Source organism: Citrobacter sp. Cf087, from assembly GCF_030334285.1.
In the GTDB taxonomy this organism is placed as follows: domain Bacteria; phylum Pseudomonadota; class Gammaproteobacteria; order Enterobacterales; family Enterobacteriaceae; genus Citrobacter; species Citrobacter freundii.
Window position 1 is genome coordinate 435,565 of the sequence record NZ_JAOWED010000031.1, and the last position, 57,261, is coordinate 492,825.

Annotated in this window: 57 protein-coding genes and 1 riboswitch (2 of these 58 cut by a window edge); of the genes, 31 read left to right on the forward strand and 26 right to left on the reverse strand. The window is 51.1% G+C overall.

Annotated elements, in window-relative coordinates; translation table 11 throughout:
• From galS to mglC, 4 genes are all read left to right on the forward strand, one after another.
• Positions 1-724: the 3' portion of an HTH-type transcriptional regulator GalS gene (gene galS / locus OGV57_RS18625; protein WP_003027402.1), read on the forward strand. It extends 302 nt beyond the left edge of the window; only the last 724 of its 1,026 coding nucleotides appear in the window; its start codon lies off the left edge, out of view; it ends in the stop codon at positions 722-724.
• Between the two features lie 292 nt (positions 725-1,016).
• On the forward strand, positions 1,017-2,015 hold the full coding sequence (gene mglB, locus OGV57_RS18630; RefSeq protein WP_003027399.1) for a galactose/glucose ABC transporter substrate-binding protein MglB: 999 nt from the start codon (positions 1,017-1,019) through the stop codon (positions 2,013-2,015).
• Positions 2,016-2,086: 71 nt separating this feature from the next.
• Positions 2,087-3,607, forward strand: a complete 1,521-nt coding sequence (gene mglA / locus OGV57_RS18635; protein WP_003027396.1) for a galactose/methyl galactoside ABC transporter ATP-binding protein MglA — start codon at positions 2,087-2,089, stop codon at positions 3,605-3,607.
• A 15-nt stretch (positions 3,608-3,622) separates the two neighbouring features.
• Entirely contained in the window at positions 3,623-4,633 is a 1,011-nt protein-coding gene (mglC, locus tag OGV57_RS18640) for a galactose/methyl galactoside ABC transporter permease MglC (RefSeq protein WP_003027393.1), read from the forward strand.
• 57 nt (positions 4,634-4,690) lie between these two features.
• Here mglC and preA read toward each other — a convergent pair whose 3' ends face one another.
• The 8 genes from preA to OGV57_RS18680 form a co-directional block, all read right to left on the reverse strand.
• Positions 4,691-5,926 (reverse strand): NAD-dependent dihydropyrimidine dehydrogenase subunit PreA, encoded by a 1,236-nt coding sequence (gene preA / locus OGV57_RS18645; protein WP_071684353.1) that lies wholly within the window; start codon positions 5,924-5,926, stop codon positions 4,691-4,693.
• On the reverse strand, positions 5,920-7,161 hold the full coding sequence (locus tag OGV57_RS18650; RefSeq protein WP_054528588.1) for an NAD(P)-dependent oxidoreductase: 1,242 nt from the start codon (positions 7,159-7,161) through the stop codon (positions 5,920-5,922). The genes preA and OGV57_RS18650 overlap by 7 nt, the downstream gene beginning before the upstream one ends.
• Before the next feature lie 233 nt (positions 7,162-7,394).
• A complete protein-coding gene (locus OGV57_RS18655; RefSeq protein WP_003027385.1) occupies positions 7,395-7,634 on the reverse strand; it encodes a DUF2542 family protein in 240 nt (79 codons plus the stop codon).
• 2 nt (positions 7,635-7,636) lie between these two features.
• Positions 7,637-8,356, reverse strand: a complete 720-nt coding sequence (gene sanA, locus OGV57_RS18660) for an outer membrane permeability protein SanA (protein ID WP_003027383.1) — start codon at positions 8,354-8,356, stop codon at positions 7,637-7,639.
• A 134-nt stretch (positions 8,357-8,490) separates the two neighbouring features.
• Positions 8,491-9,375: a cytidine deaminase gene (gene cdd, locus OGV57_RS18665; RefSeq protein ID WP_003027381.1), complete on the reverse strand. Its 885-nt coding sequence runs from the start codon at positions 9,373-9,375 to the stop codon at positions 8,491-8,493.
• Between the two features lie 148 nt (positions 9,376-9,523).
• Complete coding sequence (locus OGV57_RS18670; RefSeq protein ID WP_054528587.1) at positions 9,524-10,219, reverse strand: CidB/LrgB family autolysis modulator; 696 nt, start codon at positions 10,217-10,219, stop codon at positions 9,524-9,526.
• Positions 10,216-10,614 carry a CidA/LrgA family protein gene (locus OGV57_RS18675; protein WP_003027379.1) on the reverse strand — a complete coding sequence of 133 codons (399 nt, stop codon included), beginning with the start codon at positions 10,612-10,614 and terminating at the stop codon, positions 10,216-10,218. The genes OGV57_RS18670 and OGV57_RS18675 overlap by 4 nt, the downstream gene beginning before the upstream one ends.
• A gap of 131 nt (positions 10,615-10,745) precedes the next feature.
• Positions 10,746-11,654, reverse strand: a complete 909-nt coding sequence (locus OGV57_RS18680) for a LysR substrate-binding domain-containing protein (protein WP_003840122.1) — start codon at positions 11,652-11,654, stop codon at positions 10,746-10,748.
• 126 nt (positions 11,655-11,780) lie between these two features.
• Between OGV57_RS18680 and mhbT the strand changes: the two genes are divergently transcribed.
• The 6 genes from mhbT (at position 11,781) to dusC (ending at position 17,766) form a co-directional block, all read left to right on the forward strand.
• Positions 11,781-13,139: a 3-hydroxybenzoate transporter MhbT gene (mhbT, locus tag OGV57_RS18685; RefSeq protein WP_054528586.1), complete on the forward strand. Its 1,359-nt coding sequence runs from the start codon at positions 11,781-11,783 to the stop codon at positions 13,137-13,139.
• An 11-nt stretch (positions 13,140-13,150) separates the two neighbouring features.
• A complete protein-coding gene (gtdA, locus tag OGV57_RS18690; RefSeq protein WP_054528585.1) occupies positions 13,151-14,188 on the forward strand; it encodes a gentisate 1,2-dioxygenase in 1,038 nt (345 codons plus the stop codon).
• 15 nt (positions 14,189-14,203) lie between these two features.
• Positions 14,204-14,905, forward strand: a complete 702-nt coding sequence (locus OGV57_RS18695) for a fumarylacetoacetate hydrolase family protein (RefSeq protein WP_016150651.1) — start codon at positions 14,204-14,206, stop codon at positions 14,903-14,905.
• Between the two features lie 8 nt (positions 14,906-14,913).
• Entirely contained in the window at positions 14,914-15,558 is a 645-nt protein-coding gene (gene maiA, locus OGV57_RS18700) for a maleylacetoacetate isomerase (protein WP_032936672.1), read from the forward strand.
• A gap of 14 nt (positions 15,559-15,572) precedes the next feature.
• Positions 15,573-16,766 carry a 3-hydroxybenzoate 6-monooxygenase gene (locus tag OGV57_RS18705; RefSeq protein WP_054528584.1) on the forward strand — a complete coding sequence of 398 codons (1,194 nt, stop codon included), beginning with the start codon at positions 15,573-15,575 and terminating at the stop codon, positions 16,764-16,766.
• A 61-nt stretch (positions 16,767-16,827) separates the two neighbouring features.
• Positions 16,828-17,766, forward strand: coding sequence for a tRNA dihydrouridine(16) synthase DusC (gene dusC / locus OGV57_RS18710; RefSeq protein WP_048218235.1), 939 nt, complete (start codon positions 16,828-16,830; stop codon positions 17,764-17,766).
• 68 nt (positions 17,767-17,834) lie between these two features.
• Here the strand turns inward: dusC and yohP are convergent, their stop codons facing one another.
• Positions 17,835-17,918, reverse strand: a complete 84-nt coding sequence (yohP, locus tag OGV57_RS23840; RefSeq protein WP_015572324.1) for a small membrane protein YohP — start codon at positions 17,916-17,918, stop codon at positions 17,835-17,837.
• Positions 17,919-17,988: 70 nt separating this feature from the next.
• The gene (locus OGV57_RS18715; protein ID WP_016150648.1) at positions 17,989-18,723 is read right to left on the reverse strand and encodes a class I SAM-dependent methyltransferase; all 735 of its coding nucleotides are present in this window, start codon (positions 18,721-18,723) and stop codon (positions 17,989-17,991) included.
• Positions 18,724-18,892: 169 nt separating this feature from the next.
• Here OGV57_RS18715 and mdtQ point away from each other — a divergent pair, with 169 nt between their 5' ends.
• On the forward strand, positions 18,893-20,332 hold the full coding sequence (gene mdtQ / locus OGV57_RS18720) for a multidrug resistance outer membrane protein MdtQ (protein ID WP_054528583.1): 1,440 nt from the start codon (positions 18,893-18,895) through the stop codon (positions 20,330-20,332).
• A 37-nt stretch (positions 20,333-20,369) separates the two neighbouring features.
• On the opposite strand, the gene OGV57_RS18725 is transcribed toward mdtQ, so the two are convergent.
• Positions 20,370-20,939 (reverse strand): DedA family protein, encoded by a 570-nt coding sequence (locus tag OGV57_RS18725; protein WP_003027365.1) that lies wholly within the window; start codon positions 20,937-20,939, stop codon positions 20,370-20,372.
• 242 nt (positions 20,940-21,181) lie between these two features.
• Here OGV57_RS18725 and OGV57_RS18730 point away from each other — a divergent pair, with 242 nt between their 5' ends.
• Positions 21,182-21,769, forward strand: a complete 588-nt coding sequence (locus OGV57_RS18730) for a Yip1 family protein (protein ID WP_003840142.1) — start codon at positions 21,182-21,184, stop codon at positions 21,767-21,769.
• Between the two features lie 180 nt (positions 21,770-21,949).
• The gene (gene pbpG / locus OGV57_RS18735; RefSeq protein ID WP_003027363.1) at positions 21,950-22,897 is read left to right on the forward strand and encodes a D-alanyl-D-alanine endopeptidase; all 948 of its coding nucleotides are present in this window, start codon (positions 21,950-21,952) and stop codon (positions 22,895-22,897) included.
• A gap of 64 nt (positions 22,898-22,961) precedes the next feature.
• Here the strand turns inward: pbpG and dld are convergent, their stop codons facing one another.
• A complete protein-coding gene (dld, locus tag OGV57_RS18740; RefSeq protein WP_003027361.1) occupies positions 22,962-24,671 on the reverse strand; it encodes a D-lactate dehydrogenase in 1,710 nt (569 codons plus the stop codon).
• Positions 24,672-24,903: 232 nt separating this feature from the next.
• Between dld and bglX the strand changes: the two genes are divergently transcribed.
• From bglX to OGV57_RS18765, 5 genes are all read left to right on the forward strand, one after another.
• Complete coding sequence (gene bglX / locus OGV57_RS18745; protein ID WP_003844389.1) at positions 24,904-27,201, forward strand: beta-glucosidase BglX; 2,298 nt, start codon at positions 24,904-24,906, stop codon at positions 27,199-27,201.
• A gap of 195 nt (positions 27,202-27,396) precedes the next feature.
• Positions 27,397-28,314: a glycine betaine ABC transporter substrate-binding protein OsmF gene (gene osmF, locus OGV57_RS18750; protein ID WP_003840148.1), complete on the forward strand. Its 918-nt coding sequence runs from the start codon at positions 27,397-27,399 to the stop codon at positions 28,312-28,314.
• Positions 28,315-28,329: 15 nt separating this feature from the next.
• Positions 28,330-29,496, forward strand: coding sequence for an ABC transporter permease (locus OGV57_RS18755; protein ID WP_054528582.1), 1,167 nt, complete (start codon positions 28,330-28,332; stop codon positions 29,494-29,496).
• On the forward strand, positions 29,489-30,436 hold the full coding sequence (locus OGV57_RS18760) for an ABC transporter ATP-binding protein (protein WP_054528581.1): 948 nt from the start codon (positions 29,489-29,491) through the stop codon (positions 30,434-30,436). Before OGV57_RS18755 ends, OGV57_RS18760 begins: the two co-directional genes overlap by 8 nt.
• Positions 30,420-31,151, forward strand: a complete 732-nt coding sequence (locus tag OGV57_RS18765) for an ABC transporter permease (RefSeq protein ID WP_054528580.1) — start codon at positions 30,420-30,422, stop codon at positions 31,149-31,151. Before OGV57_RS18760 ends, OGV57_RS18765 begins: the two co-directional genes overlap by 17 nt.
• Here the strand turns inward: OGV57_RS18765 and OGV57_RS18770 are convergent.
• On the reverse strand, positions 31,132-31,239 hold the full coding sequence (locus OGV57_RS18770; protein WP_003027354.1) for a protein YohO: 108 nt from the start codon (positions 31,237-31,239) through the stop codon (positions 31,132-31,134). The two genes, OGV57_RS18765 and OGV57_RS18770, sit on opposite strands and share 20 nt — an antisense overlap.
• A 51-nt stretch (positions 31,240-31,290) precedes the next feature.
• Positions 31,291-32,022, reverse strand: coding sequence for an HTH-type transcriptional regulator MlrA (mlrA, locus tag OGV57_RS18775; protein ID WP_032949636.1), 732 nt, complete (start codon positions 32,020-32,022; stop codon positions 31,291-31,293).
• A 225-nt stretch (positions 32,023-32,247) separates the two neighbouring features.
• Between mlrA and OGV57_RS18780 the strand changes: the two genes are divergently transcribed.
• Genes OGV57_RS18780 through OGV57_RS18790 form a run of 3 tightly spaced genes read left to right on the forward strand, consistent with a single transcriptional unit; the run spans position 32,248 to position 35,166 of the window.
• The gene (locus OGV57_RS18780) at positions 32,248-33,933 is read left to right on the forward strand and encodes a sensor histidine kinase (RefSeq protein WP_054528579.1); all 1,686 of its coding nucleotides are present in this window, start codon (positions 32,248-32,250) and stop codon (positions 33,931-33,933) included.
• Entirely contained in the window at positions 33,930-34,649 is a 720-nt protein-coding gene (gene btsR, locus OGV57_RS18785; RefSeq protein WP_003840155.1) for a two-component system response regulator BtsR, read from the forward strand. Before OGV57_RS18780 ends, btsR begins: the two co-directional genes overlap by 4 nt.
• A 46-nt stretch (positions 34,650-34,695) precedes the next feature.
• Positions 34,696-35,166: a YehS family protein gene (locus tag OGV57_RS18790; protein WP_003027346.1), complete on the forward strand. Its 471-nt coding sequence runs from the start codon at positions 34,696-34,698 to the stop codon at positions 35,164-35,166.
• 42 nt (positions 35,167-35,208) lie between these two features.
• On the opposite strand, the gene OGV57_RS18795 is transcribed toward OGV57_RS18790, so the two are convergent.
• Both OGV57_RS18795 and metG read right to left on the reverse strand, forming a co-directional pair.
• Positions 35,209-35,667 carry a YehR family lipoprotein gene (locus tag OGV57_RS18795; protein WP_054528578.1) on the reverse strand — a complete coding sequence of 153 codons (459 nt, stop codon included), beginning with the start codon at positions 35,665-35,667 and terminating at the stop codon, positions 35,209-35,211.
• 206 nt (positions 35,668-35,873) lie between these two features.
• Positions 35,874-37,907 carry a methionine--tRNA ligase gene (metG, locus tag OGV57_RS18800; protein WP_054528577.1) on the reverse strand — a complete coding sequence of 678 codons (2,034 nt, stop codon included), beginning with the start codon at positions 37,905-37,907 and terminating at the stop codon, positions 35,874-35,876.
• A gap of 164 nt (positions 37,908-38,071) precedes the next feature.
• Here metG and apbC point away from each other — a divergent pair, with 164 nt between their 5' ends.
• From apbC to OGV57_RS18830, 6 genes are all read left to right on the forward strand, one after another.
• On the forward strand, positions 38,072-39,181 hold the full coding sequence (apbC, locus tag OGV57_RS18805) for an iron-sulfur cluster carrier protein ApbC (RefSeq protein WP_003027343.1): 1,110 nt from the start codon (positions 38,072-38,074) through the stop codon (positions 39,179-39,181).
• Positions 39,182-39,446: 265 nt separating this feature from the next.
• Positions 39,447-39,731, forward strand: a complete 285-nt coding sequence (locus tag OGV57_RS18810) for a DUF2574 family protein (RefSeq protein ID WP_032936871.1) — start codon at positions 39,447-39,449, stop codon at positions 39,729-39,731.
• Between the two features lie 272 nt (positions 39,732-40,003).
• Positions 40,004-40,582 (forward strand): fimbrial protein, encoded by a 579-nt coding sequence (locus OGV57_RS18815; RefSeq protein WP_044702107.1) that lies wholly within the window; start codon positions 40,004-40,006, stop codon positions 40,580-40,582.
• 63 nt (positions 40,583-40,645) lie between these two features.
• Positions 40,646-41,329, forward strand: a complete 684-nt coding sequence (locus OGV57_RS18820) for a fimbria/pilus periplasmic chaperone (protein ID WP_044702109.1) — start codon at positions 40,646-40,648, stop codon at positions 41,327-41,329.
• A gap of 14 nt (positions 41,330-41,343) precedes the next feature.
• Positions 41,344-43,830: a fimbrial biogenesis outer membrane usher protein gene (locus OGV57_RS18825; protein ID WP_054528576.1), complete on the forward strand. Its 2,487-nt coding sequence runs from the start codon at positions 41,344-41,346 to the stop codon at positions 43,828-43,830.
• 13 nt (positions 43,831-43,843) lie between these two features.
• Positions 43,844-44,809 (forward strand): fimbrial protein, encoded by a 966-nt coding sequence (locus OGV57_RS18830; protein ID WP_049025777.1) that lies wholly within the window; start codon positions 43,844-43,846, stop codon positions 44,807-44,809.
• Between the two features lie 53 nt (positions 44,810-44,862).
• Here OGV57_RS18830 and OGV57_RS18835 read toward each other — a convergent pair whose 3' ends face one another.
• On the reverse strand, positions 44,863-45,195 hold the full coding sequence (locus tag OGV57_RS18835) for an RcnB family protein (protein WP_016150637.1): 333 nt from the start codon (positions 45,193-45,195) through the stop codon (positions 44,863-44,865).
• A 234-nt stretch (positions 45,196-45,429) separates the two neighbouring features.
• A riboswitch (TPP riboswitch) is annotated at positions 45,430-45,526 on the forward strand.
• A 31-nt stretch (positions 45,527-45,557) separates the two neighbouring features.
• Here OGV57_RS18835 and thiM point away from each other — a divergent pair.
• Genes thiM through OGV57_RS18850 form a run of 3 tightly spaced genes read left to right on the forward strand, consistent with a single transcriptional unit; the run spans position 45,558 to position 47,932 of the window.
• Positions 45,558-46,340: a hydroxyethylthiazole kinase gene (gene thiM, locus OGV57_RS18840; RefSeq protein ID WP_046670053.1), complete on the forward strand. Its 783-nt coding sequence runs from the start codon at positions 45,558-45,560 to the stop codon at positions 46,338-46,340.
• Positions 46,341-46,342: 2 nt separating this feature from the next.
• On the forward strand, positions 46,343-47,143 hold the full coding sequence (gene thiD, locus OGV57_RS18845) for a bifunctional hydroxymethylpyrimidine kinase/phosphomethylpyrimidine kinase (RefSeq protein ID WP_003844369.1): 801 nt from the start codon (positions 46,343-46,345) through the stop codon (positions 47,141-47,143).
• A 42-nt stretch (positions 47,144-47,185) separates the two neighbouring features.
• Complete coding sequence (locus OGV57_RS18850) at positions 47,186-47,932, forward strand: GntR family transcriptional regulator (protein WP_003027325.1); 747 nt, start codon at positions 47,186-47,188, stop codon at positions 47,930-47,932.
• On the opposite strand, the gene OGV57_RS18855 is transcribed toward OGV57_RS18850, so the two are convergent.
• Genes OGV57_RS18855 through OGV57_RS18865 form a run of 3 tightly spaced genes read right to left on the reverse strand, consistent with a single transcriptional unit; the run spans position 47,906 to position 51,146 of the window.
• A complete protein-coding gene (locus OGV57_RS18855; RefSeq protein ID WP_003840177.1) occupies positions 47,906-48,871 on the reverse strand; it encodes a PfkB family carbohydrate kinase in 966 nt (321 codons plus the stop codon). The genes OGV57_RS18850 and OGV57_RS18855 overlap by 27 nt on opposite strands.
• Entirely contained in the window at positions 48,868-49,872 is a 1,005-nt protein-coding gene (locus OGV57_RS18860; protein ID WP_016150633.1) for an ADP-ribosylglycohydrolase family protein, read from the reverse strand. Before OGV57_RS18860 ends, OGV57_RS18855 begins: the two co-directional genes overlap by 4 nt.
• On the reverse strand, positions 49,869-51,146 hold the full coding sequence (locus OGV57_RS18865; protein WP_003027315.1) for a nucleoside permease: 1,278 nt from the start codon (positions 51,144-51,146) through the stop codon (positions 49,869-49,871). The genes OGV57_RS18860 and OGV57_RS18865 overlap by 4 nt, the downstream gene beginning before the upstream one ends.
• Positions 51,147-51,398: 252 nt before the next feature.
• Here OGV57_RS18865 and fbaB point away from each other — a divergent pair, with 252 nt between their 5' ends.
• Positions 51,399-52,451 (forward strand): class I fructose-bisphosphate aldolase, encoded by a 1,053-nt coding sequence (gene fbaB / locus OGV57_RS18870; RefSeq protein ID WP_003027312.1) that lies wholly within the window; start codon positions 51,399-51,401, stop codon positions 52,449-52,451.
• A gap of 22 nt (positions 52,452-52,473) precedes the next feature.
• Here the strand turns inward: fbaB and yegS are convergent, their stop codons facing one another.
• The 6 genes from yegS to artP form a co-directional block, all read right to left on the reverse strand.
• Entirely contained in the window at positions 52,474-53,373 is a 900-nt protein-coding gene (gene yegS / locus OGV57_RS18875) for a lipid kinase YegS (RefSeq protein ID WP_003027310.1), read from the reverse strand.
• A 131-nt stretch (positions 53,374-53,504) separates the two neighbouring features.
• Positions 53,505-54,236, reverse strand: coding sequence for an arginine ABC transporter substrate-binding protein ArtJ (gene artJ, locus OGV57_RS18880; RefSeq protein ID WP_054528575.1), 732 nt, complete (start codon positions 54,234-54,236; stop codon positions 53,505-53,507).
• 262 nt (positions 54,237-54,498) lie between these two features.
• Entirely contained in the window at positions 54,499-55,167 is a 669-nt protein-coding gene (artM, locus tag OGV57_RS18885; RefSeq protein ID WP_003840185.1) for an arginine ABC transporter permease ArtM, read from the reverse strand.
• A complete protein-coding gene (gene artQ / locus OGV57_RS18890) occupies positions 55,167-55,883 on the reverse strand; it encodes an arginine ABC transporter permease ArtQ (RefSeq protein ID WP_054528574.1) in 717 nt (238 codons plus the stop codon). Before artQ ends, artM begins: the two co-directional genes overlap by 1 nt.
• 6 nt (positions 55,884-55,889) lie before the next feature.
• Positions 55,890-56,621, reverse strand: coding sequence for an arginine ABC transporter substrate-binding protein ArtI (artI, locus tag OGV57_RS18895; protein ID WP_003027298.1), 732 nt, complete (start codon positions 56,619-56,621; stop codon positions 55,890-55,892).
• 16 nt (positions 56,622-56,637) lie between these two features.
• Positions 56,638-57,261: the 3' portion of an arginine ABC transporter ATP-binding protein ArtP gene (artP, locus tag OGV57_RS18900; RefSeq protein ID WP_003027295.1), read on the reverse strand. The gene runs 105 nt beyond the window's last position; 624 of the gene's 729 nt are visible here — the last part of the coding sequence; its start codon lies off the right edge, out of view; the stop codon is at positions 56,638-56,640.

Sequence of the window (57,261 nt, forward strand, 5' to 3'; positions counted from 1 at the left end):
GGAAAAAGAACGTCATGCCATTGAGGTGTTGATTCGCCAACGCTGTAACGCATTGATTGTACACTCTAAAGCACTGAGCGATCGGGAACTGGCCGAGTTTATGGATCAAATCCCCGGCATGGTGCTGATCAATCGCCTGGTACCGGGTTACGCCCACCGTTGCGTCTGCCTGGATAACATCAGCGGCGCTAAAATGGCGACCCGTATGTTGCTGAATAATGGTCATCAACGCATCGGTTATCTGGCATCAAGCCATCGCATTGAAGATGACACCATGCGCAAAGAAGGGTGGTTAACTGCTCTGAAAGAGCAGGGGATTGTTGCGGCAGAAAGCTGGGTCGGCACCGGTTCGCCCGATATGCAGGGCGGAGAGTCTGCGATGGTGGAACTGCTGGGGCGCAATTTACAACTGACGGCAGTCTTCGCTTATAACGACAATATGGCCGCTGGCGCGCTGACCGCGCTAAAAGATAACGGTATCGCTATTCCATTACACCTTTCAATCATTGGCTTCGATGATATTCCCATCGCGCGTTACACCGATCCGCAGTTAACCACCGTGCGCTATCCCATTGCCTCTATGGCAAAAATGGCGACGGAGCTTGCACTACAGGGCGCGGCTGGCACGTTGGATCCGCAGGCGACGCATTGCTTTATGCCGACGCTGGTACGTCGCCATTCAGTGGCGCTGCGGCAGAATGCGGCACCGATCACTAACTTATAACGCAGCGCGATGTAACCGCTTTCAATATGTGAGTAAATTCACAGTATATTAACAATGCGATAGCTATGATGACACTGTTTGTTGCGCTGTAACTACTATGTAACGGTGAATAATCACTTTCATCGAGGTATAGCTGCCTTAAACGATAATTAAAGCCTGTTTTGGGAGCGTTGCCAGACACGGAAGAAATATTTTTAAAAGTGAGCTTCGGCGTTCAGTAACACTTCAGTAACGTTCTGCCTGCCGAGCATTTATCTCAAGTACTACCCTGCATAATAAAACCGGAGATACCATGAATAAGAAGGTGTTGACCCTGTCTGCTGTAATGGCAAGCATGTTATTCGGCGCGGCTGCGCACGCTGCTGATACCCGTATTGGTGTGACTATCTATAAGTATGACGATAACTTTATGTCAGTGGTACGTAAGGCTATTGAAAAAGATGCCAAAGCGGCGCCAGATGTACAACTGCTGATGAACGACTCGCAGAACGACCAGTCCAAACAAAACGATCAGATCGACGTGCTGCTGGCAAAAGGCGTTAAAGCACTGGCGATTAACCTGGTTGACCCGGCAGCTGCAGGCACGGTCATTGAAAAAGCACGCGGACAGAACGTACCGATCGTGTTCTTCAACAAAGAACCTTCTCGCAAGGCGCTGGACAGCTATGACAAAGCGTATTACGTCGGTACTGACTCTAAAGAGTCCGGTATTATTCAGGGTGATTTGATTGCCAAACACTGGGCAGCTAACCCGAACTGGGACCTGAACAAAGACGGCAAAATTCAGTTTGTTCTGCTGAAAGGCGAACCGGGACACCCGGATGCTGAAGCACGTACTACTTACGTGATTAAAGAGCTGAACGACAAAGGCATTAAAACTGAGCAACTGCAGTTAGATACTGCAATGTGGGATACCGCTCAGGCGAAAGATAAGATGGATGCGTGGATGTCCGGTCCGAACGCGAACAAAATCGAAGTCGTTATCGCCAACAACGATGCGATGGCAATGGGCGCAGTTGAAGCGCTGAAGGCACACAATAAAACCAGCGTACCGGTATTTGGCGTGGATGCCCTGCCAGAAGCACTGGCGCTGGTGAAATCTGGCGCTATGGCCGGTACCGTGCTGAACGATGCTAATAACCAGGCGAAAGCCACCTTTGATCTGGCGAAAAACCTGGCTGATGGCAAAGGTGCGGCAGATGGCACTAACTGGAAAATTGAGAACAAGATTGTTCGCGTTCCGTACGTAGGTGTCGATAAAGATAATCTGGCCGAGTTCACCAATAAGTAAATACTCCGTCTGTGGGCGCAATTTCATTGCGCCCTTAATAACGCACTCTGCAAGGCCAACAAGGTATAATTATGGTCAGCACACATACTCAGTCGTCAGGCGAATACTTGTTGGAAATGACCGGCATCAACAAGTCCTTCCCCGGCGTTAAGGCGCTTGATAATGTCAATTTAAAAGTCCGCCCGCATTCTATTCACGCCTTAATGGGAGAGAATGGCGCGGGGAAATCAACATTATTGAAATGTCTTTTCGGCATCTATCAAAAAGATTCCGGCAGTATTTTATTTCAGGGTAAAGAAATCGATTTTCATTCTGCTAAGGAAGCGCTTGAGAATGGTATTTCGATGGTACACCAGGAATTAAACCTGGTATTACAACGCTCTGTGATGGACAACATGTGGCTGGGACGCTATCCCACCAAAGGCATGTTTGTCGATCAGGAAAAAATGTACCGCGATACCAAAGCGATATTTGATGAACTGGATATTGATATCGATCCGCGTGCGCGTGTCGGCACATTATCCGTTTCACAAATGCAGATGATTGAAATTGCGAAGGCGTTCTCCTATGACGCCAAAATCGTCATCATGGATGAACCAACTTCATCGTTAACCGAGAAAGAAGTTAATCATCTGTTCACTATCATCCGTAAGCTGAAAGAGCGTGGATGCGGTATTGTTTATATTTCTCACAAAATGGAAGAAATTTTCCAGCTGTGTGATGAAATTACCGTTCTACGCGACGGCCAGTGGATTGCGACCCAGCCGCTGGAAGGGCTGGATATGGATAAGATCATCGCCATGATGGTAGGGCGTTCACTGAACCAACGTTTTCCGGATAAAGAAAACAAACCTGGTGAAGTCATTCTGCAAGTGCGTAACCTGACCTCGCTGCGTCAGCCGTCGATTCGTGATATCTCGTTTGATTTACACAAAGGGGAAATTCTCGGGATTGCCGGTCTGGTCGGCGCAAAACGCACGGATATTGTTGAAACGCTTTTTGGTATTCGTGAGAAATCATCGGGTACGATTACGCTACATGGCAAAAAGATTAATAACCACAGTGCAAATGAAGCCATCAACCATGGTTTTGCGCTGGTCACGGAAGAGCGCCGCTCAACCGGTATTTATGCGTATCTGGACATTGGTTTTAACTCGTTAATTTCTAATATCCAAAATTACAAAAACAAAGTCGGGCTGTTGGATAATTCCCGCATGAAGAGTGACACCCAGTGGGTAATTGACTCCATGAGGGTGAAAACACCGGGCCATCGTACGCAAATTGGTTCACTTTCTGGCGGTAATCAGCAAAAGGTGGTTATTGGTCGTTGGTTATTAACGCAGCCAGAAATTCTGATGCTGGATGAACCGACGCGTGGAATCGATGTTGGCGCGAAATTTGAAATTTACCAGTTAATTGCCGAACTCGCGAAAAAGGATAAGGGGATTATTATTATTTCCTCTGAAATGCCGGAGCTGCTGGGTATTACCGATCGTATTCTGGTGATGAGCAATGGTCTCGTTGCCGGAATTGTTGACACTAAAACAACAACGCAAAACGAAATCCTCCGTCTTGCGTCTTTGCACCTTTAAGATTAGGGGCTCCTCATGAGTGCGTTAAATAAGAAAAGTTTTCTTACTTACCTGAAAGAAGGCGGAATTTACGTTGTTCTTTTGGTTTTGCTGGCGATTATTATTTTCCAGGATCCCACTTTCTTAAGCTTACTGAACCTGAGTAATATTCTCACGCAATCCTCGGTGCGTATTATTATCGCATTGGGTGTGGCTGGACTGATTGTTACCCAAGGGACCGACCTGTCGGCGGGGCGTCAGGTTGGCCTGGCGGCAGTGGTGGCAGCGACTTTGTTGCAGTCGATGGAGAATGCCAACAAGGTGTTCCCGGAAATGGCGACGATGCCGATCATTGTAGTGGTGCTGATTGTCTGCGTGATTGGTGCCATTATCGGTCTGGTGAACGGTATTATCATTGCTTACCTGAACGTGACGCCGTTTATCACCACCCTGGGTACGATGATTATCGTTTACGGGATCAACTCCCTGTACTACGACTTCGTCGGCGCATCGCCAATCTCTGGCTTTGACAGCGGATTTTCAACCTTTGCACAGGGCTTTATTGCACTGGGCAGTTTCCGACTCTCCTACATCACCTTCTACGCGCTGATTGCCGTGGCCTTTGTGTGGGTGCTGTGGAACAAGACCCGCTTCGGTAAAAACATTTTCGCCATCGGCGGAAACCCGGAAGCAGCGAAAGTGTCTGGGGTAAACGTTGCGCTGAACCTGTTGATTATCTATGCGTTGTCTGGCGTGTTCTATGCCTTCGGTGGTTTGCTGGAAGCCGGGCGTATCGGCTCGGCGACCAACAACCTCGGCTTTATGTATGAGCTGGATGCGATTGCGGCGTGCGTGGTTGGTGGCGTGTCGTTCAGCGGCGGGGTAGGTACCGTGTTTGGCGTGGTGACCGGTGTGATTATCTTCACCGTCATCAACTACGGTCTGACCTACATCGGCGTAAACCCTTACTGGCAGTATATTATCAAGGGCGGCATTATCATCTTCGCGGTCGCGCTGGACTCACTGAAGTACGCGCGTAAGAAGTAATCGTACAACGTAAAAAGCCCGGTGCAGCGCAACCTGCACCGGGCTTTTTTATCTGCGTTACAACGTTAACGCATGTTCTTCCTCTCCGGGTTTAAATTTCACCTCGCCCAGATCAATACAGGCTACCGGGCAAACGTGACCGCACAATAAACATCCCACACATTTTTCTGTATTGCAGTGCGGTGTACGGGTTTCCTCATTCCATTCCATCGCCTGATGCCCGCCGTCATAGCAGGAGATGTAGCAACGACCACAGCCGATGCATTTATCAAGATGGATGTTCGGATAGACAATGTAGCTACGGTCAAGCTCCTCGGCGGGGATGATATTGGCATTGGCCAGACCCACCATCTCCTCCAGTGAGTCAAACCCTTGATCGGCGAGGTAATGTGACAGCCCGCTGATCATGTCCTCCACAATCCGATATCCATACTGCATGATCCCGGTGGTCACCTGCAGCGTGGCAGCGCCTAACAGTAAAAACTCGGCGGCATCTTCCCAGGTCTCAATTCCTCCAATGCCGCTAATCGGAAAATCCCGCAGTTCAGGGTGCATGCGTAGTTGTTGGATAAATCTCAAAGCAATAGGTTTAACTGCCTTGCCGGAGTAGCCGGAAATACTGGATTTACCGTTGACGACCGGCATCCCGATTTTCCTGTTCAGGTCGATATTAGTGATGGATTTAACCGTATTGATGGTCGCGATGCCGTCGGCTCCTCCGCGTTTTGCCGCCAGCGCCACCTCACACATATCACCAATATTTGGTGTCATTTTAGCCAGCATTGGCAGGGGCGAACCGCGTTTAACCGCCCGACAGTATTTTTCAACCAACTCAGGGCTTTGTCCTACATCGCTGCCCATAGCATGCGAGGTCATTTGCGGGCAGGAGAAGTTACACTCGATCATATCTGCACCCGCTTCTTCAACCAGGCGGGCCAGTTCCTGCCATTGCTGCTCATTTTCCCCCATGATCGACGCAATCAGGACCTTATCCGGGTAGTCTTGTTTCAGTCGCCGAATAGCAGCCAGATTCTCCTCCAGCGGATGCTCGGCAATTTGCTCCATGTTTTTGAAGCCAATAAAGCCGGTATCTTCTTTGGTTAGATGGTCAAAGCGTGGGGAGACTTCATTCGCAATAAAGAACCCGATCGTTTTAAAAACAATGCCGCCCCAACCGCTATCATAGGCTTTGGCGCACATTTCATAACAGTTGCCCACCGGGGAGGAAGAGAGGCAGAACGGGTTGGGAAATTTGACGCCGCAAAAGGTAATAGAAAGATCTTTCGTTAACATGAGCAAGCTCCCTCTAAATAGTGATGAATGGCCTGAGCGGCTTCTTTTCCGGTTTTCACGGCGTAAACGACCGTTTTATCGCCTTCAACAATATCGCCTGCAGCAAACAGAACCGGATCAGCAGTTTGGTAGTTTTGCGTATTGATTAGATTGCGCTGTGGCTTTAACGTGGCGAAATTATCAAGCTGAGCGTGTTGACCGACGGCAAGAATAATGTGCTCGGCTTCTAGCATGAGTTCGCCTGGCAGGCGTACGTGCTTAAAGGTAACTTGATTTCCGCTTACCGCCACGGGCGTGAAACCGTCAATAATCGACACGCCTAATGCCTGGGTGCTGCTGAATTCTTTATCGCTGGCCGGAAAATCAGCCAGTTCTTCACGCGCGACACAGGTGACTGACGGGCAGCCCAGCAGTTTCAACGTACTGGCGACATCCATCGCCACGTCGCCACCGCCGATGATCAATGCACTTTTGGCGACGGTAATATCTCCGCTTGATTGCCGGGCTCTTTGCAGAAAATCGACGGCAATTTCAACGTGATTCGCTTTCTCAAAAAGAGGCAATGTTGAGCCGTAAGACATACCTGAGGTAACCAGTACGGCGCGATATTCTGCTTTGAGTTGCTCAACGGAAAGGGCATTGCCGACTTCACAATTGCACTTGATGGTCACGCCCATTTCAACGATACGGGCAATTTCATGATCCAAAACCGAATGCGGCAAACGAAACTCTGGGATGCCATAGCGCAACCAGCCGCCTGGCTGAGCCTGTTTTTCGAAGATGGTTACGTCATAACCAAGATTGCTCAGCGTTACGCTGGCCTGTAATCCTGCCGGACCTGCACCGATAATGGCGACCTTGCCCAGCGTTTTTGTTGCTGGCTGATATATTTTCATCGCGGTCTGCTGTTCAAAATCGGTTATAAAGCGCTGCAGACGCGCAATATCAATAGGTTTATCAATTCCTGAACGCGTACACCCGCGCTGGCATAATTTTTCGGTTGGGCAAACTCGAGCACACACCGCACCGAGCGCATTATTTTCGCGGATAGTTTCGGCTGCGCCTTTAAAATTACGGAAATAAATGGAGCGAATAAATTTCCCCGGGTCGGTTTGCGCCGGGCAATCCTGACTACAGGGGGCATCGTGACATAATAAACAGCGGGAAGCCTCTTTTATTGCTAATAATGGGGTAAAAGCAGGCGTGAGCTCATCCAGATAATTTTGTTGTGGCATATTTTCTTCCTTAATGCTTGAGTAAATTAAGGCAAACCGTTAATAACAAAATATAAAAAGTGAAAGGCTATTCTTAAGGCTAAGCACTGCAGGAAGAGTATTCTGTGAAAGGATTCACAAATAGAAGAGAGTTTGAGGGAAATGCTGACGGGCAGCATTAATCCCTTATCTTGAAATGGTAACTATTATCAAAATATTAGCTATTCTCAAACGCTAGTATAAAGGCAAATGCGTTATCGATAAAAAACTAAGTAAATAACCATACCGAATGATAAGCACCCGCATCCAGCATAAACCAGTACGTAAGACCAAAATTGCAGCGGCTCTTGATTGCGATAAGCGAAAACCGGTTCGCGCGCATTCTTTTTAATTTTATCTACGGCTCCCGAGCGCCAGCCTTTCCAGGCTTCACGAAAACAAAACACGGGAATGAGCAGAAAGGCCAACACGACGAAAAGGGTTTGTACATCCATGCTTATTTTCCTTGTTTCTTTTGTAATTCGAGCAGTTGTTCAGGCGTGACTGCCGGATATCCCTGTGCATCGTCCGGTACCTGATGCATGGTAGGGATAGGGACCAGTGGGCCTAAAAAGCGGGGTTCACGTTTAAAAATGTAGAGATCGGCAAGTGCACCAAAACGGGCACCAAATTCACGTACCCGCACGGTGAGCATATCTTTTGGCGAAGGTACGGCGTAGCACTGGGCCTGGATACCCATATGGAGCGCAATAAACAAGGCACGTTCACAGTGGAATCGCTGGGTAATAATGATGAAATCGTTGGTATCGAACACCTTACGGGTGCGCACGATGGAGTCGAGCGTTCGGAACCCGGCGTAATCAAGCACGATGTCAGCGGGATCGACGCCTGCGGCAATCAGATCTTTACGCATCGTCATGGGTTCGTTGTAGCTTTGCTGCGCGTTGTCGCCGCTTAACAGCAGATAGTTTACCTTCCCGCTGTTATAGGCGTTCAATGCGCCCTGAATGCGGTAGCGGTAATACTGATTGATGACGCCGGTGCGGTAATACTTCGCCGTGCCCAGAACCACACCTACCTGGCGGTAGGGTAAATCCTGCAGTTCGTCGTAAATGTAGGGAGCAGTCTTCCAGCTCATCCACCGATCGAGTCCAAGCACAGTCAAAAGCAGCAAGCCCAGCAGGACTAACAGGCTGTAAAACACGCGCTTTAACATGCAGAAAACTCGTTATTTGGATGGAATTTCAATCAGGCTACTTTACCCGAAGACGTAGCGCAAGAAACAGCAATCTGATTGAGGGGATTTTAGTCACTGTTGCCCGATGGCGTTACGCCATCGGGCAACACGACTTAGTCGAGTAGCACGCGCTCTATATTGTCGCAACCCAGTGCTTTCAGCGTAGCAGATGTCGCATCCCACTGAATTAACGGCGCATCGGCTTTTTCAGCCAGCACGGCGCGTTGGATATCTGGATAATCATAACCGTTCAGATTCAACAGGTTCAACGCGCCTTGCAGTGGTGGCAGGGTTGGGTTAAAAGCAGCATTTTCAGCATAGCTGCCGCTAAAAATACGACCATCTTTACACTCCAGCGCCACGCCGCTTGGGGATTTGCTGTACGGCATATGACATCTGTTGGCAGCGGTGATTGCTGCCTGGGTCAACGCATCGCCCTGCAGTGCGAAGCCGTGATCCTGATCGTCCATCAGCAGCGTTTTAATCTCCAGATCTTTCGGGCCGAAGGCATCTGGCAGATAATCGCGCAGCACGTGTGGCGCACGTCCCGGCAGATGAATACGTAAATCCAGTCCGCTGTTTAGTTCGTTCATAAACTGGCGACAGTGGCCGCACGGCGTGTAGTTGACGGTGATGGCGGCGAGCCCTTTTTCACCGCGCAGCCAGGCGTGGCTGATAGCGCTTTGCTCGGCATGAACAGTTTGCTGCATGGTCGCGCCCAGGAACTCCATGTTCCCACCGAAGTACCAGTTGCCGCTGATGCCGCGAGAAATAGCCCCAACGTTGAAATTGGACAGTGGAGTACGCGCGCAGGCCGCAGCCAGCGGCAGCAGAGCGAATGCCAGCGCGTCTTCGTCCAGTCCCGATTCGCGTTTCAGCAAAGAGACCTGCTCAGCAGTCAGCATGGCGGGGAAATGCGCATCCGCCAGAACAGGGGCCAGGGCTGATTGCAAGTTATCCGCGAGTTGGGCAAAAGCAGTTTGAAAACGTGGATGCATGGCGATGCCTCATAACAATGTAATGGAATCGTAGTTTACGGGCCCGTTATGGCTTTATATGTGATCTAAATCCCATTACGTATGCAACTTATGAAACTTAAATGAAAAATGTGCAACGCATCGCAAATAAATAACTAAAAAATGAAGGTTAACCCACCACCGCCAGAATAATCGGGAACAGGAATGGGGCAACCAACGAGGTGATAATGCCGCAAATAACCAGCGCAAGAGAGCTAAACGCGCCTTCCTGGTAGTCCAGTTCTGCACAGCGTGCGGTACCCAGGGCGTGCGACGCGGTGCCCATTGCCAGCCCCCGAGCGGCCTTGGTGCGAATATGCATCGCATTAAGCAACGTATGACCAAATACTGCCCCAAGGATACCGACAAAAATAACGCATACGGCGCTGATAGCCGGAATGCCGCCAATACTGCCTCCCACGGCCATAGCGATAGGCGTGGTAACCGATTTTGGCATGATAGACGCGGCAATTTGCGGTGATGCGCCCATCAACAAAGCGATTGTTGTACCTGTTACCATTGCCACAACGCTCCCGGCAAAACAGATAGCAATGATTGATTTCCAGCGGGCGCGAATTTGGTGCAGCTGTTCGTATAACGGATAGGCCAGCGCGACCACGGCAGGTTGCAGTAAATCGTTCAGTACTTCGCTGCCTTTGAAATAGTGATCGTAGGGAATGCCGGTCAGCAGCAGAATGGGAATAATCACCACCATGGCAACCAGCAGCGGGTTCAATAGCGGCATTTTAAATCGTGCAGCCAGCTTACGTGCGCCAAAAAATACCGCCAGCGTAAGAGGTAACGACCACCAGATATACGACATCATTCTTTAGACCCTTTTTGCCCAACGATTTTGCGTTCACCGTGCACAATGTGCGAGCTCCAGCTCACCACCAGGAAAACGACCAGCGTACTGATGGTACAGGACACCACTACCGGACCAAATTGTGCGCGGAGCAGGTCAAAGTACTGCATGATCCCCACGCCAATCGGGACAAACAGCAGGGCCATATAACGAATCAGCACGTAGCAGCCAGGGTTAACCCATTTTGCCGGTAACACCTGCAAAGCCAGTAAGACAAACAGAATCAGCATGCCGATAATGCTGCCCGGAATGGTGATAGGAAGTAGCGACGCAAGAAAAATACCTGCGTAGAGGCAGGCATAAATCAGGACGAATGCGCGCAAATATTGCCAGATAACGTTCAGTGCTTTGCTCATAGTTGAAACCCTTGACGAGACTGATTCATCATACAATTAAACTTAAAAACGTGCTACCGATCACATCATGAATTCTAAGCATAGAGGAAATAGATATCTGGAACATCGGGCGATGGCCCTAACTCTCCGCGCTAAGCCTGTGCCAGATAATACAAAAAACGATTCAGGGCGGTAGTAGGTGTTTCGTTGTTGCGCCAGAATACGCCGACGCTGCCTTTTTGTTCAATCTTCGGCAGATTCAGAATAGCCAGCTGTCCCTGGGCGGCATACCGTTGTGCCAGACGCAAAGAAAGAATAGAGATCATATCGCTACTTTGCAGCAGGTTGGTACTGACGTTGATCGACGCCGATTCAATGATGTTTTCCGGCAACATGACGCCGTTATCAACCAGCGCGTTATCAATGCTTATCCGGATAGGGGTTCCTGTCGGCCAGACAATCCAGCGCCAGTTCGCCAGATCGTGCCAGGTGAGCAAGGGATATTTTGCCAAGGGATGATCGGGACGGGCGACGAAACAGACCGGCTCGGTATACAGTACCTGGTAATTGAGTGGCAACTGAAGCGCCCGGCCACCGACGCGACCGACGACGACATCCACCGAACCCGCGAGCAGATCGTGCAGCAGCGGGGTCATCACTTTCTCTTCGATATTAAGGTTCAGGGTTGGCAACTCTTTGAGCAAACCCAGTATTGCCAGTGAAACGCAGTCGGTCGCCACGGGTGAGCAGCCAATCTTCAGACTTCCCACCAGGCCGCCTTGCTTAAAACGGGCGATTTCATATTGCGAACGTTCCATATCATTGAGCAGGCGTTGGGCATGCTGCAGTAGCAGTTTGCCGCCTTCGGAAGGACGCAAGCCTTTGCTATGACGTTCAAAGAGGGTGATGCCAATCTCATCTTCGAGCTGTGATAACCATTTTGACAACGCTGGCTGGGTGATATTCATCATCCGTGCGACGTGAGTCAGATTTCCCTGTTCGCCCAGCGCGATAAGCGTTTGCAGGTGTTGCAACTTAAGTTTCTGCGCCCAATTTGCCATTTGCTATAACCTCCAGGTTATGCCTCTGCATGAAAAGCCATTGTACATTTCATCTCCAAACATACAAAGTCGCAACATACCTAAAACAAAACAGACATCTACTCTACCTGCACTGAGGCATTCACTATGACTCATCAACGTGATCTACAAGCACTGATCGATTCCGCTCCCGTCGGTAAGACCCAGTGGCGCGTTATCATTTGCTGTTTTCTGGTCGTCATGCTCGACGGATTTGATACCGCAGCTATTGGCTTTATCGCTCCCGACATTCGTACTCACTGGCAGCTGACTGCCGGCGATCTGGCGCCGTTGTTTGGCGCAGGCCTGTTGGGGCTAACCGCTGGCGCATTGCTCTGCGGCCCATTGTCTGACCGTTTTGGCCGCAAACGGGTGATTGAACTCTGCGTGGCGCTGTTCGGCGCCCTGAGCCTGATTTCGGCTTTTTCTCCCGATCTACAAACGCTGGTTATTTTGCGCTTTCTTACCGGGTTAGGTCTGGGCGGCGCGATGCCAAATACCATCACCATGACGTCAGAGTACCTGCCAGCGCGGCGGCGTGGCGCGCTGGTGACCATGATGTTTTGTGGATTTACCCTGGGGTCGGCGATGGGGGGAATTGTGAGCGCGCAACTGGTGCCGGTTATTGGCTGGCACGGCATTCTGGTGCTGGGAGGCGTTCTACCACTCATGCTGTTTGTGGCTCTGCTGTTTGCGCTACCGGAATCCCCGCGCTGGCAGGTTCGTCGTCAACTGCCGCAGAACGTGATTGCCAGAACCGTTAGCGCCATCACCCGGGAACGTTATGACACTACCCATTTTTATCTCAACGAGGGCACCGCGATTGCTAAAGGAAGCATTCGCCAGCTGTTCGTCGGGCGACAGCTGCCCATTACCCTGATGCTATGGGTAGTGTTCTTTATGAGCTTGCTGATTATTTATTTGCTTTCCAGTTGGATGCCAACGCTGTTAAACCATCGTGGAATTGATCTGCAGCATGCCTCATGGGTAACTGCCGCCTTCCAGATTGGAGGAACGCTGGGGGCGCTGGCGCTGGGCGTGCTGATGGATAAATACAATCCTTTCCGCGTGCTGGCCGTGAGTTATGCACTGGGCGCAGTGTGCATCGTCATGATTGGCCTGAGCGAGAACGGTCTGTGGTTGATGGCTCTGGCTATTTTTGGCACCGGCATTGGTATCAGCGGTTCTCAGGTTGGTCTAAATGCGTTAACCGCCACGCTATATCCGACACAAAGCCGGGCGACGGGCGTCAGCTGGTCTAATGCGGTGGGGCGCTGCGGCGCGATTGTCGGCTCGCTTTCTGGCGGCGTGATGATGGCGATGAATTTCTCATTCGATAACCTGTTTTTCATTATTGCCGTCCCGGCGGCCATCAGCGCGGTGATGCTTACGCTGCTGACGGTTGTTATCCGCCAGTCGGCCTCTGCCTCAAATACTCTGCCTCGCGCAGGTATTGTGAATGAATAAGGAGAATCCCTATGTCTGAACTGAATCAGGATGTTAAGAACAGCCGTCAGCAGTTTTACCAGCATATTTCCGGGCAGAATCTGACCCCTCTGTGGGAGTCGCTGCACCGCCTGGTGCCGCCAACCCCGAACGCACATTGCGCGCCTGCGTACTGGAACTATCAGGAGATCCGCCCTCTGCTGTTAGAAAGTGGCGATCTGATTGGCGCGAAAGAGGCGATTCGCCGCGTGCTGGTGCTGGAAAACCCAATGTTGCGCGGACAGTCTTCAATCACCCCAACGCTGTACGCAGGATTGCAGTTAATTATGCCGGGCGAGGTTGCGCCGAGTCACCGCCACAACCAGTCTGCGCTGCGCTTTATTGTCGAAGGGAAAGGGGCATTTACCGCCGTGGATGGCGAGCGCACCCAGATGCACGAAGGCGATTTTATTCTGACGCCGCAGTGGCGCTGGCACGATCACGGCAACCCGGGCAGTGAACCGGTGGTGTGGCTGGACGGTCTGGATTTGCCGCTGGTGAACCTGCTGGGCTGCGGCTTTGCGGAAGACTACCCGGAAGATCAGCAGCCGGTCACGCGCCAGGAAGGGGATTACTTACCGCGCTACGCGGCCAATATGCTGCCGCTGCGCCATCAGAAGGGTAACTCATCGCCGATTTTTAACTATCGCTACGATCGCAGCCGTGAAGCGCTACATGACCTGACCCGTATGGGCGACGCCGATGAGTGGGACGGTTACAAGATGCGTTACGTCAACCCGGTAACCGGCGGTTGTCCCATGCCTTCGATGGGAACCTTCCTGCAACTGTTGCCGCAGGGCTTTTCCTCACGAATGGCGCGTACCACTGACAGCACTATCTATCACGTGGTGGAAGGAAGTGGGCAGGTCACCATCGGTAACGAGACCTTCAACTTTTCGCCAAAAGATATTTTTGTGGTGCCGACCTGGCACGGCGTGTCGTTCCAGACCCACGAAGATACCGTCTTATTCAGTTTTTCGGACAGACCGGTTCAGGAAGCGCTGGGGCTGTTCCGTGAAGCACGCTATTAATTTGGGAGAGAGAAAATGACGCAATATGTATTCGAACCACAAGCGCCTGTTACCGTTCCGGTGGTTGGTAGTGATGAACAATTTCCCGTACGCCGCGTTTATTGTGTGGGCCGTAACTATGCCGCTCATGCGCGTGAAATGGGCTTTGATCCGGATCGCGAACCCCCGTTCTTCTTCTGTAAACCTGCTGATGCGATAGTCCCGGTGGCAGCTGGTCAGATCCTTGAACTGCCGTACCCATCGCAGACCGATAACTATCACTATGAGATAGAGCTGGTGGTGGCGATTGGTAAAAAGGGCAGCGATATTCCGCTGGAAAAAGCGCACGAATATATCTGGGGCTATGCCACCGGTCTGGATATGACCCGCCGTGACCGGCAGATGGAGATGCGTCAGATGGGGCGTCCGTGGGAAATCGGCAAAGCGTTTGATCTCTCCGCGCCCATCGCGCCGTTGCATAAAGCCAGCGAAAGTGTGGATGTTAACCATGCGCCAATCTGGTTGCAGGTCAACGGCGACGATCACCAGCGTAGCGATATTCGCCACCTCATCTGGTCTGTGAATGAAACCATCAGCTATCTGTCAGGCTTTTTCGAACTGCAGCCAGGCGATCTGATCTACACCGGTACACCCGAAGGCGTAGGGGCGGTAGTGAAAGGGGATGTGATCACCGGAAACGTAGACGGTTTAACCCCCATCGCCGTGAAGATTGTCTGAGGTGGATAATGAAGCTGTACAGTTTCTTTAATAGCTCCGCGTCATATCGTGTACGCATTGCGCTGGCGCTGAAGGGGCTCGATTACCAAACGGTGGGCGTCAATATTCGCATTGGTCAGCAGAACGAACTGGCCTACCGGCGAATGAATGCGGTGGGACTGGTGCCGACGCTGGTGACCGATGACGGAGAATCACTCGGGCAGTCTCTGGCGATAACCGACTGGCTGGATGGCCACTTTCCGCAGTCGCCGCTGCTGCCCGCCGATTTCCCGGCGCGTAGTAAGGTGCTGGAAATCGTTTATGCCATCGCCTGCGATATTCACCCTGTAAACAATCTACGGGTGCTGCGCTACCTGAGCGAAGAGCTAAAGGTCAGTGAAGAAGATAAAAAACGCTGGTATGCCCACTGGATCCAGCAAGGGTTAAGCGCGGTGGAACAGATGTTGCGCCAGAGTCACTCGGGGACGTTTTGCGTGGGGGACGCACCGACGCTGGCGGATTGCTGTCTGATCCCGCAGTGGGCAAACGCGTTGCGGATGGGTTGCGATCTGAGCGGATATCCACGCTGTAAGGCGGTATATGATGCCTGTACCCAGCTTCCGGCGTTTATCGCCGCCGCGCCCGAGAATCAACAAGACAAAATTCCAGCCTGATAAGGAGAACGACAATGGCTAAAGTGACACGCGCAATTATCGTGGGTGGCGGGATTGGCGGCGCGGCGACCGCGCTATCGCTAGCCCGTCAGGGCATTAAAGTGATGTTGCTGGAGAAAGCGCACGAGATTGGTGAAATTGGCGCGGGTATTCAGCTCGGGCCGAATGCATTCTCTGCTCTGGACAGCCTTGGCGTGGGGGAAGTTGCCCGTCAACGCGCCGTTTTTACCGACCACATCACGATGATGGATGCGGTAAATGCGAAAGAGGTGGTACGCATTGAAACCGGGCAGGCGTTCCGCGATCACTTTGGCGGTCCTTATGCGGTTATCCATCGGGTTGATATTCACGCCAGCGTTTGGGAAGCGGCACTGGTGCATCCTAACGTTGAGTATCGCACTTCAACTAACGTGGTTGATATTCGCCAGACAGAGAATGACGTGACGGTATTTGACGAGCACGGCAACAGCTGGACGGCGGATATTCTGGTGGGCTGTGACGGTGTAAAATCGGTTGTTCGTCAGTCTCTGATTGGCGATGCTCCGCGGGTTACCGGGCACGTGGTCTATCGCGCCGTGATTGATTGCGATGATATGCCGGAAGATTTGCGCATTAACGCGCCGGTATTGTGGGCCGGACCGCATTGTCATCTGGTGCACTACCCACTGCGCGGCGGCAAACAGTACAACCTGGTGGTGACCTTCCACAGTCGTCAGCAGGAAGAGTGGGGGGTGAAGGATGGTAGCAAAGAGGAAGTGCTCTCCTATTTTGCGGGTATTCATCCACGCCCTCGTCAGATGCTGGATAAACCGACGTCATGGCGGCGCTGGTCAACCGCCGATCGTGAGCCGGTAGAGAAATGGGGAACCGACCGCATCACGCTGGTGGGAGATGCCGCGCACCCGGTGGCGCAATATATGGCGCAAGGAGCCTGTATGGCGCTGGAAGATGCTGTCACGCTAGGTAAAGCGTTACAGCAGTGTGACGGCGATGCGGCTGATGCCTTTGCGCTGTATGAGTCGGTGCGTATTCCGCGTACCGCACGCATCGTCTGGTCAACGCGCGAAATGGGACGCGTCTATCATGCCGCAAGCGTCGAGCGTCAGGTGCGTAATCTGTTGTGGAAAGACAAGTCGCAGGCGGAATTTTATCGCGGTATGGAGTGGTTATACGGCTGGAAAGAAGATAACTGCCTGCTGCCACGCTGAGCCTCTTTAATCTCCCGAACGGAGGCGCTACCATAGCGCCTCTTTTTTTGCGGGTGACGATATGCGTGTTTTACTGGCGCCGATGGAAGGCGTGCTCGACTCACTGGTGCGCGAGTTGCTGACTGAAGTGAATGATTACGATCTGTGCATCACCGAGTTTGTGCGCGTGGTGGATCAGCTCCTGCCGGCAAAAGTATTTCATCGACTCTGCCCGGAACTGCATAACAACAGCCGGACGCCATCCGGCACGTTGGTTCGCATTCAGCTGTTGGGGCAGTACCCGCAGTGGCTGGCGGAGAATGCGGCGCGTGCGGTAGAACTGGGATCGTACGGTGTCGATCTGAACTGTGGTTGTCCGTCGAAGCTGGTGAACGGCAGCGGCGGTGGCGCAACGTTACTGAAAGAGCCTGAGCTTATCTACCGGGGCGCAAAAGCTATGCGCGAGGCGGTCCCGGCTCATCTCCCGGTGACGGTGAAAGTGCGTCTGGGTTGGGATAACAGCGATCGGCAGTTTGAAATTGCCGATGCCGTGCAGCAGGCTGGCGCCAGCGAACTGGCGGTACATGGTCGAACCAAGGAACAGGGCTATAAGGCAGAACATATCAACTGGCAGGCGATTGGCGAGATCCGCCAGCGACTGACTATTCCGGTTATCGCGAATGGCGAAATCTGGGACTGGCAGAGCGCCCAGGATTGTATGGCCATCAGCGGATGCGATGCGGTGATGATCGGACGTGGCGCATTAAATATTCCAAACCTGAGTCGCGTGGTGAAATACAACGAGCCGCGTATGCCGTGGCCTGATGTCGTGATGCTGTTGCAAAAATATACCCGTCTTGAAAAGCAGGGGGACACCGGGCTGTATCATGTAGCGCGGATTAAGCAGTGGTTAGGGTATCTGCGAAAAGAATATTCAGAGGCAACCGCGCTGTTTCAGGAAATTCGTGCGTTAAACAATTCGCCGGATATCGCGCGTGCGATTCAGGCTATTACCCTTTGAACACAGCTGATGCGCCAGACCGGATTAAATGCTAATGCCTTATCCGGGCTGGCTGATAGGCAGCAATATCAAAAAATCATCTTAAACACGCCTGTTACCACCAACAGTCCAATCAGAAAAATAATCAGAATAACCCACAGCAGAATTTTCATTAACTTTCCTTTTTTTGGTAAGTTCAGATTGAGTATAGGAAAGTATTAATCATTCTGCCTGGAGGCGCTGTTATGCTGGTTTACGTGCGCTGAGCAGAAACACCATCGGCCGCTCTTTTTCTTCATCTAACGCTGGGTTTTCAGCAATCTGTTGCGCGGAAGGTCCCCATTCATCGACACAAACGATGTCGAATCCGGCCCCAATCAGCGCATTAATCCAGGTCGCCAGCTTACGGTGCTGTTTTTTGACGCCCTCAGCAAACCAGTTACTGATGCGCTCACCTTCCTGCTGATAATGATTAATCGGCCAGGAGAGTTGCCCGGTTTTATCTTTGATCCAGCCCTGGTTAAGCGGTGCGGTATAAATTGGATGCTCAGCAGAGAAAACCAACATGCCTCCCGGTGTTAATGACTGGTAAATGGTTACGAATAATCGTTCTATATCGTGCAAATAGTGCAGGGCAAGCGAGCTATAAACCAGATCAAAGGAATTTGGGGGCAAGGTAAGCGTTTCGAGATCTTCACGCTGATAAACGATGCCATTACCCTGCGTCATACTGTGCGCCTGAGTTAACATTTTTTGTGAAATATCCAGTCCCACTACACTGGCAGCCTGATTATCGCGCGCGTAGCGGCAAAACCAGCCATATCCACAGCCCAAATCAAGAATGTTTTTGCCTTGAAGAGAGGGGAGCATCGCTTGTATTGTCGGCCATTCTGGCGCGCCGTCGAGCCCCTTTACTGAACGATCCAGCGTGGCATATCCAGCAAAGAACTCAGGATCGTCATAGATATTCTGTGACATAAAATCTCCATCCATTAATTATTAAAACTATTTAACCTATATTATTCGCGAGGTGTATATTTTTCTGATTTTATATTTTTATTGCCAAAGATGTATTGCCACGCGTAACTAAAAAAGCAAAAGCGACAAGTCGTAATCTCTGCACATCTTTTCTTACCTGTATATCTCCATGAATCGTAATTCTGTGTTTATCACCACGGCATTGTTGCCGCTTTTTGTTCTGATGGCAGGCTGTGCGCCTATGCATGATGACCGCCAGTCTCTGTCACAGCAGACCCCTGCTGCGAATGTCGATACCACATTGCCTGCCGCGTTAAAAAATGGCTGGCCGGACAGCCAGTGGTGGAGGGCATATCACGACCCACAACTTAATGCGTTGATTGACAGCACGTTGCGAAATTCTCCTGATATGCAGGTAGCGGAACAGCGCATTCAACTGGCGGAGGCGCAGGCTAAGGCCGTGGAAGCACAGGATGGCCCGGAGATCGACTTCTCCGCAGACGTTGAGCGTCAGAGAATGTCAGCTGAGGGTCTGATGGGACCGTTTGCCATTACCGATCCGGCCGCCGGAACAACAGGACCGTGGTACACCAATGGAACCTTTGGTTTAACCGCTGGCTGGAATCTGGATCTGTGGGGTAAAAATCGGGCTGAAGTGACGGCGCGTATTGGGGCCGTTAAGGCACGTGAGGCTGAGCGCGAGCAAACCCGGCAGCTGCTGGCGAGCGGTGTCTCCCGCCTTTACTGGGAATGGCAGACGCAGGCGGCGCTGAAAACCGTACTGACGCAAATCGAAAGCGAGCAGCAAAATGTGATAAGCGTCGATCGTCAGCTGTATCAAAACGGTCTAACTTCTTCAGTGGAAGGCGTTGAAACTGATATTGACTCCAGCAAAACAGAGCAGCAGTTGAATGATGTCAGCGGCAAAATGAAGGTGATTGAAGCACGGCTGAGCGCGCTGACCAATGCCCAGTCCACTGCCCTGAAGCTCCATTCGACCCCACTGCCCGCGGTCGAAAGCCAGCTCCCGTCACAATTGGGTTACTCGCTACTGGCCCGCCGCCCGGATTTACAGGCGGCGCACTGGTACATTGAGTCATCGCTGAGCAGCATTGATGCGGCGAAAGCGGCGTTTTATCCCGATGTGAATCTGATGGCATTTTTACAACAGGATGCGTTACATCTGAGTGACTTGTTCCGCCATTCCGCGCAGCAAATGGGCGTAACCGCTGGGCTGACTCTGCCTATCTTTGACAGCGGCAGGCTGAACGCAAATCTCGATATTACGAAAGCGCAAAGCAACCTGACGGTGGCGAATTACAACAAAGCGGTGGTGGATGCGGTGAATGACGTGGCACGTGCCGCATCGCAGGTAGAAACATTAGCGCAGAAAAATCAGCATCAGCAGCAGATTGAACATGACGCTCAGCGCGTAGTGGGGCTGGCTCAGGCACGCTTTAATGCGGGTATTATTGCGGGCTCCAGGGTCAGCGAGGCAAAGATCCCGGCATTACGTGAGCAGTGCAACGGTCTGCTTTTGCAGGGCCAATGGCTGGATGCCTCAATTCAGTTGACCAGTGCGCTGGGCGGCGGTTATCACGCGTCCTGATTAATCGGCTCGACGGTGTTCCGCTGTCGGGCCATCTTCATTGCGCTTTACGCGTGCTTCGCCGTTTCATCCACCAGCGGACGCCCGCGACAATCCCGATAACCAGCACCAGCCAGATGCCATGCTTGATATGCTGGTCAAGGCTGTGCAGCCACGGCGCTATCACTTCACCACCGATGTAGCCCAGAGTAGTAAATAACGATGCCCAGACAAACGCGCCAAGAATATTTAGCGGTAAAAAGATCTTCGGCGGCAGGTGACTGGCGCCAATCAGTAAGGGACCAATAACGCGAAAGCCGTACATAAAGCGCGTACCGACTACAAACAGGTAAGGACGTCGCTGGATTATCTTCTGTGCGTAATCAATTTTCGCCTGGTGGCGCGAGAAACGCTGCAAAATTTTGCCGCCAAAACGACGTCCGAGTAAATAAAGCAACTGATCGCCAATCATCCCGCCCAGCGCGACCGAGAGTACCACCAGGGGAAATTTCAGGACGCCCTGATGCGCCGCAACGCCGCCTAACAGGGTAATGGTTTCGCCTTCCGCCAGACTGCCGATGATTAACGCAGCATAGCCGTATTGCGCAACATAATGATTTATATCCATACGATTGTATGACCTCCACTGCTAATAGCATACACCCTATGATTATTTGATGCCGGAAAAGCCGCGTAGTAGCGCTTAAGGTCGCTCAGCTCTCCAATGCCTGATGGCGCTTCGCTTATCATGCCTACGCCTGAACAAACTTTTTACCCGGCGCTTCGGTATTTTTTCTGTGTACATAAAATAATCAAAAGCTGAATTATACTTGAAGTGTTGAGGTCCGGAGCTGACAACAAGGGGGCGGTATGAACCATGTCTGGGGGCTGTTTTCCCATCCCGATCGTGAAATGCACGTGATCAACAGCGAAAACGAAAGCGTTTCGCATCACTATACCCACCATGTACTGCTGATGGCGGCAATCCCGGTGGTTTGCGCATTTATCGGCACCACGCAAATCGGCTGGAATTTTGGCGATGGCAATATCCTGAAGCTGTCTCTGTTGACCGGATTTGCGATGGCAATTCTGTTTTACGGGGTGATGCTGGCGGGCGTCGCCGTTATGGGGCGGGTTATCTGGTGGATGGCGCGTAATTACCCGCAGCGCCCGTCGCTGGCGCATTGTATGGTTTTTGCAGGATATGTCGCGACGCCGCTGTTTTTAAGCGGACTGGTCGCACTTTATCCGCTGGTCTGGCTGTGCGCATTGGTGGGGACCATCGCGTTGTTTTACACCGGCTATTTACTTTATCTCGGCATACCTACGTTCCTGAATATCACACGCGAGGAAGGGTTAAGTTTTTCCAGTTCGACGCTGGCGATCGGTGTGTTGGTACTGGAAGTTCTGCTGGCTATTACGGTAATCCTGTGGGGTTACGGCTACCGATTATTCTGACGGATAAACCTGTCTGCGCTGCGTTGTTGACGTAAAAGTCAGCAACGCAGCATTTCGAGACGATTCTCCTGTGGCGGCAAACCTGCCGGATCGCTATGATGCCTGAGCTAGCTTGAGATAATACTTAGTCTCTGGCGGTGTGCGTTGTGACGTGCGTGAACCATTATCAGAAATCTCATCATGCTGAAATTCCGAGTTTCATTATTAAGCCTTGCCCTGGTGCTGGCCGTTCCTTTTGCACCCCAAGCCGTGGCGAAAACGGCAACTACCGCAGCGGCTTCTCAACCTGAGATAGCGTCCGGTAGCGCGATGATTGTTGATCTGAATACCAACAAAGTTATCTATTCGAACCACCCGGACCTTGTGCGTCCGATTGCGTCGATTACCAAGTTAATGACCGCGATGGTGGTGCTTGATGCACGACTGCCGTTGGATGAGAAACTGAAAGTTGATATCAGTCAGACACCGGAAATGAAAGGCATCTACTCTCGTGTGCGACTGAACAGTGAAATTAGCCGTAAAGACATGCTGCTGCTGGCGCTGATGTCGTCAGAAAACCGTGCGGCAGCCAGTCTGGCGCATCATTACCCTGGCGGTTATAACGCGTTTATTAAAGCCATGAATGCCAAAGCGAAAGCGCTCGGCATGACTCAGACTCGCTTTGTGGAACCAACCGGCTTATCGATTCATAACGTCTCGACAGCTCGTGATTTAACCAAGCTGCTGATCGCCAGCAAGCAGTATCCGCTGATTGGCCAGTTAAGCACTACGCGTGAAGATATGGCGACCTTTGCCAACCCGGCTTATACGCTGCCATTCCGTAACACCAACCATCTGGTATACCGCGATAACTGGAATATTCAGTTAACCAAAACCGGATTTACCAATGCGGCAGGCCACTGTCTGGTGATGCGCACGGTGATTAACAATAAACCGGTGGCGCTGGTGGTGATGGATGCGTTCGGTAAATATACCCACTTTGCCGATGCCAGCCGTTTACGCACCTGGATTGAAACCGGCAAGGTGATGCCGGTTCCGGCGGCAGCGCTGAGCTACAAAAAGCAAAAAGCGGCGCAGATGGCGGCGGCAGGTTCAGCTACGGGTGAGCAAACCGCGCAGAACGATTAAACCGTAGGCCGGGCAAGCGAAGCGCCCCCGGCAACGTGCCCGATGGCGCTTACGCTTATCGGGCCTACGATTCTTTCCAGAACTTTTGCTTACTCGTTTTACCAATACCCGGATTCATACTGTTGGTGGGGTCATTCTCGCGGTAAAAACGGGTTAATGTTTCCGGTGCTTTATACAGATGTCCGACGTTATGCTCTGCCGGATACTGTGCTCCGCGCTCGTGCAGAAGCTCCAGCATCTGCTCTTTTAGCGCATGTGCATCCACGCCTTTTTTCACGATGTAATCCTGATGGAATACATAGCACATAAAGTGACCGTAATAGAGCTTATGCACCAGTTGACTGTCGATTTCTGGCGGCAGATGCTCATACCATTCGGTGTCGTTACGACGCAGCGCGATATCCAGCGCCAGAATATCTTCTACTTCATCGGCATGTACGGCCTGATAACGAATCGCCGCGCCAGCCGCCGCAAAGCGATGCAAAAACGCCTTGCTGCCTTCTTCTGGGGTACAGGCAAAGAAGTCGCCTTCAGCGGTTTTGAAATACTCGCTGAGCCAGTTTTGCGCTTCAGCCACGCCGCCACCGGCCATTTTTAACAGCAGGTGATGCTCGTACTTATCGCGCCAGCTTTTCATGCGTGCCGGTAAGTGGCTGGGGAACAAATGACCAAATTTCTGCATTGCCCGGTCGGTGAAATGCGGACGGAAAATTTTCACTTTTTCCAGCATCGCATCGGTGCGACCTTTCAGGGTGAAAAAGAACGGCATTTTGTCGGTGCCGAGCTTGTCGATCATCAGAAACGTATCTTTGCCATATTGCTCGGCGATGTCGTAAATATCGCGGTGCATATATTCACCGGCGACCGGCAGGTGCTCAAATTTTGCCAGAATATGACGGCGGATTTCCGTCAGCACTTCAGGCTGATTGGTACCGATGTAAAAGACCTGCTGATTTTTTTCGGCTTCGAAGGTGTCCAGACGCACGGCGAAAACCGCAAGCTTACCTGCACAACCGGATGATTCAAACAAGCGATCCGGGTCAGCGTTATAGCGGGCGGGCGTGTCCGCCTCAATATCTCTGACGCGGGTGACATAGTCGTGATCGTGCGCGTGTCGTCCGTCGTGGCGGACATCGTCATCTTTAATCCGCTCGTCATCAAGTTTGCTCAGGATCTGTTCCGGGGTCTGGCCCAGCTCGATACCCAGATGGTTGACCAACTGCAATTTACCTTGTTCGTCAATACGCGCAAACAGCGACATCTCGGTATATGCCGGGCCGCGCTGTACCAGCGAGCCGCCGGAGTTGTTGCAAATGCCGCCAATTACCGAAGCGCCAATACAGGATGACCCGATCACAGAATGTGGCTCACGGCCAAACGGTTTGAGCGCCTTTTCCAGCGAATACAACGTTGTACCGGGATAAGCCAGCACTTGTTCGCCTTTGCCGATGACGTGCAGTTTATCCAGGCGCAGGGTGCTGATAATGACAATTTCGCGGTCGTAATCATTTCCGCTCGGCGTAGAGCCTTCGGTCAGGCCGGTATTGGCGGCCTGCATCAGGATAATTTTATCTGCGGCGACGCAAGCATTGAGAACGCGCCACAGCTCTAAAAGCGAGCCGGGGAACACGACGGCGAGCGCTTCGCCCTGGCCGGAGCGGAATCCCTTGCGATAGCGGGCCGTTTTAGCAGGTTCAGTGAGCAGGTGAGAATGACCAACCAGACGGGTCAGTTCATTCAGGAAAGCTTTATTATCTGTTGTAATGGAAGACATTCTCCACTCCTTGTGGTGAGACTCAATATCAGGAACAAGCATAGCGCTTTGTATGACAATACGCTTTCTCATTCATATTGTCTCTGGTTCGTCTTCTAATGACTTGCGCTGGTTTTGAAAATTAGGAGAATAACCTTAGCTTTCTTTATCGCTCCCGTTTAGTCTTACGGCAAACTGCGGTTTTTGTTATATTTTCGCTGCCTCGTCGGGAAAAAATAAAGAGAGAATCAACATGAAATGGCTATGTTCTGTAGGTGTCGCGGTGAGTCTGGCGTTGCAACCAGCGCAGGCGGACACGCTGTTTGGTAACCATCCTCTGACGCCAGAAGCGCGGGATGCATTCGTTACCGATTTACTTAAACAGATGACCGTGGATGAGAAAATTGGGCAACTACGCTTGATAAGCGTCGGGCCTGATAACCCGAAAGAAGCCATCCGCGAGATGATCAAAGACGGGCAGGTTGGGGCAATTTTTAACACCGTCACGCGCCAGGATATCCGCAAAATGCAGGATCAGGTGATGGAACTCAGCCGCCTGAAAATTCCTCTCTTTTTTGCCTACGACGTATTGCACGGCCAACGTACCGTGTTCCCGATAAGTCTCGGCCTGGCGTCCTCTTTTAATCTCGATGCGGTCAGAACCGTTGGCCGTATTTCCGCGTATGAAGCCGCCGATGATGGTCTGAATATGACCTGGGCGCCAATGGTCGATGTCTCTCGCGATCCGCGTTGGGGCCGTGCTTCAGAAGGTTTTGGTGAAGACACGTATTTAACGGCTACGATGGGTAAAACCATGGTTGAAGCGATGCAGGGTAAAAGCCCGGCGGATCGCTATTCGGTGATGACCAGCGTCAAGCACTTCGCTGCTTATGGCGCGGTTGAAGGTGGCAAGGAATATAACACCGTCGATATGAGCCCACAGCGTCTGTTCAACGACTATATGCCGCCGTATAAAGCCGGGCTGGACGCTGGTAGCGGTGCGGTAATGGTAGGACTTAATTCGCTAAACGGTACGCCTGCAACCTCAGATGCATGGCTGCTCAAAGACGTGCTGCGTGATGAATGGGGCTTTAAGGGTATTACCGTTTCCGATCACGGCGCGATTAAGGAGCTGATTAAGCACGGTACTGCCTCCGATCCTGAAGATGCGGTGCGTGTGGCGATCAAGTCCGGCATCAATATGAGTATGAGCGATGAGTATTACAGCAAATATCTTCCGGGCTTGATTAAATCCGGCAAAGTGACAATGGCGGAGCTGGATGACGCCGCGCGCCACGTGCTGAACGTGAAATATGATATGGGGCTGTTTAACGACCCGTACAGTCATCTGGGGGCCAAAGAATCTGACCCACAGGACACCAACGCGGAAAGCCGTTTGCACCGTAAAGAGGCGCGTGAAGTAGCGCGAGAAAGCCTGGTGCTGCTGAAAAACCGTCTGGAAACGTTGCCGCTGAAAAAATCCGCCACCGTGGCAGTCGTCGGTCCGTTGGCCGACAGCAAGCGTGATGTGATGGGCAGTTGGTCCGCTGCCGGTGTTGCCGATCAGTCGGTAACGGTACTGACGGGGATTAAAAATGCCGTCGGCGATCAGGGCAAAGTGCTGTACGCCAAAGGGGCGAATATCACCAACGACAAAGGCATTGTCGATTTCCTCAATCTGTATGAAGAGGCGGTGAAGGTTGACCCGCGCTCGCCGCAGGCGATGATCGATGAAGCCGTGAACGCAGCGAAGCAGTCTGACGTGGTGGTTGCGGTAGTCGGCGAAGCGCAAGGTATGGCGCATGAAGCTTCCAGCCGCACCGATATCACTATTCCACAGAGTCAGCGTGACCTGATTGCCGCGCTGAAAGCCACCGGTAAACCTCTGGTTCTGGTACTGATGAACGGACGTCCGCTGGCGTTGGTTAAAGAAGATCAACAGGCCGATGCGATCCTCGAAACCTGGTTTGCCGGGACGGAAGGCGGTAACGCCATCGCCGATGTGCTGTTTGGTGATTACAACCCGTCAGGCAAGCTGCCGATGTCTTTCCCGCGCTCTGTCGGACAGATTCCGGTCTATTACAGCCATCTCAATACCGGTCGTCCGTATAACGCAGATAAGCCGAACAAGTACACGTCGCGCTACTTTGATGAAGCGAATGGTCCGTTGTATCCCTTTGGTTATGGCCTGAGCTACACCACGTTCACGGTTTCTGATGTGAAGCTCTCTTCTCCAACGATGAAGCGTGACGGGACCGTGACGGCCAGCGTGCAGGTGACCAACACCGGCAAGCGCGAAGGTGCGACGGTGATTCAGATGTATTTGCAGGACGTGACCGCTTCCATGAGTCGTCCGGTAAAACAGCTGAAAGGTTTTGAGAAAGTGAATCTTAAGCCGGGTGAAACCCAGACCGTCAGCTTCCCGATTGACATTGAGGCGCTGAAGTTCTGGAATCAGCGTATGCAATACGATGCAGAACCGGGCAAGTTTAACGTTTTCATCGGCGTGGATTCCGCCAGAGTGAAGCAGGGCGAATTTGAACTGCTGTAATTGATTAGCGAGTAAAGGCCGGGTTTCCGGCCTTTATCTTTAGACGTACGCGCCGCGTCTGCTTCTTATTTCTCATCACGTTATTGCTAACGAATCCCTCTCTTACTCCCCAATTGCCAGGTTAAGCCCTGATTTTTCGACTATGCTTTTTCCTCAAGTCTCTGAAAAGGGCCGCAAAAGGATGAGGAGTACAGCATGATAATCTCAAAAGTATCGGTGGGTTCGCTGGCGCTGTTAGCTGCGATAAGCCTACCCTTACAGGCCGCGTCACCCGTCACGGTCGGTTCAAAAATAGATACCGAAGGGGCGCTGCTCGGCAACATTATTTTGCAGGTGCTCGAAAGCCATGGCGTGAAAACCGTCAATAAAATACAGCTTGGTACCACCCCAGTGGTGCGTGGGGCAATCACCTCCGGTGAGCTGGATATTTATCCGGAATATACCGGTAATGGCGCATTCTTTTTTAAAGATGAAAATGATCCCGCGTGGAAAAATGCGCAGGCTGGATTCGACAAAGTGAAAAAGCTGGATGCAGAGCAAAATAAGCTGGTCTGGCTAACCCCTGCACCCGCCAACAACACCTGGACTATTGCAGTACGCCAGGATGTCGCGCAAAAGAACAAACTTGAGTCCCTTGCTGATTTAGGCCGTTACCTGAAGGACGGAGGAACGTTCAAACTTGCCGCCTCTGCGGAATTCATCGAACGGGCTGACGCGCTGCCAGCGTTTGAAAAAGCCTATGATTTCAAACTGAATCAAAATCAGCTGTTGTCGCTGGCTGGGGGGGATACCGCGGTAACGATTAAAGCGGCGGCGCAGCAGACTTCTGGAGTCAATGCGGCGATGGCTTATGGCACTGATGGCCCGGTTGCGGCGCTCGGTCTGCAAACTTTAAGCGATCCAAAAGGTGTCCAGCCCATTTATGCGCCAGCACCCGTCGTACGTGAGTCGGTGCTAAAAGACTATCCGCAAATGGGAGAGTGGCTGCAACCGGTATTTGCCAGCCTGGATGAAAAAACGTTGCAACAACTGAATGCCAGCATTGCCGTGGAGGGACTGGATGCGAAAAAAGTCGCAGCAGATTACCTGAAGCAAAAAGGATGGGTGAAGTAACGGCGTTTGCAGCGGGTGGGTGTTTTGTCGAATATTTCAGTCAATCGGGTGCTGTTGCTGCTGGTGCTTCTTACTTTCGCGGCGGCAGCGCTGCCTTTCATTAGCTATGCACCTAATCGTCTGGTGTCCGGCGAAGGTCGTCAACTCTGGGATATCAGCTCCGACACGGCATGGGGATTGGCGGTGGCCTGTTTGCTGCTGTGTCTTCTGAGCGTTGTACCGGGAAAGCCCGGCAATATATTGGCGCTTATCGTTTGCCAACTGTTGGTGATCGCCGCGTTGGTAACCGCAGGTACAACGGCAACGTATCTGGCGAAGACAGGGAGTCCGCTGGCCAGAACCAGTCTGGGCAGTGGATTCTGGTTGGGACTGGGACTGATGCTGCTGGCCGCCAGTGACGCCATTCGTCGCATCACCGCTCAGGCACTGTGGCGTTGGGCGCTGCATGCTCAAATATTCATTGTGCCGCTGGTGCTTTTGTTCTCCGGCACGTTTAACGATCTTTCCCTGCTTAAAGAATATGCCAACCGCCAGGATGTCTTCAACGACGCCCTGGCGCAACATTTGACGATTCTGTTCGCTACCGTGGTGCCCGCGCTGCTCATTGGTGTGCCACTGGGCATCTGGTGTGCTTTCTCTGTCGCCCGTCAGGGGCCGGTTTTTGCACTACTGAATATCATCCAAACCATTCCTTCAGTCGCGCTGTTTGGCCTGTTAATTGCGCCGCTTGCCGGGTTGGTGAAGCACTTTCCTTTATTGGGCAAGTTCGGCGTCGCGGGAACTGGTATGACGCCTGCGCTTATTGCGTTGGTGCTGTATGCGTTGTTACCGCTTGTACGTGGCGTTGTGGCTGGGTTGAATCAGGTACCGCGGGATGTACTGGAAAGCGCTCGAGCGATGGGAATGAACACTTTCCAGCGATTTGTCTCGGTGCAGTTCCCGCTGGCATTGCCGGTCTTCTTACGCAGTTTACGGGTAGTGATGGTGCAAACCATGGGAATGGCGGTGATTGCCGCTCTGATTGGCGCAGGGGGATTTGGCGCGCTGGTCTTTCAGGGATTGCTCAGTAGCGCCGTCGATTTAGTGCTGTTGGGCGTGATCCCAGTCGTTGTGCTGGCAGTGTTGATTGATGCGCTGTTTGATTTAGGTCTCGCGCTGCTAAAGGTATCGAATAATGATTGAATTTCGCCACGTCAGTAAAACCTATGGTCAGCAAAAAGCCGTTGATGACCTTAACCTGCATTTAGGGGAGGGCAGCTTTTCGGTGTTAATCGGCACGTCAGGTTCGGGGAAGTCCACCACGCTAAAGATGATCAATCGGCTGGTTGAACACGACAGCGGGCAGATCCGCTTTGCCGGAGAAGAAATTCGTAGCCTGCCGGTGCTGGAGCTACGACGGCGCATGGGGTACGCGATTCAGTCTATTGGCTTGTTTCCCCACTGGACCGTCGCGCAGAACATCGCCACCGTACCGCAACTGCAAAAGTGGTCGCGATCACGTATTGATGACCGAACAGATGAACTGATGGCTCTGCTGGGTCTTGAGGCGAGTTTGCGCCACCGTTATCCGCATCAGCTTTCCGGCGGACAGCAGCAGCGGGTCGGGGTTGCGCGTGCGTTGGCGGCGGATCCGCAGGTGCTATTGATGGATGAGCCTTTTGGCGCGCTGGACCCGGTCACCCGCGGTGCGCTGCAGCAGGAGATGACGCGTATTCACCGTCTGCTCGGGCGTACCATTGTGCTGGTGACGCATGATATCGACGAGGCGCTAAGACTGGCGGAGCATCTGGTGCTGATGGATGCAGGAAAGGTCGTGCAGCAAGGCACGCCGCTGTCGATGCTCACCGCGCCAGCGAATGATTTCGTACAAACCTTTTTTGGCCGCAGTGAACTGGGCGTTCGGCTGTTGTCGCTGCGTACGGTAGGCGATTTTATTCGTCGCGGAGAACACTCAGACGGCGAGCCGCTGGTGGATGAGATGACGCTTCGTGATGCGTTATCGGTGTTCGTGGCGCGCGGTTGCGACGTATTACCTGTCGTGACGCTGCAGGGGGCACCCTGCGGAACGCTCCATTTTCGCGATTTGCTTTCGGAGATGCCGACCCGTGAAACGTCTTGCTGATCCACTGCTGTGGCTTGTTACGTTGTTTCTGATCCTGTTGGTTGGATTGCCTCACAGTCAGACCCTGTTTAGTTCGCTGTTTCCTGAGCTGCCACGTCCCGTGTATCAGCAGGAAAGTTTTACAGCGTTGGCGCTGGCCCATTTTACACTGGTGGGGATCTCAAGCCTTATCGCCGTATTGATTGGCGTTGGGGCGGGAATTGCGGTAACCCGACCCTGGGGCGCAGAATTCAGGCCGATAGTGGAAACGATTGCCGCCGTGGGGCAGACATTTCCGCCAGTTGCGGTGTTGGCGATAGCTGTACCGGTGATGGGATTTGGTCCTGAACCGGCAATTATTGCGCTGATCCTGTATGGGGTATTACCGATCTTGCAGGCAACCCTGGCGGGACTCGGCGGTATTTCTCCCAGCGTGATTGAGGTAGCCAGCGGAATGGGCATGAGTCAGGGGCAGCGGCTGCGTAAAGTAGAGTTACCGCTGGCGGCCCCGGTTATTCTGGCCGGGATTCGCACGTCGGTGATTATTAATATAGGCACCGCAACCATCGCCTCAACCGTTGGAGCGAACACGCTGGGTACGCCGATTATTATCGGGCTGAGTGGGTTCAATACCGCCTATGTAATTCAGGGGGCGCTGTTGGTCGCGCTGGCAGCGGTAATTGTTGACCGCGGTTTTGAGAAATTAGCGAGACATCTTACCCGGCACGTAAAATAAAGGTATAACCTGCCAGCATGACACCGCCGATACCGCCGATGGCCATCAGCAGGAAGAGGGTAATGACACCGATTTTAGCTGCGCTCATTATGCACTCCTTATGTGAATTCAAGGATTGTACACGTTTGTTAATAGAATATTAAATACCGAGTGGATAAATATCGTGACCCAACGCGCGCCATTCATTTAGCTGTTGTTGCTGAGCGGGCGTTTGGTTCTCGCCGCACCAGACAAGCAAGGTGCGACCTTCAAACAGCTCCGGTCGCAGTTGGTTCAGCGAATGGGCAAGGACGTCAATGCGCCACCCCTGCTGGCTGGCGACCCAACCTTCCAGCCATAAGCGGGTCGTATCCTGAATGTTCCAGCCAACCACCAGAGCATCTTTGCCCTGTTTCTTGCGTGCTGAGGCAAGACAAATCGCGATGTAGTTAATCAGTATGCCGTCGAGGATCCCCAGTAACGCCTGGAGGATCGGCTGCTGACATTGCAGACGTCGGCGTAACGGAATGAATAAATGGGTGTTGAGCGTTTGTGCGGGATAATCCTGACCACGCTCTTTAATCCACAGTCTGAGGCTATGCAGATTATTACTTTGCAAATAGCTCAACAGCGTCTCTTGTTGTTCACGCCAACCGTTATGCACATCAATGCTCTCATTGCTGAGCAACATTTTAACCTTGCTGACCTGGACACCGTTGTTGATCCAGCGTTTTATCTCACGGATCCGATCGATATCCGCGTCGTTAAACAGGCGATGTCCGCCGTCTGTCCGTTGCGGTTTCAGTAATCCGTAACGCCTCTGCCACGCACGTAAAGTGACAGGGTTGATATCACAAAGCAAAGCCACTTCACCTATTGTGTAAAGCGCCATCGTCGTCTCACTTATGCTTGCGAGGTCCCAGTTTTACTTTAGACGCTCTTTTGCGAACCAGGTAGTTTTGTCTGTTTTTTGATCAATAAATGGGTGGGTTTGTAGTCATGCTCGCGCTTTCGAGTGATCGTTCTCACAAATTCCTTTTTTTTTGCAACACTTCAAAGAAAGTTACGCGCAGCCCATGTATGTTACGCGCTTTTAAGAGATGTGTGGTTGGCGGGTATGTACGAGTTTAATCTGGTGTTGCTGCTGCTTCAGCAGATGTGCGTGTTTCTCGTTATCGCGTGGCTCATGAGCAAAACGCGTTTGTTTATTCCGCTGATGCAGGTGACTATCCGGCTGCCGCACAAACTGCTTTGCTACGTTACCTTTTCCATTTTCTGCATTTTGGGCACCTATTTCGGGCTGCACATTGATGACTCCATTGCGAATACTCGCGCTATTGGTGCGGTAATGGGCGGGCTGCTTGGCGGCCCTGTGGTTGGCGGCTTAGTCGGTCTGACCGGTGGTTTACATCGTTATTCAATGGGCGGAATGACGGCGCTTAGCTGCATGATCTCGACCATTGTGGAAGGGTTGCTCGGCGGACTGGTGCACAGCGTGCTCACCCGTCGTGGTCGTACCGATAAAGTATTCAGCCCGCTGACGGCGGGCGCCATTACCTTTGTTGCTGAACTGGTGCAGATGTTGATCATCTTATTGATCGCCAGGCCGTTTGATGATGCCTATCGACTGGTCAGCAATATTGCCGCGCCTATGATGGTGACCAATACTGTCGGCGCCGCCTTATTTATGCGTATTTTGCTCGATAAACGGGCGATGTTTGAAAAATATACCTCCGCTTTTTCCGCCACCGCGCTCAAAGTTGCCGCTTCAACGGAAGGTATTTTGCGCCAGGGGTTCAACGAGGTTAACAGCATGAAGGTTGCTCAGGTGCTGTATGAAGAGCTGGATATCGGTGCGGTGGCGATTACCGATCGTGAGAAACTGCTGGCATTTACCGGTATTGGTGACGACCATCATCTGCCGGGCAAACCTATCTCTTCCTCGTACACCCAGCGGGCGATTGAAACCGGTGAGGTGGTTTATGCCGACGGCAATGAAGTCCCTTATCGCTGCTCTTTGCATCCGCAATGCAAATTAGGTTCGACGTTGGTGATCCCCTTGCGGGGTGAAAACCAGCGGGTGATGGGGACCATCAAACTGTATGAAGCCAAAAACCGCCTCTTTAGCTCAATCAACCGCACGCTGGGGGAAGGGATCGCCCAACTGCTTTCGGCGCAGATTCTGGCCGGGCAGTATGAGCGGCAAAAAGCGATGCTCACGCAGTCGGAAATAAAACTCCTGCACGCCCAGGTAAATCCCCATTTTCTGTTTAATGCGCTCAACACCATCAAAGCTGTGATCCGACGTGATAGCGAGCAGGCCAGCCAACTGGTGCAGTATCTGTCGACGTTCTTTCGTAAAAATTTAAAACGCCCGTCGGAAATTGTGACGCTGGCCGATGAAATTGAACACGTTAATGCTTATCTGCAAATTGAAAAGGCCCGGTTCCAATCGCGTCTTCAGGTGACCTTGATGGTGCCAAAAGAACTTTCGCATCAGCAATTACCCGCCTTTACTCTGCAACCCATTGTGGAGAATGCCATCAAACACGGTACTTCTCAGTTGCTGGATACCGGTGAGGTATCGATTACCGCCCGTCGAGAAGGGCAATATCTGATGCTGGATATCGAAGACAATGCCGGGCTGTATCAGCCAACATCAGAAGCCAGTGGACTGGGTATGAATCTGGTCGATAAACGACTGCGCGAGCGGTTTGGCGATGATTTTGGCATCAGCGTAGCGTGTGAACCTGACCGCTTTACCCGAATCACTTTACGACTTCCTCTGGAGGAACTGGCATGATCAAAGTGCTAATTGTCGATGACGAACCGTTAGCCCGGGAAAATCTGCGGATCCTGTTGCAGGAGCAAAGCGACATCGAGATTGTCGGCGAATGTTCGAATGCGGTGGAAGCCATTGGCGCGGTACATAAATTGCGTCCGGATGTTCTGTTCCTTGATATTCAGATGCCGCGAATCAGCGGCCTGGAAATGGTTGGCATGCTTGATCCCGAGCATCGTCCGTACATTGTTTTTCTGACCGCCTTTGATGAGTATGCGGTGAAAGCCTTTGAAGAACATGCGTTTGATTATCTGCTCAAACCGATCGAAGAAGCTCGACTGGAAAAAACGCTGATCCGTTTGCGTCAGGAGCGCACGAAGCAGGATGTATCACTCCTGCCAGAAAATCAGCAGGCGCTGAAGTTTATTCCGTGCAGCGGCCACAGCCGAATTTATTTGCTGCAAATGGATGACGTGGCGTTTATCAGCAGCCGTATGAGTGGCGTATATGTGACCAGCAGTGATGGTAAAGAAGGCTTCACTGAGCTGACGCTCAGGACGCTGGAGAGCCGTACTCCTCTGCTGCGTTGTCATAGACAATATCTGGTAAATATGGCGCAATTGCAGGAGATCCGTCTGGAAGACAACGGCCAGGCGGAACTGATTTTGCGTAACGGGCTGACCGTTCCGGTGAGTCGTCGTTATCTTAAAAGTCTAAAAGAGGCGATTGGACTGTAAAACTGATACACTGCGCGCCATTGCATCACCGACTGTTGAAGGCTCTATGCTAAGTAACGATATTCTTCGTAGCCTGCGCTACACCCTGAAAGCGAACAATAACGACATGGTGCGTATTCTTGCGCTTGCTGACATGGAATCCATCTCCGCAAATTTCGATACCTGGACGACAAAAGAAGATGAAGACGGGTTTGTTCGCTGCCCGGATATCATTCTCTCCGGTTTTTTAAACGGTCTGATTTATCATCTGCGTGGTAAAGATGATTCTGCACCGGAACTGGCGCTTGAGCGTCGTGTTAACAACAATACGGTGCTGAAAAAACTGCGTATCGCTTTTTCACTGAAAACCGATGATATTCTGGCAATTATGACCGAGCAGAAATTCCGTGTGTCGATGCCGGAAATTACCGCCATGATGCGCGCACCGGACCATAAGAATTATCGCGAATGCGGCGATCAGTTCCTGCGTTATTTTCTGCGTGGTTTAACGTCGCGAGAGCATAAAAAGAAAGCGTAAAGCTGCGCTGGCGACCACGATCAAAATCGGGTCGCCGATGCTTTACTTCACTTCTTTAAAACCCGCCGATTCCATTACCGTTTGCATTTGCTTCATGCTGATGTTTTTATCGGCGTTTTCAGATAGTTTCATCCCTGAAATGGCCTGCAACGCTTTTATATCAACTTTTTCCATATCGATAGTGACATTTTCTTGCGCGTAGGTATCTGAATAGGTGAGTTTTTCTTCTATGCCAGTAATGTTTTGATATTTGGCGCTTAATGCGTCGAATACTTTTGCTGCTTCTTCTTTATTGCTGGCACCGACTGACGCATAGTTGATTTTACTTTCAGAGATTTGCTTCAGGACCTTATCACCTTTATAGGTGTAAGAGACAGTGATATCCGAACCGTTGAGGTTGGCATTAAATGTTTTTGTCTCTACTTTATCACCGCATCCTGCCAGGGAAAAAACCACAACCGATACCACGGCGAGAGAGAAAAATTTTTGTAACGCTTTCATGTAAAACTCCATTTCATGAATATCGGATGTTAAACAATAACCTCCACGAATCTGGTAAGCCCGGACTACCTTGATCCCAGAGCAGTATAGAATAAATCTAATATTAACAACTGAGCAGTCCGAAAATGGAGCAAGGGTTAAGATTAGAGGAAGCACTCACGTAGCAAAAAAAAAGCGCTGCGGTTGCAGCGCTTGAGATACTTGACTTACTTCACCTGTTGGCCTGGTTTTGCACCTTCATCCGGGCTTAACAGGAAGATATCTTTCCCGCCAGGACCTGCGGCCATTACCATCCCTTCAGAAATGCCGAAGCGCATCTTACGAGGAGCCAGGTTAGCAACCATAATGGTCTGGCGGCCAATCAGGGTTTGTGGATCCGGATACGCAGAACGAATACCAGAGAAGACGTTTCGTTTCTCACCACCGAGATCCAGCGTCAGACGCAGCAGTTTGTCGGAACCTTCCACGAATTCGGCGTTTTCAATCAACGCTACGCGCAGGTCAACTTTGGCGAAATCGTCAAAGGTGATGGTTTCCTGAATCGGGTCATCCGCCAGCGGACCGGTTACTGGTGTGGCAGCGGCTTTCACTTCTTCTTTCGACGCTTCCACCAGCGCTTCAACTTGTTTCATGTCGATGCGATTGTACAGCGCTTTAAAGGTGTTGACCTTGTGACCGAGCAGTGGCTGCTCAATGGCATCCCAGCTCAGTTCGCAGTTAAGGAACGCTTCCACACGTTCAGCAAGCGTTGGCAGAACCGGCTTCAGGTAAGTCATCAGCACACGGAACAGGTTAATGCCCATGGAGCAAATTGCCTGCAGGTCGGCATCGCGGCCTTCCTGTTTAGCCACAACCCACGGTGCTTGTTCGTCAACGTAGCGGTTTGCCACGTCGGCCAGCGCCATGATTTCACGAATAGCTTTACCAAATTCACGGCTTTCCCATGCTTCGCCGATCGCTGCTGCGGCGTCGGTGAAGGTTTTATACAGCGCCGGGTCGGCCAGCTCAGTCGCCAGAATGCCGTCAAAACGCTTAGTAATAAAGCCTGCATTACGGGATGCCAGGTTGACTACTTTGTTGACGATATCGGCATTAACGCGCTGGACAAAGTCCTCCAGGTTCAGGTCGATGTCATCAATACGTGAAGATAGTTTCGCCGTGTAGTAATAGCGCAGACTGTCGGCATCGAAGTGCTTCAGCCAGGTGCTTGCCTTAATGAAGGTGCCACGAGATTTAGACATCTTCGCGCCGTTCACCGTCACATAACCGTGGACGAACAGGTTGGTTGGCTTACGGAAGTTACTGCCTTCCAGCATGGCAGGCCAGAACAGGCTGTGGAAGTAAACGATATCTTTACCGATGAAGTGATACAGCTCGGCGTCGGAATCTTTCTTCCAGTATTCATCAAAGCTGGTGGTGTCACCGCGCTTATCGCACAGGTTTTTGAATGAACCCATATAGCCAATTGGCGCGTCCAGCCAGACGTAGAAGTACTTGCCAGGCGCATTCGGGATTTCAAAACCGAAGTACGGGGAATCGCGGGAAATATCCCACTGTTGCAGGCCGGATTCGAACCATTCCTGCATTTTGTTGGCGACCTGCTCCTGTAACGCGCCGCTGCGTGTCCACGCCTGCAGCATTTCGCTGAATGACGGCAGGTCAAAGAAGAAGTGTTCGGAGTCACGCATCACCGGCGTCGCGCCAGACACAACGGATTTCGGCTCGATAAGTTCGGTCGGGCTGTAGGTTGCGCCGCAGACTTCACAGTTATCGCCGTACTGATCCGGAGACTTACATTTCGGGCAGGTGCCTTTAACAAAACGATCCGGCAGGAACATGCCTTTTTCCGGATCGTAAAGCTGGGAGATTGTACGGTTCTTAATAAAACCGTTTTCCTTCAGGCGCGTGTAAATCAGCTCAGACAGCTCACGGTTCTCTTCGCTGTGCGTCGAGTGGTAGTTGTCATAGCTGATGTCAAAACCTGCAAAATCAGTCTGATGCTCCTGACTCATTTCACCGATCATCTGCTCTGGCGTGATCCCAAGCTGCTGTGCTTTCAGCATGATTGGCGTACCGTGTGCGTCGTCCGCGCAGATGAAGTTAACCTGGTGGCCGCGCATTCGCTGGTAACGGACCCAGACATCAGCCTGGATGTGCTCCAGCATATGGCCGAGGTGGATTGAGCCGTTGGCGTACGGCAGCGCGCACGTTACCAGAATTTTCTTCGCGACTTGAGTCATAGTGGGCAATTACTTCTTTTGTAGTGAAAAGGGCTTTGATAGTACCAAAATGGTAATTACTGCGCCAAGCGATAAGGGCATTTATCCGTAAATGAATAATTGTTGCGGTTGGAGTAAACTACTTGGCGACTATTGTATATTCAGAACAACAAAAAGGAGTCGGGATGAACGCACAATCCCAGGCCAAATCACCAGAGACCCTGCGCGCCATGGTTGCCGGGACGCTGGCGAATTTTCAGCATTCAACCCTGAAGCATAATCTGACGACGCTTAAAGCGTTGCACCACGTCGCCTGGATGGATGACACGTTGCACGTTGAGCTGGTCATGCCGTTCGTTTGGCATAGCGCGTTTGAGGACTTAAAAGAGCAATGTAGCGCCGATCTGCTGCGTATTACCGGCGCGAAAGCGATCGACTGGAAACTGTCGCATAACATCGCGACGCTGAAACGCGTGAAAAATCAGCCAGGTATTAATGGTGTGAAAAACATCATCGCCGTCAGTTCAGGTAAAGGTGGCGTGGGTAAATCCTCTACCGCCGTGAACCTGGCGCTGGCGCTGGCTGCAGAAGGGGCGAAGGTGGGGATTCTGGACGCCGATATTTATGGTCCGTCTATCCCGACAATGCTTGGCGCGGAAAACCAGCGTCCAACCTCGCCAGATGGTACCCACATGGCGCCGATCATGTCTCATGGTCTGGCAACGAACTCCATTGGTTATCTGGTCACTGATGATAACGCGATGGTGTGGCGCGGCCCGATGGCCAGTAAAGCGCTGTTGCAGATGTTGCAGGAAACCTTATGGCCGGATCTTGATTATCTGGTACTGGATATGCCGCCGGGCACTGGTGACATCCAGTTGACGCTGGCGCAGAACATACCGGTAACGGGCGCGGTTGTTGTCACTACGCCGCAGGACATCGCGCTGATCGATGCGAAAAAAGGCATTGTGATGTTCGAAAAAGTCGAAGTGCCGGTATTGGGTATTGTTGAGAATATGAGTATGCATATTTGCAGCAATTGTGGCCATCATGAGCCAATCTTTGGCACCGGTGGCGCGCAGAAACTGGCCGAGCAGTACCATACCCAACTGCTGGGACAAATGCCGCTGCATATTTCTCTGCGTGAAGACCTCGATCGCGGTACGCCGACGGTTATCAGCCGTCCAGACAGCGAATTTACCGCCATTTACCGCGACCTTGCAGGGCGTGTGGCGGCACAGCTGTATTGGCAGGGAGAAGTTATTCCGGGCGAGATTGCTTTCCGCGCGGTGTAATTTATAGCGTTACAGATATTCACCGCATTAATGTATTATTGATGCGGTGAATATATTAAATTTAAAAATATTACGATATTGTTCATTCTGCGTTTATAATTCATACCTTTTTCCGAATAAATCATCTCAATGCATCATTGTAATTGATCAAATCTATCTCATTAATCTACAATTTCAATTGGTTCAAACAGGGTAGTTAACCCATAATTCACAGTGCAGGCAGTTTGTATGCTGTTTTCCACCCATTACAGGAATAATGAACACAATGAAGAAAAGTTTATTCTTGGGAGTTATTACTCTGGCTTATGGAATGAGTTTGCAGGCTTTGGCTTCTGATACAATCGATGGAAAGCTAACAATCATCGGGCATATTGTTGAGTCCACATGCCATATCGATATGACAGGTGGCGAGCCTCAAAATGATTGCCAGTCAGATGCGGCTCGATTGACGGCTGGAAACGACAAACCAAACTACCAAGGGGTCAATACGAAACGTGTGATGTTACCGGGTGATACGACACGGCAAATAGTGCTCAATACCTACGATTAATGACCTCAGAATGAATCTTGTCAAACGGCAGTTTTACCCAGCGTAATACTGCCGCTTCTTTAATTTTTCCTTCTATTACATTTGCTTTCCGTTATTTATTATTATCGTCAATTACTTAAATATGTATTATCTAATTCTTGAATAATGCTTAGTGAAATTTGCTTTAAATCAAATAAAACATCATTTCACATTGCGGTAAAATTATTCTCGTGACATTTTGATTTCGAAGTTGTTAAAAGGATGTGTTTATTAAAGTTAATAAGGAATGACCAATGAAAAGATCCATTATTTTTTCGGCAATGTTACCATTTTTATCTGTCGGAATGGCGCATGCTGCGGATATCACTGATGAGGGACAGTTAATCATTCAAGCAACTGTAGAAGGGTCTTCTTGTCATTTTAATTCCAATGGTGGTGACTCGGCAATTATTGATATGGGTACAATTTCAACTTCTGATGTGTATAAAATTGGTATCGGAGCTATTAGCAATACAAAAGTTTGGAATACCGATGCAGATTCAATTGAAATTATTTGTCCGTCTACGGTAGAGTTAAAAAATATTACCTTTTCACCAACTAAATTCTCAGAACATCCGGGACTATTACAGGATGATGAGGACGATACTACCGGCGTAGGGTTCGCTGTTGATTTTTATAACACCACCACGAGTTTCGTTAATATCAACGAGAAAGACCAGGTTGTGGATGTTAGTGGGTTGAAAGGTGAGTCCATTGGAAATGAAGGTGTCAAGTACACCTTAAAATTTGATGCCCGATGGGCACGACTGGCTCAGGTTGTTAACGCTGGCGATGTAAAATCTACGATAAAATTTACTGTTGAAACTGATTAATTCTAAATGGCTATATTGTCGGGATGACTCGACAATATAGCGCTATCAATAAGGTAGTGTATTATGAAACGGATTTTACTTTCAGGCCTGATAGCATTGACGCTCCCGGCACACGCTGATATCGTGATTTATGGCACCCGTGTTATATATCCGGCAGAGAAAAAAGAGATTATCGTTCAGTTGATGAATGAGAGTACCAAGGCATCACTGGTACAATCCTGGATTGATGATGGCGATACTACATTACCTCCGGAAAAAATAGATGTACCATTTTTGCTGACTCCGCCAGTTATCCGTGTTAAAGGTAATTCAGGGCAGCAAATAAAAATCAAAAAAATTGCCAATAACTTACCAAGTGATAAAGAAAGTCTTTTTTATTTTAATGTGCTGGATATACCCCCAAATACAAATAATCAAGATGGGAAGAATACGCTAAAATTTGCCATGCAGAACAGATTGAAATTGCTGTACCGACCTAAGAGCGTCGAGTCAGTCACACAAAATAGTATTAAAAAGTTAAGTTTTTCTCGCAGCAACGGTGGGCTAAATTTAAATAATGCTACTGCGAATTGGATTACCATTCCCAAGATTGAAGCGAACAGAAATCAGCTAAATGGTAAAACTATTTTATTACCACCGTTATCCAGTCAACTGCTCCAACTGAGAAATAATGGTAGCAATCAGTATGTTGTGACCATTATTGATGATCGCGGTAATTATGTTAGCGATACGCTCAGAGTTAAATAATATGAGGTGTGGTCATGTTAAGGATAACTCCACTTGCTTCCACGATATTTTTTCTGTTGTTCTCGGGTCAGCTATTTGCTGAAGAAGAAACATTTGATACCCATTTTATGATGGGGGGATTAAAGGGTGAAAAGGTCAGTGATTTTAGATTTGATGGTGAAAAACCGATTTCTGGAACCTATGATCTAGATATCTATCTTAACAACCAATGGCGTGGAAAATATGAGTTGAATGTCAAAGATGAACCTGATGACACGTGTTTGACATGGGATCTCATTCATCGTCTTGGGATTAAGTCTGAAGGGATTAAAGTCGATAAAGAAGCACAATGTGTGCCTTTAAAAACTGCACTTAAAGGGGGAACTTCGACTTTTGATGTGAGCCGATTTCGCCTTGATCTCAATGTCCCGCAGGCTTTTGTCAATGAACTTGAATACGGTTACGTCGAGCCTGAAAACTGGGACCGGGGGATTAATGCGCTGTATACTTCCTATTATGTGAGCCAATACTATAGCGATTATAAAGACTCCGGTAACAGTAAAAATACTTTTGCTCGTTTTAATAGCGGGTTGAATTTATTTGGTTGGCAACTACATTCTGATGCCAGTTACAATAAGACTGATGATAGTAATGGTGAGTGGAAGAGTAATACGCTTTATCTGGAGCGCGGCATCCCGGAAATATTGGGCACATTGCGCGCGGGTGATATGTACACATCATCAGATATTTTTGATACCGTTCGGTTTTGCGGGGTGCGCTTGTATCGCGATATGCAGATGCTGCCGAACTCAAAACAGAATTTTACGCCGTTAGTTCAAGGGATTGCACAAAGTAATGCCCTTGTCACTATTGAACAAAATGGTTTTGTTGTCTATCAAAAAGAGGTACCGCCGGGCCCCTTCTCGATTGCCGATTTGCAGTTAGCAGGCGGCGGGTCGGACCTCGACGTTAGCGTGAAAGAAGCGGATGGTACCGTTACGACCTATCTGGTTCCTTATTCGTCTGTACCTAATATGTTACAGCCTGGCGTGTCTAAGTATGATTTTGTTGCGGGTCGCAGCCATATTGAAGGCGCCAGCAACCAAAGTGATTTCGTTCAGGCCAGTTATCAGTATGGCTTTAATAATCTATTAACGCTGTATGGCGGTACAATGCTGGGGGATAACTATAATGCTTTTACGCTGGGAACTGGCTGGAATACGCGCATTGGTGCTGTTTCTTTTGACGCCACGCAGTCACATAGTAAACAGGATAATGGTGACATTTTTGATGGCCAGAGTTACCAGGTTGCGTGGAATAAATATGTTACGCAGACAGGGACGCGATTTAGTTTAGCGGCATACCGATATTCTTCTCGTGACTATCGTACATTTAACGATCACGTATGGGCGAATAACAAAAACAGTTATCATCGTGATGAAAATGATGTCTACGATATTGCTGATTATTATCAGTATGATTTCGGTCGTAAAAACAGTTTTACAGCCAACATCAATCAGTCGCTTCCTGAGGGGGGGGGAGCCGTATCGCTAAGCACATTATGGCGTGACTACTGGGGACGTAGCGGTAGTAATAAAGATTATCAACTGAGCTACACCAATAGTTGGCAACGGATTAGCTATACGCTTTCTGCTAGCCAAACCTACGATGAAGATCATAATGAAGATAAACGTTTCAACATCTTTATCTCCATACCCTTTAACTGGGGAGATGGCATATCCACGCCACGGCGACAGGTATATCTCTCGAACTCGACCACATTTGATGATGATGGTTTCGCATCAAATAATACCGGTATCAGTGGGATTGCAGGCGATCGCGATCAATTTAACTATGGTTTAAACCTGAGCCATCAGCGACAAGACAGCGAAACCAGCGCTGGGGCAAACGTTACGTGGCGTGCTCCTGTTGCAACGGTTAACGGTAGTTATAGTCAATCTACAAAATATAAACAAAGCAGTGGCAGCATCTCCGGTGGGGTTGTGGCGTGGGCTGGTGGTATAAACCTGGCAAACCACCTTTCTGAGACTTTCGCCATCATAAATGCCCCCGGACTTGAAGGTGCTTATATCAATGGGCAGAAATATCGGGAGACCAACAGTAAAGGTACGGTGGTATATGATGGGATGAGTGCGTACCGTGAGAATATGCTGACACTGGATGTCTCTAATACCAATAGTGAAACAGAATTACAGGGTAACCGTAAAAGTGTTGCGCCATATCGTGGGGCAGTGGTCAAAGCGCAATTTGATACCGACCAGCGTAAGCCCTGGTATTTTAAAGCACTGCGACCGGATGGTTCCCCATTAACCTTTGGTTATGAAGTGGAAAGCGAACAGGGCGAAAATATTGGTCTGGTTGGGCAAGGCAGTATGTTGTTTATTCGTACTAATGACGTACCTGCAAAAATAAAAGTTGCCATTGATAAACAACAAGGACGTTACTGCACAATCTCCTTCAATCAGGAAATTGATGTCAGTAAGACATACTCATGTCAATAAAAGGATAATGATGATGAGATGGATACTGTTAACGGTATTAACATTATGCTCTTTTTGGGCACAGGCTGATAAATGTGATTTTGTTCCTCCGCCAAATATTACGGGAGCATATTCTTTCACCCCAGATTCGATGTCCGGTGTACTTGATGGTAGCGTTTTTGCTTCTGGCCAGGATGGCACTGTTGTACTGGACTGTAAGTCACAGGAGAGGGCATGGTTGAAGGCCGCAATGGCCATCTTGCATAGCAGTGAATATGCTTTTAAGGTAGGCAGTCAATATTATATTGTTTCCTTTTCAGTGAGTTATCAAGCAAAGGATATTGTTGCAAATAAAGCAAAGTATACATTGTCAGATTTTTTTGACATGGCGGGTTTAGTACTGAACTATTCAATTGTTGCGGCCCCAGACCGCGGGGCCGCAACGATCATCGCCCCTGGTGCGACTATCCCTCTCGTTACTGAGTTGAGCCTTGAATACTGTCAGGGAAATAAGGATAACTGTAGTTCAAAAAAATTAAATTATAATTTAAATGTTATGATTATGGTCGATATCACAACCTGCTACTTTGGTAATCAGGAAATTGATCTGGGGAGGATAAATATTAATGATCTTGATAAGAAAGAATTTGAGCTTCACCCGGTAATATTCACCTGTCAGGCAAGTGGGGCCGGGAATCTGAAGTTTACGCCTGTTAATCTATTATTTTATTTTGAACCGATGAGTCCGTTGGCGGAGGATTCGATAACCCTGACCAACGATTATGGTACTGCGGCGAATAGCGCAGGGTCGGTAGGATTTCAGTTATCAATGGACGGTTCAACCAGTATTGGTTATGGCAGAAGTAACCTGTATCGTTCTGACACTGTGAAAGGGAATACAGTACCAATCAATATTTACGCCCGCACCAGAACGTATGCAGGGAAAGTCACTGCGGGAGAAACAATGAGTCGGGTAAAGGTCGTTATTGACTATAATTAAAAAGTAAGCAAAGCAGGAAATTCACGCACCCAACTATACTGGGTGCGTTTATTTTACCGGTGATAAAAAATCTCGCCATCGTAAGCTTTAATGATCTTAGCATCGGCATCATTGACCAGCACATACGCGCCGCCCATGTAGGTCCAGTGGGTGCCTGCCGTCGGCGCGGGCAGATTGCGTAGATTCCACTGTTTAATGGTGTATTCTTCGGTGAGATACAGTGGTGGGACCTTGTCACCGGGTTTGAAATGGGTGAAGTCAGCAATAAAGCTGCTCAGTTCATATTTATCGATACCGGTGGGGGCAGCTGTTGCGGTTGGCGCGGCCCAGACGACGCTGCTTGCAAGCAGAAGTGCACCCAGCAACATTTTATTCTTCATACCCATCCTCTCTACCTCTTCGGGTCATCAAAATCAGTCATGTATCATTCCTGGCATACCGGATGTCTGACAAGCACTATTTTGTGATCACTCCAGTCATTTCGTAAAAAGTGTAAATGAAAGTACAGAATTGCAGCAACCTTGACCAGTAGTTTCACTGTGAGGGCGGGTAGTACGCCAATTTACATCGCTAAGCACAGGCAGTATCCTGTTACTGAAACCAGCATATTACGTTTGTGTTTCAACGACTCGGGGTGCCCTTCCTGGTGAAGGCTGAGAAATACCCGTACTACCTGATCTGGATAATGCCAGCGTAGGGAAGTCTGACACTGCCCGTGTCCCTTCTTCGCGCGGGCAGGAGCTGAACCATGCAGCCTGACCTGCACAGCCGCGCGCTCGCGGCTCACACTTTGCACCAATTTAGAACCCTATCCCCGCTCACACACTGTATGACCAATGAGGTCGTGCAAAGCTTTACTGCCAATACATTACTGGCGCTGGGCGCATCGCCGGCGATGGTGATCGAACCTGAAGAAGCCAGCCAATTCGCCGCTATTGCCAGTGCATTGCTGGTTAATGTCGGCACCTTAACTCAGGAGCGGGCCACGGCGATGCGCGCCGCCGTTGAGCGGGCTTATCATGCTAAAACCCCGTGGACGCTCGATCCCGTTGCCGTAGGCGCGCTTGAGTTTCGCCGCCGCTTTTGTCTGGATTTACTGTCGCTACAGCCTGCTGCTATTCGTGGCAACGCTTCGGAAATACTTGCTCTCGCCGGCATGAACGGTGGGGGACGCGGCGTGGATACAACCGATACAGCTGTCGCTGCGCTTCCGGCAGCGCAGGCGCTGGCTCGTCAGATTGGGACCATTGTCGTGGTTACCGGCGAAGTGGATTACGTCACCGATGGTCAGCGTACCGTTGGCGTGGACGGCGGCGACCCGTTAATGACTTGCGTGGTGGGCACCGGATGCGCGCTATCAGCGGTTGTTGCAGCCAGTTGTGCCTTGCGTGGTGACCGACTTGATAACGTCGCCTCCGCCTGTAGCTGGATGAAACAGGCCGGGCAAATCGCCACCGAGCAATCAAACGGACCGGGCAGCTTTGTCCCGGCATTTCTCGACGCCCTTTATAACCTGAACGCCCAGGAGTAAGCATGAAACGGATTAACGCATTAACGATCGCCGGAACCGATCCAAGCGGTGGCGCGGGTATTCAGGCCGATTTAAAAACCTTCTCGGCGCTGGGCGCATACGGCTGTTCCGTTATTACGGCGTTGGTGGCGCAAAATACGCGCGGGGTGCAGTCGGTGTATCGTATTGAACCTGACTTTGTCGCTGCGCAGCTGGACTCTGTGTTGAGTGATGTGCGTATCGACACCACAAAAATTGGTATGTTGGCGGAGACGGATATTGTTGAAGCGGTCGCCGAACGTTTGCGTCGTCATCGGGTACAAAATGTGGTGCTGGACACGGTGATGCTGGCAAAAAGCGGCGATCCGTTGCTGTCACCCTCGGCGGTAGAAACGCTGCGTACCCGTTTGCTGCCACAGGTTTCGATTATCACCCCTAATTTACCCGAAGCTGCTGCACTGCTCGGGGCATCGCATGCGCAGACTGAGCAGGAGATGTTAGAGCAGGGAAGAGCGCTACGGGCGCTGGGTTGCGAGGCGGTGTTGATGAAGGGCGGTCATCTGGATGACGCGCAAAGCCCGGACTGGCTCTTTACTCGCGACGGCGAGCAGCGTTTTACCGCGCCGAGGGTGATGACCAAAAATACCCATGGCACCGGTTGTACGCTATCGGCGGCGTTGGCAGCCTTGCGTCCGCGCCATAACAACTGGGCCGATACCGTACAGGAAGCCAAACTGTGGCTTTCAGCGGCGCTGGCACAGGCAGACACGCTGGAGGTTGGCGAGGGAATTGGTCCGGTGCATCATTTTCACGCGTGGTGGTAATGGGTATACTGGCTGCAGAAACGGCGGCCAGGGAAAAGATAAATGGAACAAGCGCATACCCAGCTTATCGCACAACTGAATGAACGTATTTCAGCGGCGGATAACACGCCGCTGTATATGAAATTTGCGCAGACGGTGAAGAATGCTGTGCGCAGTGGGATCCTGGAACACGGCAATATCCTGCCCGGCGAGCGCGACCTCAGCCAGTTGACCGGCGTTTCTCGGATTACGGTACGCAAGGCGATGCAGGCCCTGGAAGAAGAGGGTGTAGTAACACGTGCCCGCGGTTACGGAACGCAAATCAACAATATCTTCGAGTATTCGCTCAAAGAAGCGCGCGGTTTTTCTCAGCAGGTGGTGTTGCGCGGTAAAAAACCGGATACGTTGTGGGTTAACAAAAGAATTGTACCTTGCCCGGAAGAGGTGGCACAGCAGTTGGCAGTTGTCACAGGAAGTGATGTCTTTCTGCTCAAACGAATTCGTTACGTTGACGAAGACGCAGTATCTATTGAAGAGTCTTGGGTACCCGCACATCTAATTCATGATGTGGATGCCATTGGTGTTTCTCTGTATGACTATTTTCGTAGCCAGCATATTTTCCCACAGCGTACGCGCTCACGCGTTAGCGCCAGAATGCCGGATGCAGAGTTCCAGGCGCACATTCAAATGGATAGTAAAGTGCCGGTACTGGTGATCAAGCAGGTAGCGCTTGACCAGCAGCAACGGCCTATTGAATACAGCATCAGTTACTGTCGTAGCGATCTATACGTTTTTGTGTGCGAGGAGTAGCGCCTCGCGTGATGGGGCGCAATCGCCGCCACGATGCCCAACTACCCAGGACGCCACCGCGTTACCTAACAGCACTGAGTCGGCCAGCGTCCAGCCAGACGCTAGTCCGGCCAGCATGCCGCCGGCATGGCTGTCTCCTGCGCCGATAGTATCAATGACCGCCGTTGCAAATGCCGGTACGCAGCCGGATGTCTGTGCGCTGAAATACCATGCGCCGTCTTTATCCTGACGCACTACCACCGGTGCGGTGAAACGCTGCACCCATTCTGCGCCAAAACCTTCCACATCCTGACTCAATGCAAATCGCTCGGCAGCAATTTCCGCCTCCTGACGATTAAGTGACACCAGCGGACGGCAGGCCATAATTCGTACCAGTAAGGGCTCGGGAATGTCGCCGATGCGCGGACCAAAATCGATAAACGGTGTCACCTCTTCCAGACCTTCCAGCCACTGCACCAGCAATTCACCGCACGGGGACGCTAGCTGATAACCCGAGAGATACACCAGGCTATGACGCGGGATATCCAGCTGTGCCAGCCAGGCGGCATTCCACTGATTCTCAACGCCGCTAAAGGACATAAAGGTACGTTCGCCATCCGGTTCCACCAGCGCCAGACACCAGCCGTTATCGCCTTCGGCGTTGTCGATCAGGCTGTGCAGCCCCTCTTTTGCCATCCGATTGCGGATAATGTCGGCCCACACCCCCTGACCCAGCGGTAACGCATTACTGGCGTCGATACCTAAACGCTTGAGCGCTACGGCAATATTGAGTGCGCAGCCGCCAACGTTCACGCCTTGCTGTTTGAGTTCGATATCACAGCCTCGCCAGGGGAGGGCATACGCATCGGCAATGACATCAATCACCGCTGCACCCACCACCGTTACTGGCCGCTGTGTTCGTAACTGCGAGAGAAGTTGTTGCAGGCGCATGGTGCTCATAGCGCCTCCCGCTGCTCACGCAGTCGTATTAACCCGTTGGCGTAGCGGGTAAAGTCCAGCTCATTAACCGCATCCAACTCCTGCTTCAATGCCGGGTCAATCGCGTCGACGCCGTGCAGCGCGCCACAAATGGCGGTTGCCATCGCTCCGATGGTATCGGTATCGCCGCCGAGGTTCGCGCACAGAATGGCGCAGCGGTTGGGATCGGTCTGCGCCAGTTCGACCATCGCGATGGCGCAAGGCACAGACTCAATGGTGCTGGTTCCTGCCCCCACAACCTGATACAACTGCTCGCTGGCGGACTCAATGCCGTCGGCGTTACGGACGATTTTCAGCGCCATCTCAAGGCGTGCAGAGAGAGAGGCGCTAAAGGTAGTGATCCGCTTTTGCTGCGCATGCAGGGCAATGGCAGGCAGCGCATCAACAATCTCTGACCATGTTCCTCCGTCGATGGCGCGCGATACCGCCCACGCGACGACAACGGCTCCCGCGATAGCCAGATCCGATTTATGCGTCGGGCTGGAGGCCAGTGCCACATCATCGATAAAGGCATCAAGATTGCGGGCGGGTAGCAGGCATCCCAGTGGCGAAACGCGCATTGCCGCACCGTTGGTCACGCCATTATTCTCCAGTTCGGCGACAGGTTTGCCGTCGCGAATGGCTTTGAGCGCAATTTTTGAGGTCGGGCCGAGCACGTTTTTATTAAAGGCATCAAAACGCTCTGCCCAGGCCAGAATATTGCGACCAATAACGTCGGGTACAATCTCTCCGTCGCACTCAAGCAGGGCATCTGCCAGACACAGCGCCATAGACGTGTCATCAGTAAACTCTGCCTGGTTAAAGTAGCAGGCAGCATTATTTTCCGCCGGACCAGGCAAAAAACTGTCGATCCAACCGAAATGGGCTTTAACCCGGGTTCTTGGCCACAGTTCCGACGGCATGCCCATCGCATCCCCTAACGCCTGCCCATAAAGAGCACCGAGAATACGTTCTGCTTTCATTTTACTTCCCCTTGTTTCAACGCTACATCGCGATCGTCCACCTTAATGGCGGTGATTTCTTTGTCAGATTCGCGAAAGAAAATCATAAACATCACGGCAATGACGGCAATCATGACCGCGCCAAATCCCCACATGCCAGCCCAGTTAAAGGTGAGACCATTAACCGGTTCCTGGTAAGCAAACATTTTTTCCATCATCACGCCGCCCAGACGGTAACCGAGCAGGCTGCCGAATCCCTGACAGCAGAGGGTGATAAGCCCTTGCGCTGCGGTGCGCATGTGAACCGGCGCTTTTTTATCGACATAGATGTAGGCCGTGACGTAATAGAAGTCGTAACTGACACCGTGCAGCAGAATGCCGAGAAACAGCAGGGCGTAAGTGAAATATTCTTCCGCACCACCGTAAACGAAAAATCCGTAGCGGATCGCCGCAGTAATAAGACCAAGCAATAATACCTTTTTAATGCCAAATCGTTTGGTGAAAAACGGTAGTGCCAGCATAAAGAAGATTTCAGAGAACTGGCCCAGCGTCATCCAACCGGTGGCGTTTTTCATTCCGACTTCTGTCAGGTAGCCGTTGGCGAAGATGTAATAGAACGCCAGTGGCATCGCAAACAGGAAAGAACAAAAGAAAAAGACGAGGAAATTTTTATCGCGCAGCAGGATCAGCGCATCCAGACCCAGCATGACTTTGAAATCCATTTTGCCGGTACTTTTTGGTGGCGTATCCGGTAAGAAGAACGCAAAGACGCCCAACAGTGCAGAGCTTCCGGCAGTGATCAGCAGGGGAATATTGGTGGGTGAAATGTCGCTATAGCCAAGCATTTGCGGTAAGAAACCACAGGCCAAACCAGAGGCAATCCAGCCGATGGTTCCCATCACTCGTATGCGCGGGAAATCACGCTCAACGTCCGGTACGTTGGCAAAAGCAATACTGTTAGTCAGCGCAATCGTCGGCATATAGGTCAACGAATAGGCCAGTAACAGCGGGAAGAATCCGCTGAAGGTTGTTTGCTGGGCGGCGAAGTACATCAGAATAGCGCCGACGAACATCAACACCGCCAGCACTTTTTGCGCGGAGAAAAAGCGGTCAGTGATTGAACCGACCAGAATGGGCGACAGGATCGCGGCGATCGCGGTACAAGCGTAGGACCAGCCGATCTCCCCGGCGCTAAAGCCGCTTTTACTCAGCCACAGCCACAGCGGTACAAACCAGGCGCCCCAGATAAACCACTCTACAAACATCATGAACGACAGCTTAACTGTAGTTTTCATCTTTAAATCCTTCATGACAGGTAAGGTACGCATTGATAGTACCATTAGGTAATACCTTTAAAATACCTTTGTGGTCTAAATTTGACCGCCTTAACATTATTTCTTCCTGAATCGAGCCAGCAGAAGTTGCTGAAAAGTGCGCTAAAGATGGAAAAAAAGCGCAGTCGGTACCAGGCTTAATGCTGCCCGCAAAAAGGCGGGTCAGGACAATCCACATTCCGGTTTCAAATCGGAAATTACGGGAGCATAGCTATGACTGATATTGCGCAGTTGCTTGGCAAAGACGCCGACAACCTTTTACAGCATCGTTGTATGACCATTCCTTCTGATCAACTTTACCTGCCTGGACATGATTACGTCGACCGTGTGATGGTGGATAACAATCGGCCGCCTGCCGTGCTGCGTAACATGCAGACGCTGTATAACACGGGGCGACTGGCCGGGACAGGGTATCTGTCGATTCTACCGGTGGACCAGGGGGTAGAGCACTCCGCTGGCGCATCGTTTGCGGCTAACCCGCTGTACTTTGATCCGAAGAATATTGTGGAGCTGGCTATCGAAGCTGGGTGTAACTGCGTGGCATCGACCTATGGCGTGCTGGCTTCTGTCTCCCGTCGCTACGCGCACCGCATTCCGTTCCTCGTTAAAATTAACCACAACGAAACGCTGAGTTATCCGAATACGTTCGACCAGACGCTGTATGCCAGCGTAGAGCAGGCGTTCAATATGGGCGCGGTTGCGGTAGGGGCAACCATCTATTTCGGTTCTGAGGAATCTCGCCGCCAGATTGAGGAGATTTCGGCCGCGTTTGAGCGCGCCCATGAGCTGGGTATGGTCACCGTGCTGTGGGCGTATCTGCGTAACTCCGCGTTTAAAAAAGATGGCGTGGATTACCATGTTTCTGCCGATCTTACCGGACAGGCTAACCATCTGGCGGCTACTATCGGGGCGGATATCGTTAAGCAGAAAATGGCGGAAAATAACGGTGGGTATAAAGCGGTTAATTTTGGCTACACCGACGATCGCGTCTACACCAAGTTGACCAGCGAGAATCCAATTGACCTGGTACGTTATCAACTGGCGAACTGTTATATGGGGCGCGCCGGGTTAATTAACTCCGGCGGCGCGGCTGGCGGCGAAACCGATCTTAGTGATGCGGTACGTACGGCGGTGATTAACAAACGAGCAGGCGGCATGGGGCTGATTCTTGGACGCAAAGCATTCAAGAAAACCATGGCCGACGGCGTTAAGCTGATTAACGCCGTGCAGGATGTTTATCTGGACAGCAAAGTTACCATCGCCTGATTACAGCCGGGGTGTCGTTGTGTTAGCGCAACAGTGGACAACCCGGCGGCAGTCTGCAACGTAACGCCTCAGGCAGGATTTCAATATGAAACTCCTGTCCGCTGAGCGGTTCGCCATCAAGATTAAAGGTAATTTCGTGTGGGGCGCGGATATCAAACCACGATGATGCGCCCTCGATGATGTTAGGGTTGTCTTCGGATTGCGTTAACGCCGAAAGCAGCCCTGGCAACAGTTCTTCGCCGGTAAAAATGCGCAGTTGCAACAGACCATCGTTGATCAGCGCCGTTGGGCAAAGCTGTTGCCCGCCTCCAGCCTGACGACCATTACCGATACCAATCACCAGCGCCTTACCTTGCCAGTGAAAATCTTCCCCACGAATATCGCAGACGTCGGGTTTGAGCGTATCCATGCGCATTAATCCGTGGATAAAGTATGATACGCCACCCAACGCAGCTTTGAGTTTTTCCGGCGTTTCGGTAGTGATACGTGTGCCGAAGCCGCCGGTCGCCATGTTGATAAAACAGGTTTTATCATTGACCTGCACCATATCGATCGCTGTCGCATTTGCGGCAATAGCCAGCTTTAATGCCTTATCGAGGTCGTCGGGTATCCCCACGCTGGTGGCAAAATCATTTGCCGTTCCCAACGGTAAAATACCCAGCGCCGGAATATTGTCGCCCTGCGACTGGATCAGCGCCGTCGAAACTTCGTTGATGGTGCCGTCGCCGCCGCCGGCAATCACCGTTTCAACGCCTAGCTGACGAGCTTCATCAACGTAGCGTTGGGCATCGCCTTTTTCCCAGGTCACGCGAACATGGATTTCCACGCCTTCATCGCGAAGCTTCGCAATGGCATCACGCAGGGGGAGATTATCAGCACTTTTTCCATTGAGGATCAGTAAACTGGCAGGGAACGCTATCATCCGTTTGCCTCACTTTTTTTCGTTTTAACAAGTGTATGCCAGGAAAGTGTTTATGGCGTAAGAACTGACTGAAAGCGCAGGCGAAGAGATAAAAAAAGCCGCAGAGCGCGGCTTTTCAGATTGGGCAGACGTTACTGCGGGAACCACTGATCGCTGATTTTCTGGTACGTGCCGTCAGCTTTGATTGCCGCCAGCGCGCTGTTCAGTTTTTCCAGCAGGGCTTTGTTATCCGGGCGAACCGCGATGCCAAGGCCAGTACCGAAGTATTGCGGGTCGGTTACTTTGTCAGTGGCTACGCCTAACTGCGGGTTGGTTTTCAGCCACTCGTTAACCACAGCAGTATCGCCAAATACGCCATCAATACGGCCATTTTTCAGGTCGATAATCGCATTCTGATAGCTATCGTAGGCCACGGTTTTCACCTCAGGATGTTTATCCTGCAGGTATTTCTGATGGGTGGTGCCGTTTTCCATACCGATGCGCTTACCTTTCAGGTCGGCAAAGGTTTTATAGGTGTCTTTTTTCGCAATCACCAGCGCGGAGTTGGCATAGTAAGGCTGAGTAAATGCAACCTGCTTGCTACGCTCAGGTGTGATATCCATTCCGGAAATAACCGCATCATATTTCTTGAATTTCAGCGCGGGGATCAGGCTATCGAAAGCGTGATTGGTGAAAGTACATTCTGCCTGCATTTGTTTGCACAGCGCCGTTGCCAGGTCGATGTCAAAACCGACAATCTTATTGCTGGCGTCCAGTGATTCAAATGGCGGATACGTGGCTGATACACCGAAACTAATTTTATCAGCAGCTGAGGCGCCAGCGGCGAAAGTAGCAAGTAATGCGACCAGTACTAACTTTTTCATGGTGGAACTCCCGTCTGTCAATCTTATGATTATTTACCGTGTCTGCGGCGTGGATTAACAATGCCATTTAATGAATTTATATGCAATAAAAATGATTAAATATTTTTAATGGCATAAAAAAAGACGGACAATTTAGGTTGTTGTCCGTCTTTATTATTTTAATTTATGCATATTTGCCGGATGGTGGTGCTAGCACCTTATCCGGCCTACAAAAGGTGCATGAACCGTAGGCCTGATAAGCGTAGCGCCATCAGGCATATGCTTAATTCCGGTGTTCAAACGCCAGCGCTTTACGTTCGATTAGGCGCATCATCAGCGTCAGCAAGCCGTTGACGATCAGGTAAATCACGCCCGCCGCACCGAAGACCATAACGTCGTATGTGCGGCCATATAGCAGTTGGCTATAACCCATGACTTCCATCAGGGTGATGGTGTAAGCCAGTGAGGTACTTTTAAATACCAGCACCACTTCGTTGGAATATGAGGAGAGGGCGCGTTTAAAGGCGTACGGCAACAGAATCGCCAGCGTATCCTTTTTGCTCATCCCCAATGCACCGCAGGACTGCCACTGGCCTTCCGGGATTGCACGGATAGCGCCGTAGAACAGTTGCGTAGTGTAGGCCGCACTGTTTAACGACAGCGCAATTAAGGCGCATAACCAGGGTTCAGAGAGCAGATGCCACAGCACCGGATATTCTTGCAATGCCGGAAACTGTCCTGGTCCGTAGTAGATCAGGAAGATTTGCACCAGCAGCGGTGTACCGGTAAACAGCGTGATATAGGCGCGAACCAGCCACACCAGCACCGGCGTTTTCAGCGTCAGGATGACGGTGAAGATCAGCGCCAGTACCAGAGCAACCACGATGGAGGCGACCGTCAGCGTCAGGCTGGTATGCAGCCCTTTCAACAATTCAGGTAAATACTCAAGCATCAGCCTGGTCTCCGCTCAAAACGTGTCGCGCGCAGGTCAATGCGTTTGAGAATGTACTGACTCACCAGCGTAATCACCAGGTAAATAGCGGCCGCCACAATGTACCAGGTAAACGGCTCCTGGGTACGGGTAGCGATGCTCTTGGTTTGCAACATCAGATCGTTCACGCTGATAAGGCTGACCAGCGCGGTATCTTTCAGCAATACCAGCCACTGGTTACCCAGTCCCGGTAAGGCATGACGCCACATCTGCGGCATCACCAGACGAAAGAAGATCGCGGCTTTAGACAAACCTAACGCCTGACCTGACTCCCATTGCCCGAGTGGCACGGCCTTCAGCGCGCCACGCAGCGTTTGCGACGCGTAAGCGGCATACAGCAATGACAGTGCAATGACACCGCACAGGAACGGGCTGACGTCGAAGTTTTCGATCTGCATCTGAACCGGGATTTGTACAAACCCGAGATTGAGCGTAAAGCCATCAGCCAGCGTCAGCAGCAGTTGTGAGGAGCCGAAATAGATAAACAGAACCACCAGAATTTCTGGTAGACCGCGCAGGATGGTGACCAGGGCCGAGCCCGCCCATGCCACCGGGCGCCATTTTACTGACTCCCAGACGGCAAAAAACATGGCGAGCGCAAGGCCAATGATCAGCGCACAAACGGCAAGGCCGACGGTCATCCCGGCGGCGCTTGCTAAAGGAAAAAATTCATTCATCAAATATTACTTCTGGAACCATTTGTTGTAGATGGTCTCGTAAGTCCCATCTTTCTTCACTTTTTCCAGCGCAGCGTTAAATTTCTGCTGCAGCTCGGTATTGCCCTGGCGCACAGCGATGCCCAGACCAGTACCGAAGTAATCTTTATCCGTGACTTTGTCGCCAACCGCGGCCAGTTTTGGATTGTCTTTCAGCCACTCTGTCACTACTGCGGTATCACCAAAGACGCCGTCAATACGACCGTTTTGCAGATCGAGTTTGGCATTCTGATAGCTGTCATACGGCACGGTAGTCACTTCCGGATGTTTATCCATGATGAATTTCTGGTGCGTCGTCCCGTTTTGAACGCCGACTTTTTTGCCTTTCAACTGATCAATGCTGGTGTATTTACCCTGTTGGCCAACAAACAGCGCAGAGTTGTCGTAGTAAGGGGTGGTGAACAGAACCTGTTTTTCACGCTCAGGCGTGATGTCCATACCGGCCATCACCGCGTCAAAACGACGGAATTTCAGGCTCGGGATCAGGCTGTCGAAGGCCTGATTGGTGAAGGTACAGGTAGCGTCAATCTCTTTACACAGCGCATTCGCCAGATCAACGTCAAACCCTACGATCTTGTTGTTAGCATCGATCGATTCAAACGGAGGATAAGACGCTTCGGTGGCGAAACGAATGGTTTGGGCTGCGGTAGCGGAAAGGCTAAAACCTGCGATTAGCGCGGCAATCAGAACTTTTTTCATTGTATTGTCCCGAATCTTAGTGAGAAAGATAGTTTTTAAACGCTTCGGTTTGCGGGTTGGCAAAGCAGCTCGCATCCCCAAACTCGACGATATGACCGTTTTCCATGTACACCACGCGACTGGCCGTTTTACGAGCAACTTCCACTTCGTGGGTGACGATCACCTGAGTAATATTGGTTTCCGCCAGCTCACGAATGATGCTGACGATTTGGGCGGTGATTTCCGGGTCAAGCGCTGCGGTAGGCTCATCAAACAGCAGCACCTGTGGTTCCATCATCAACGCGCGGGCAATGGCCACACGCTGCTGCTGGCCGCCGGACAGATGCAGTGGATAGCGATCGCTGTACGGCTTCAGACGCAGTCGTTCCAGCAGTTTCTCGGCACGCGCCATCGCTTGCTCTTTTGTCAGACCCAGTACGCGGCAGGGCGCTTCAATCAGGTTCTGCACCACCGTGAGATGCGGCCAAAGATTATATTGCTGGAAGACCATGCCCACGTTTTGACGCAGATCCCGAATGGCTTTATCTGACGGGGTTTTCGTGAAGTCGAAACGGTTACCCGCAATAGAGAGCGTGCCCGAGCGCGGCATCTCAAGCAGGTTGAGTACGCGCAGTAGCGAGCTTTTCCCGGCTCCACTTGG

Coding starts and splice junctions, on each gene's coding strand:
- mglB (WP_003027399.1), top strand. CDS start 1,017: ATGAATAAGAAGGTGTTGACCCTGTCTGCTGTAATGGCAAGCATGTTA.
- mglA (WP_003027396.1), top strand. CDS start 2,087: ATGGTCAGCACACATACTCAGTCGTCAGGCGAATACTTGTTGGAAATG.
- mglC (WP_003027393.1), top strand. CDS start 3,623: ATGAGTGCGTTAAATAAGAAAAGTTTTCTTACTTACCTGAAAGAAGGC.
- preA (WP_071684353.1), bottom strand. CDS start 5,926: ATGTTAACGAAAGATCTTTCTATTACCTTTTGCGGCGTCAAATTTCCC.
- OGV57_RS18650 (WP_054528588.1), bottom strand. CDS start 7,161: ATGCCACAACAAAATTATCTGGATGAGCTCACGCCTGCTTTTACCCCA.
- OGV57_RS18655 (WP_003027385.1), bottom strand. CDS start 7,634: ATGGATGTACAAACCCTTTTCGTCGTGTTGGCCTTTCTGCTCATTCCC.
- sanA (WP_003027383.1), bottom strand. CDS start 8,356: ATGTTAAAGCGCGTGTTTTACAGCCTGTTAGTCCTGCTGGGCTTGCTG.
- cdd (WP_003027381.1), bottom strand. CDS start 9,375: ATGCATCCACGTTTTCAAACTGCTTTTGCCCAACTCGCGGATAACTTG.
- OGV57_RS18670 (WP_054528587.1), bottom strand. CDS start 10,219: ATGATGTCGTATATCTGGTGGTCGTTACCTCTTACGCTGGCGGTATTT.
- OGV57_RS18675 (WP_003027379.1), bottom strand. CDS start 10,614: ATGAGCAAAGCACTGAACGTTATCTGGCAATATTTGCGCGCATTCGTC.
- OGV57_RS18680 (WP_003840122.1), bottom strand. CDS start 11,654: ATGGCAAATTGGGCGCAGAAACTTAAGTTGCAACACCTGCAAACGCTT.
- mhbT (WP_054528586.1), top strand. CDS start 11,781: ATGACTCATCAACGTGATCTACAAGCACTGATCGATTCCGCTCCCGTC.
- gtdA (WP_054528585.1), top strand. CDS start 13,151: ATGTCTGAACTGAATCAGGATGTTAAGAACAGCCGTCAGCAGTTTTAC.
- OGV57_RS18695 (WP_016150651.1), top strand. CDS start 14,204: ATGACGCAATATGTATTCGAACCACAAGCGCCTGTTACCGTTCCGGTG.
- maiA (WP_032936672.1), top strand. CDS start 14,914: ATGAAGCTGTACAGTTTCTTTAATAGCTCCGCGTCATATCGTGTACGC.
- OGV57_RS18705 (WP_054528584.1), top strand. CDS start 15,573: ATGGCTAAAGTGACACGCGCAATTATCGTGGGTGGCGGGATTGGCGGC.
- dusC (WP_048218235.1), top strand. CDS start 16,828: ATGCGTGTTTTACTGGCGCCGATGGAAGGCGTGCTCGACTCACTGGTG.
- yohP (WP_015572324.1), bottom strand. CDS start 17,918: ATGAAAATTCTGCTGTGGGTTATTCTGATTATTTTTCTGATTGGACTG.
- OGV57_RS18715 (WP_016150648.1), bottom strand. CDS start 18,723: ATGTCACAGAATATCTATGACGATCCTGAGTTCTTTGCTGGATATGCC.
- mdtQ (WP_054528583.1), top strand. CDS start 18,893: ATGAATCGTAATTCTGTGTTTATCACCACGGCATTGTTGCCGCTTTTT.
- OGV57_RS18725 (WP_003027365.1), bottom strand. CDS start 20,939: ATGGATATAAATCATTATGTTGCGCAATACGGCTATGCTGCGTTAATC.
- OGV57_RS18730 (WP_003840142.1), top strand. CDS start 21,182: ATGAACCATGTCTGGGGGCTGTTTTCCCATCCCGATCGTGAAATGCAC.
- pbpG (WP_003027363.1), top strand. CDS start 21,950: ATGCTGAAATTCCGAGTTTCATTATTAAGCCTTGCCCTGGTGCTGGCC.
- dld (WP_003027361.1), bottom strand. CDS start 24,671: ATGTCTTCCATTACAACAGATAATAAAGCTTTCCTGAATGAACTGACC.
- bglX (WP_003844389.1), top strand. CDS start 24,904: ATGAAATGGCTATGTTCTGTAGGTGTCGCGGTGAGTCTGGCGTTGCAA.
- osmF (WP_003840148.1), top strand. CDS start 27,397: ATGATAATCTCAAAAGTATCGGTGGGTTCGCTGGCGCTGTTAGCTGCG.
- OGV57_RS18760 (WP_054528581.1), top strand. CDS start 29,489: ATGATTGAATTTCGCCACGTCAGTAAAACCTATGGTCAGCAAAAAGCC.
- OGV57_RS18770 (WP_003027354.1), bottom strand. CDS start 31,239: ATGAGCGCAGCTAAAATCGGTGTCATTACCCTCTTCCTGCTGATGGCC.
- mlrA (WP_032949636.1), bottom strand. CDS start 32,022: ATGGCGCTTTACACAATAGGTGAAGTGGCTTTGCTTTGTGATATCAAC.
- OGV57_RS18780 (WP_054528579.1), top strand. CDS start 32,248: ATGTACGAGTTTAATCTGGTGTTGCTGCTGCTTCAGCAGATGTGCGTG.
- btsR (WP_003840155.1), top strand. CDS start 33,930: ATGATCAAAGTGCTAATTGTCGATGACGAACCGTTAGCCCGGGAAAAT.
- OGV57_RS18790 (WP_003027346.1), top strand. CDS start 34,696: ATGCTAAGTAACGATATTCTTCGTAGCCTGCGCTACACCCTGAAAGCG.
- OGV57_RS18795 (WP_054528578.1), bottom strand. CDS start 35,667: ATGAAAGCGTTACAAAAATTTTTCTCTCTCGCCGTGGTATCGGTTGTG.
- metG (WP_054528577.1), bottom strand. CDS start 37,907: ATGACTCAAGTCGCGAAGAAAATTCTGGTAACGTGCGCGCTGCCGTAC.
- apbC (WP_003027343.1), top strand. CDS start 38,072: ATGAACGCACAATCCCAGGCCAAATCACCAGAGACCCTGCGCGCCATG.
- OGV57_RS18810 (WP_032936871.1), top strand. CDS start 39,447: ATGAAGAAAAGTTTATTCTTGGGAGTTATTACTCTGGCTTATGGAATG.
- OGV57_RS18815 (WP_044702107.1), top strand. CDS start 40,004: ATGAAAAGATCCATTATTTTTTCGGCAATGTTACCATTTTTATCTGTC.
- OGV57_RS18820 (WP_044702109.1), top strand. CDS start 40,646: ATGAAACGGATTTTACTTTCAGGCCTGATAGCATTGACGCTCCCGGCA.
- OGV57_RS18825 (WP_054528576.1), top strand. CDS start 41,344: ATGTTAAGGATAACTCCACTTGCTTCCACGATATTTTTTCTGTTGTTC.
- OGV57_RS18830 (WP_049025777.1), top strand. CDS start 43,844: ATGAGATGGATACTGTTAACGGTATTAACATTATGCTCTTTTTGGGCA.
- OGV57_RS18835 (WP_016150637.1), bottom strand. CDS start 45,195: ATGGGTATGAAGAATAAAATGTTGCTGGGTGCACTTCTGCTTGCAAGC.
- thiM (WP_046670053.1), top strand. CDS start 45,558: ATGCAGCCTGACCTGCACAGCCGCGCGCTCGCGGCTCACACTTTGCAC.
- thiD (WP_003844369.1), top strand. CDS start 46,343: ATGAAACGGATTAACGCATTAACGATCGCCGGAACCGATCCAAGCGGT.
- OGV57_RS18850 (WP_003027325.1), top strand. CDS start 47,186: ATGGAACAAGCGCATACCCAGCTTATCGCACAACTGAATGAACGTATT.
- OGV57_RS18855 (WP_003840177.1), bottom strand. CDS start 48,871: ATGAGCACCATGCGCCTGCAACAACTTCTCTCGCAGTTACGAACACAG.
- OGV57_RS18860 (WP_016150633.1), bottom strand. CDS start 49,872: ATGAAAGCAGAACGTATTCTCGGTGCTCTTTATGGGCAGGCGTTAGGG.
- OGV57_RS18865 (WP_003027315.1), bottom strand. CDS start 51,146: ATGAAAACTACAGTTAAGCTGTCGTTCATGATGTTTGTAGAGTGGTTT.
- fbaB (WP_003027312.1), top strand. CDS start 51,399: ATGACTGATATTGCGCAGTTGCTTGGCAAAGACGCCGACAACCTTTTA.
- yegS (WP_003027310.1), bottom strand. CDS start 53,373: ATGATAGCGTTCCCTGCCAGTTTACTGATCCTCAATGGAAAAAGTGCT.
- artJ (WP_054528575.1), bottom strand. CDS start 54,236: ATGAAAAAGTTAGTACTGGTCGCATTACTTGCTACTTTCGCCGCTGGC.
- artM (WP_003840185.1), bottom strand. CDS start 55,167: ATGCTTGAGTATTTACCTGAATTGTTGAAAGGGCTGCATACCAGCCTG.
- artQ (WP_054528574.1), bottom strand. CDS start 55,883: ATGAATGAATTTTTTCCTTTAGCAAGCGCCGCCGGGATGACCGTCGGC.
- artI (WP_003027298.1), bottom strand. CDS start 56,621: ATGAAAAAAGTTCTGATTGCCGCGCTAATCGCAGGTTTTAGCCTTTCC.